Source organism: Sphingomonas molluscorum (assembly GCF_039522995.1).
GTDB lineage: Bacteria > Pseudomonadota > Alphaproteobacteria > Sphingomonadales > Sphingomonadaceae > Sphingomonas > Sphingomonas molluscorum.
In genome coordinates this window covers 331,252-386,797 of record NZ_BAAAEL010000001.1, presented here as the reverse complement: position 1 = coordinate 386,797, position 55,546 = coordinate 331,252, and the positions used below count along the sequence as shown (strand labels likewise).

Here is a 55,546-nt window from a genome sequence, read left to right as displayed (position 1 = left end):
TGCCGGCGTCGGCGAGTCGATCGATCATCGCGAAGAAGAAGGGCAGGTCGCCCGCATCCACGCGCTTTTCATAGAGCGTCAGGATGAAGCGGCCGCGGGTGGTGTCGACCAGATAGTTGGAGTTCTCGACCCCTTCGGCGATCCCCTTGGCCGAGACCAGCGCGCCCACGTCATAGCGGGCGAGGAAGGCGCCGAGCGCCTCCGCCGAAACCTGCGTATAGACGGCCACCGGTCAGGCGGCGGCGGCTTCGAGGCCGCGGGGCAGCTTGAAGGTGAGGGTCTCGCGGGTCATCTCGACCTCGCGCTCGCGGATCTCGAAGCGCTCGGCAAGGCGATCGACCACTTCGCGCACCAGCATTTCGGGGGCGGACGCCCCGGCGGTGAGGCCGAGCGAGCCGACACCCTCCAGCCAGGCGAAGTCGATCTCGCTGCCGCGCTGGATCAGATGGGCGGGCGTGCCCTCGCGCTCGGCGACCTCGACCAGCCGCAGCGAGTTGGAGGAGTTGGGGGCGCCGATCACCAGCACCAGGTCGACGGACGACGCGATCGCCTTCACCGCGGCCTGGCGGTTGGAGGTCGCGTAGCAGATGTCGTCCGCCTTGGGCGCGACGATCGCGGGGAAGCGGCGCTGCAGCGTCGCCATGATGTCGGCAGTGTCGTCGACCGACAGCGTGGTCTGGGTGAGGAAGGCGAGGTTGTTCGGGTCGATCGGCATCACCGCCTCGGCATCCGCCACCGTCTCGATCAGCGTCATCTGGCCCTGCGGCACCTGGCCGAAGGTGCCGATCACTTCCGGGTGGCCGGCGTGGCCCACGAACAGGATGTGGTGGCCGGTGGTCACCAGCCGCTCGGCCTGGCGGTGTACCTTCGAGACCAGCGGGCAGGTGGCGTCGAGATATTCGAGGCCGCGATCTTCCGCCTCGGCCGGCACCGACTTGGGCACGCCATGGGCGGAGAACACCACCGGCACGCCGGCAGGCACCTCGTCCAGTTCCTCGACGAATACCGCGCCCTTGGCGCGCAGGCTGTCGACCACGAACTTGTTGTGGACGATTTCGTGCCGGACGTAGACGGGCGCGCCGTGCTTCTCGATCGCGAGCTCGACGATGCGGATCGCGCGGTCGACGCCGGCGCAGAAACCGCGGGGCGCCGCGATCAGCAGCTCGAGGACGGGCTTGGCAGCGGGCGGCGTGGCGGGATCGGTCATCACCCCTGCGCATCTACGCGATTGCTTGCGTGCTTGAAAGGCGCTTCCTATGCTGGCGGCGGTCCGGGTCGGCGCTGCATGCGACGGCCCGTTCGTCGTGAAAGGTGTACTCCCCTGTGATCGTCCGAACGCTCGCTGTTTCCGCTGTCGCGCTCCTCGCCCTCGCGGGGTGCAGCCGTAAAGGCGAGATCGACGTGACCCGTGGCGTCGGCATCACCACGGTCCGCTCCGCCTGCCCGGCGGCGGGCGTGCCCGCCGGCACCGGCGACATCACCCTGTTCGATCCGGCCGGCACCCAGCTGGCGAGCGCGATCGACGTGACCGCGACGATCACCAACGTGCGCGCCACCTGCAACGAGACGGGCGAGGACATCGTCTCCACCGTCACCTTCGACATCCAGGCGCGCCGCACCCGCACCGATGGCGCCCGCCAGGTCGACCTGCCGTACTTCCTGACGGTGGTGCGCGGCGGATCGCAGGTGGTGGCCAAGCGCATCAACCACGCCGTGCTCGACTTCGCCCCCGGCGAGGCGCGCGCCCAGGCGACCGGCAGCGCGACCGCGGTCGTGCAGCGTTCGGCGGCCACGCTGCCGGACGAGATTCGCCAGCAGATCACCCGGCCGCGCAAGGCCGGCGCAGAAGATGCCGCGGTCGACCCGCTGTCGACTCCGGAAGTGCGCCAGGCCGTGCTCAACGCCTCGTTCGAGGCGCTGGTCGGCTTCCAGCTCACCCAGGACCAGCTGCGCTACAACGCCACGCGCTGATCGGACGCCGGTCTAATCGACGCTCACCGCGCGAGGCCGATTGACTCGGCCCCGCGGTCGAGCCAGAGCGGGCGCGTCGATGGCCGGGAACGGCCATGGGCACGCGCGGGAGAGCGCCGCCGGCCTTGGAGGCCGCATGTGGCCGCCGAAGGAGCAACCGCCCCGGAATCTCTCAGGCTAAAGGGACCGCGCGCGCCAACGACACTCTGGAAAGCGCGCCGTGGTTCCGGCGCCACCGAAGGGGTAAGCGCACAATCGCTGCGCGAAAGCTCTCAGGTTCCGTGACAGAGGGGGCGGCGGGGATGCGGGGAGGCCTGTGTCTGCGTCGTGCCAGACCTGCCGGAGACTGCGCGAATGAGCGACTCGATTTCCTCTTCCGATGCGGACGGCTTCGAGCCGATCGCGCCCTCGTTGCTGCCGCTCGACGCCTGGCATCGCGCCAAGGGCGGTCGCATGGTGCCCTTCGCCGGGTACGAGATGCCGGTGCAGTATGAAGGCATCATGGCCGAGCACCTGTGGACCCGTAGCCACGCCGGCCTGTTCGACGTCAGCCACATGGGCCAGCTGCTGTTCACGGGTGAGGGCGTGGCCCAGGCGCTGGAAGCGCTGCTGCCGGGCGACCTCCAGGTGCTGGCTGCCAACCGCATGCGCTATTCGCTGCTGCTCGCCGACAATGGCGGCATCCTCGACGACCTGATGGTGACCCGCCTGCCGGAAGCGCACCCGTTCGGCGAAGCGGGCGAGCCGGCGCCGGCGGGCGAGGCCTTCTACATGGTCGTGAACGGCGCCACCAAGTATGACGACCTGGGTCACCTGCGCGAGGCGCTGGCCGATTCGATCACCATCAACCACCTCGAAGACCGCGCGCTGCTGGCGCTGCAAGGCCCGGAGGCGGTCTCCACGCTTGCGCGGCTGATCCCCGGAGTCGATGCGCTGCGCTTCATGACGGCGGGTGCATTCGAATGGGCGGGCCACGCGCTGTGGATCAGCCGCTCGGGCTATACCGGCGAGGATGGCTGCGAGATCTCGCTGCCGGCCGAAGCTGCCGAGGCGTTCGCCGACGCGCTCGCCGCCGAGCCGGAGGTCCAGCCGATCGGTCTCGGCGCGCGCGACTCGCTGCGCCTGGAGGCCGGCCTGCCGCTCTATGGCCACGACCTGGACGAAGAGACTACGCCGGTCGCCGCCGACCTGGGCTTTGCGCTGTCGAAGCGCCGCCGCGAGGAGGGGGGCTTCCCCGGTGCCGAGCGCATCCTGGCCGAGCGTGCCGTGGGTCCGGCGACCAAGCGCGTCGGCCTGCGCGTCGACGGGCGCCAGCCGGTGCGCGAGGGCGCGGCCGTCGTCGACCAGTCCGGCAAGACCATCGGCCGCGTGACCTCGGGCGGCTTTGCCCCCAGCGTCGGCGCGCCGATCGCCATGGCGTATGTGCCCGCCGCCCTCGCGGTCGCCGGCACCGAGATCACCCTTTCCCAGCGCGGCAAGGCGCACAGCGCCGAAGTCGTCGCCATGCCGTTCATTGCCCACAACTACGTCCGCTAAGGAGCGCCGTCGATGAGCCGTTATTTCACCGAAGAGCATGAGTGGGTCGAAGTCGACGGCGACGTCGCGACCGTCGGCATCACCGAATATGCCCAGAGCCAGCTGGGCGACATCGTGTTCGTCGAAGTCCCCGAGGAAGGCCGCGAGCTGACCAAGGGCGACGAGGCCGCGGTGGTGGAGTCGGTCAAGGCCGCTTCCGACGTCTACACGCCGGCATCGGGCACCGTGGTCGAGGGCAATGCCGAGCTCGAGGCGAGCCCGGCCCTCGTCAACGAGGATCCGGAAGGCGACGGCTGGTTCTTCCGCCTGACCCTGTCCGACCCGTCCGAGCTCGAAGGGCTGATGGACGCGGACAAGTACGCGGCGTTCGTCGCCAAGCTCTAAACCCCAAGTCCGCCAGCCTTAGGCTGGCATCTCGGGCCGCGGGCGCGCCTCTCCTCGAAGACGCGCCCGCGGCGTGAGACCCTGGCGGTGGCCGGGGTGACGTCCCGAAGGATTGCCATGCGCTACCTGCCCCTGACCCAGCCTGACCGTGAGGCGATGCTCGCCGCGGTGGGCGCGTCCTCTGTCGACGCGCTGTTCGCCGATGTGCCGGAGGCCGCGCGCCTCGACGGCCCCGTGCCCGGCCTGCCCAACCACGCCAGCGAACTCGCCGTCGAGCGCCACCTTTCGGCGCTTGCCGCCAAGAACCTCGCCGCCGGTACCGCGCCGTTCTTTCTCGGCTGTGGCGCCTATCGCCACCATGTGCCGGCGAGCGTCGACCATCTGATCCAGCGCGGCGAGTATCTCACCGCCTACACGCCCTATCAGCCGGAAATCGCGCAGGGCACGCTGCAGATGCTGTTCGAGTTCCAGACGCAGGTCGCACAGCTGTTCGGCTGCGACGTAGCGAACGCGTCGATGTACGACGGCTCCACCGCGTGCTGGGAAGCGATCACCATGGCGCGCCGGGTCACCCGCCGCGGCAAGGCGATCCTCTCGTCGGGGCTGCACCCGCATTACGTCTCGGTCGCCAACACCATGGCGAAGTTCACCGGCGACGTGCTGGATACCTCCGCGCCGACGCTCACCGCCGACACCGATGCCGAGGCGCTGATCGCCGCGATCGACGGGGATACGTCGTGCGTGGTCGTCCAGTATCCGGACATCCTCGGCCGCATCCCGGACCTGCGCCCGATCGCCGAGGCGGCGCACGCCAACAAGGCGCTGCTGATCGCGGTGGTGACCGAGCCGGTGGCGCTGGGCGCGATCGCCTCGCCGGGCGAGCTGGGCGCCGACATCGTCGTCGGCGAAGGCCAGTCGCTGGGCGTCGGCCTGCAGTTCGGCGGGCCGTACGTCGGCCTGTTCGCCTGCTCCGACAAGCTGGTTCGCCAGATGCCGGGCCGCCTTTGTGGCGAGACCGTGGATGCCGAGGGCAAGCGCGGCTTCGTGCTGACGCTGTCGACCCGCGAGCAGCATATCCGTCGCGAAAAGGCGACGTCGAACATCTGCACCAACTCGGGGCTGTGTGCGCTTGCCTTCTCGATCCACATGACGCTGCTGGGCGAGAAGGGCCTGCGCCAGCTCGCGGCGAGCAACCACGCGCGCGCCTCGGCTGCGGCCGACCGGCTGGCGAAGGTGCCGGGCGTCGAGCTGGTCAACACCAGCTTCTTCAACGAGTTCACGCTCAAGCTGTCGAAGGAAGCGCGGCCGGTCGTCCGGACGCTTGCGGATCGCGGCGTACTCGCGGGCGTGTCGCTCGGCCGGCTGTATCCGGACGCGCCACAGCTTGCGAACGGACTAGTGGTGGCGGTGACCGAGACGGTGACTGCAGAAGATATCGAGACGCTCGCAACCGAGCTCGAAGAGGTGCTGGCATGACGATCAACCAGAGCGGCTGGCGCCCCGAGATGGGCGGCGGCGACGAGGCCACCCAGGCGACCTTCACCGGCAACCGCGCCCTGATGCTCGAAGAGCCGTTGCTGTTCGAGATCGGCTCGGTGGACACGACCGGCGTCGACTTCGACGAGGCGCCGCAGGCGCCGTCGCGGCTCGGCGGCATGGAGCGCAAGGACTCCATCGGCCTGCCCGGCCTGTCGGAGCCGGAGGCGGTGCGTCACTACACGCGCCTCAGCCGTCAGAACTATGCGATCGACCTGGGCCTGTTCCCGCTCGGCTCGTGCACCATGAAGCACAACCCGCGCTTGAACGAGCGCATGGCGCGGCTGCCGGGCTTTGCCGACGTGCACCCGCTGCAGCCGGTCGACACGGTGCAGGGCGCGCTGGAGGTGATCCACCAGCTCGCCCACTGGCTGGTGACGCTGACCGGCATGGACTCGGTCGCGATGAGCCCCAAGGCCGGCGCGCATGGCGAGCTGTGCGGCATCCTCGCGATCCGCGCGGCACTGGAGGCCGAGGGCGAGGGACACCGCAAGGTGATCCTGGTGCCCGAGAGCGCTCACGGCACCAATCCCGCGACCGCGGCCTTTGCCGGCTTCAAGGTCGAGGACATTCCCGCCACCGCCGAAGGGCGTGTCGACCTGGAGGCGCTGAAGGCGCGGCTGGGGCCGGACGTCGCGGGCGTGATGATCACCAACCCGAACACCTGCGGCCTGTTCGAGCGCGACATGCGCGCGATCAGCGACGCGGTGCATGGCGTTGGCGGCTATGTCTATTGCGACGGCGCCAACTTCAACGCGATCGTCGGGCGGGTGCGTCCGGGCGACCTCGGCATCGATGCGATGCACATCAACCTGCACAAGACCTTCTCGACCCCGCACGGTGGCGGCGGACCGGGTTCGGGCCCGGTGGTGTTCTCGGCGGCGCTCACACCGTTCGCACCGCTGCCCTTCGTCGAGAAGCAGGGCGACCGCTTCGCGCTGATCGAGGAAGAGACCGCGGGCGAGCATCATGCCGGCAGCTTCGGCCGCATGGTCGCCTTCCACGGTCAGATGGGCATGTTCACCCGTGCGCTGAGCTATATCCTCAGCCACGGTGCCGATGGCCTCTACCAGGTATCGGGCGATGCGGTGCTCAACGCCAACTATGTCCTGCGCCAGCTGGAAGACGTGCTCGACGCGCCGTTCGGCGGCAGCGGCCCGTGCATGCACGAGGCGCTGTTCTCGGACGCAGGCCTGGCCGAGGGCTTCACCACGCTGGACGTGGCCAAGGGGCTCATCGACGAGGGTTATCACCCGATGACGATGTACTTCCCGCTGGTCGTCCACGGCGCGATGCTGATCGAGCCGACCGAGACCGAGTCGAAGGCTGCGCTCGACCAGTTCATCGGCGCGCTGCGCTCGGTGGCGGAACGCGCCAAGGCCGGCGACCAGGCGCTGAAGGGCGCGCCGCACTTCGCACCACGCCGTCGCCTCGACGAGACCCAGGCGGCCCGCAAGCCAGTGCTGCGCTGGAAGGCGCCGCAGCCGGCGGCGGAAGCAGCCGAGTAGCCGCGCAGCCTCTCCTCCCGGGCCGGCGTCCGGGAGGAGAGGCTGCCGATACTTGCGCGTAGGCGTCGCTCGTGGAGACGACGCCGGAACCGGCCAAGTATCGCCCACGTTGTTCCGAATAGTTCACGCTCCGTTCAACCGCGTTCTGCGACCAGTGCGAGCATTCCTATTCGGGAGAATTCCCATGTTTCTGAAGCGCATCCGTACTCTCGCGCTGATCGCAGCAGCGGGCTTGGGCGTCAGCGCCTGCACCTATGGCGACGGCGGCTATGGCTATAGCGGCGTATCCGTCGGCTATGGCTCCGGCGGGTACTATGATCCCTATTATGACAGCTATGGCGCCGGCTATTACGGCAGCGGCTTCGGCTCGCCCTATTGGGGCTGGCAGGGCAATTATTATTATCCGGGCACCGGTTACTACGTCTACGACCGCTATCGCCGCCCGCACCGCTGGAACGACAGCCAGCGCCGCTATTGGGAGCAGCGCCGGCACAACTGGCGCGGCGATGGCCGTCCGGGCAACAACTGGAACGACTTCCGTCCCGGCGACGGACGTCCCGGCGTGCGCCCCGGCCGCCCGGGTGACGGACGCCCCGGTGATGGACGCCCCGGTCGTCCCGGCTATGGCCGTCCGGGCGACGGGCGCCCCGGTGTCCGTCCGGGGCAAGGCGGCGAATATCGTCCCGGTGTCCGTCCCGGCCGGCCCGGTTCCTGGGTCCCCAGTTCGCGTCCGGACCAGGGGGGCGCAGGCGCCCAGCGCCCGGATCGCCCCGGCGGCAGCGACGCGCGGCCGGGCGGCCGGCCCGGCCCGAGCTGGGGGGATCGCGGCGGTCGGTCGAGCCCGCGTTGGGGTGGCCAGAGCGGCCGCTCCAGCCCGCGCTGGGGCGGGCAGGGTGGCCGTTCGGGCGGTCCGCGCTCCAGCGGCCGGGGCGGATCGCGTCCGAACTGACCTTAGGGGGCGGGCTTCGGGCTGAACCCGGGGCCGCGCCGCCCGAGCGCGTTACTGCGCCTTGAGGACGCCGCGGAACGGCGCGTCGGTGCCGTCGACCCCCTGGGCGGGCGGCAGGCCGATCAGGTCGCGCAGCAGCGGGTAGACGTCGACGTTGTCGAAATCCGGCAGCGTGCGCCCGCTCGCAAAGGCGGGGCCGTTGGCGATGAACAGCGCCGTCATGTCCGGCGCCATGTTGTCGAAGCCATGGCTGCCGCCCGCCTGCGGCTGTGTCGGCGTGGTCGGCAGCACCTGCCAGCCGTCCTCCGCCAGGCACAGGATCGCCGGCACGCGCGGGTTGCGGCCATAGTGGAAGCGGGCGGGGATCTCCCCCTTGCGCCAGCACTCCATATGCGCGTGCGGCTTCAACAGCGCCTTTTCGACTGCCGCTTCCTTGCCCGGCGTTGGCGTCAGCGCGGCATAGGGGCCCGCCTCCACGACGTGGTAGAGGGCCGGATCGGCGAGCTTGTCGAGGGCCACGACCCGCTCGCTGGTGGTGGCGGCCATGCCGTGATCGGCGACGATCACCAGGTTTGCAGGCTGGCCCATCGCGGCCAGGCCTTCGACGAGCGCACCGACCGCTGCGTCCACATCGGCAGCGGCCTCGTTCACCTCACGCGAGTCCGGACCGAACTGGTGGCCGGCACTGTCCACCGCCTCGAAATAGAGGGTGAGCAGGCGGGGGCGGATCGCGGCAGGGCGCCGCAGCCAGTCGAGCACCCCGTTGACGCGCTGAGTCGCGCTGATTGCCTGGTTGTACTGCTGCCAGTCGGCCGGGCGGGTGCCGCCCTGCGTCTTGTGCGGCCATTCGGCGGCGCGCGTGGCGCCGATCGGAACGTTCGAGCCGGGCCAGAACTGGGTCGCCGTACGGATGCCCGCCTTCTCGGCCGCTACCCAGATCGGCTCGGCGCCGTTCCACCAGCTCGGATCGTCCGTCGCCATGGTGAAGACGTTCTTGGGATCGGCAGGATCTTCCATCCGGTTGGCGACGATGCCGTGCCGATCGGGACGCACGCCGGTCACCAGCGTCCAGTGATTGGGGAAGGTCTTTGAGGGGAAGGAGGGGTGCATCGGCCCGGTCACGCCCGTTGCGGCGAGGCGGGAGAGCACCGGCGTCACGCCGCGCTGCAGGTAATCGGGGCGGAAGCCGTCGATCGAGACGAGGATGGTGACGGGCGCCCTTGCCTCAGCCGGGGCAGCCACCGGGGCAGTGCCGGCGACCGTGCCTGGAGCAGGCAGGGTCTGGGTGCAGGCGGTGAGCGAAGCGAGGGCCAGGAACGCGGCGGAAGCGGGCTTGAACATGACCCGCCCTTCGCGCGCGTCCGCGGCAGGAATATGACAGTTGGGCCCTTGGCCGGCCTTTCGACCGGCAAAGGATCAGACGTTGAAGCGGAAGAGCATCACGTCGCCGTCGTGGACGACATATTCCTTGCCCTCCTGGCGCAGCTTGCCCGCCTCGCGTGCACCGGCTTCGCCGTTGCAGGCGATGTAGTCGTCGTACGCGATGGTCTCGGCGCGGATGAAGCCGCGCTCGAAGTCGGTGTGGATCTCGCCTGCGGCCTGCGGCGCCTTTGCACCGGCTTCTACCGTCCAGGCGCGCGCTTCCTTGGGGCCGACCGTGAAGAAGGTCAGCAGGTTGAGCAGCTTGTAGCCGGCGCGGATCACGCGGGCGAGGCCGGTCTCGGTCAGGCCCAGGTCGCTCAGGAACTCCTGGCGGTCGGCCGGCTCCATGGTCGCGATCTCGGCCTCGATCGCAGCGGAGACGACGACGGCCTGCGCGCCTTCGGCGGCGGCCTTCTCGAACACCTTGGCGGAGAGCGCGTTGCCTTCGGCCGCGTCTTCCTCGTTGACGTTGCAGACGTAGAGCACCGGCTTTGCGGTGAGCAGCTGCGCCTGGGCGAAGACGCGGGCTTCTTCCTCGTCCTTGGGCTGGGTGAGGCGTGCGGGCTTGCCCTCGCGCAGCAGTTCGAGCGCCTGGCCGAGCACGGAGGCGCCGATCTTGGCCTCCTTGTCGCCCTGTTGGCCCTTCTTGACGAGGTTGGGGACGCGCTTTTCCAGGCTCTCCAGGTCGGAGAGCATCAACTCGGTCTCGACCGTCTCGGCGTCGGCGATCGGATCGACCTTGTTGTCGACGTGCTGGATGTCGTCGTTTTCGAAGCAGCGCAGGACGTGGACGATCGCGTCCACCTCACGGATGTTGCCCAGGAACTGGTTGCCCAGGCCCTCGCCCTTCGACGCGCCGCGCACGAGCCCCGCGATGTCGACGAAGCCCAGCTGGGTCTCGATGATCTTTTGCGAGCCGGCGATGGCAGCCAGCTTCTCCAGCCGCTCGTCAGGGACGGCGACGTTCCCGACGTTGGGCTCGATGGTGCAGAACGGATAATTCGCCGCCTGCGCCGCTGCCGTCTGGGTCAGCGCGTTGAAAAGGGTGGACTTGCCGACGTTCGGAAGCCCGACGATGCCGCAGCGGAAACCCATGTCCGGTTCTTCGATCCCGTTGGTGAAGGTGAAGCCCGCCGCATAGGCGCTTCGGGCTCCCTTTACCAGACGGGTGCTGCGGCACCGCCGCGAAGGCTATGCTTTCTTGGTCGTCTTCTTGCGCTTGGCCTTGGCCTTGGCCTTCGGCGCCTCGCTGTCGCGGGAAAGCAGCAGCACGGCACCGATCGCGAGCGCGCCGAGGCCAACGCCGGCAAGCGTCGCCAGCGTTACGCTGCGCGTCCGCTCGCGATCCGCCTCATCCTGCGCGCGGCGGGCGGCGGCGCGCGCCGCCGTCTCTGCAATTGCGGGCGATGGCGGGGGCGGTGCCTGGCGGGGGTAGGGGGCCTGGTTCGCGTCAGGAACGGGCGGGGTGTGGCTCATGGGCGATCTTCCGGTCTGCTGGGGATAGGCAAGGGCGGCTTATTGATAGCCGCCTTCTTCCTCGCGCTCCTCGGCTGCCTCGGCCTGGGCTTCTTCCAGTTCGTCTTCGTTCTGGTTCTCGGTGGACTGGTCGTTGGGGTTCGGATCCTGGATCATCGGGACGGTCCTTTCTGGCTGGGTCTCCCCTTCAACCGTCCAGCCCGCCCCGGCGTTCCCCCTACCAGCGGTAGTTGAAGCTCACGCTGATCCGCTCGCCCTTGCCCGCGTGCGGCATGACCTCGTGCCGCAGCCAGCTTTCCCACAGGAGGATGGTGCCGGGTTCCGGGTTCACCTCCACGAAGGTGGCGAGGCTTTCGGGCGCATCCGGCCGGCGTGGCGGGGCCGCCATGAACCGTGCGAGGCGCGGGTCCTCCAGCTTGAGGCCGCCGGCACCCTCGGGCACGGCGACATAGACGGTGCCGGAGACGACGCTGTGCGGATGGAGGTGGCCGGAGTGGCCGCCGCCGGGCTTCAGCAGGTTGACCCACAGGCTGTCGAGCTTCAGCCGGCGCCCGCCCAGGTCCATCGCGCAGGCTTCCGCAAAGCGCGCGACGTGCCGGTCGAGCAGGCGCTTCAGGTCCGCAAACGCGGGGTCGCGGATCGGCAGGTCGTCGAGCGAGGCATAGCTGGTGTAGCCGCGGTAGCGATGCTCGCGCGACCAGCGCTTGCCGGCAAGGTCGTCCTCTGCCAGCGCGCGGACGCTTTCCTCAAGTTCGGCGATCAGCTCGGGCTGGCCGATCTGCTCCTGATAGAGCGGGGTGGTGAAGAGGTGGCGGACGGGCATGGGGGACTCCTGGGGTAGATCGACATGATACCCGACCCGTTTGTCTCGAGTAGGGATCGAGCTTGTCGAGAGCCCGTATCGAGAGAGCCACCGCAACCGGTCTCTCGATACGCCGTCTCGACAAGCTCGACGGCTACTCGAGACGAACGGTGGATGAGCTAGGCGGGCAGAGCATCCGCGACAGAGGAGTGCCCTAATCCCGCTGCAGCCGCAGCGCGACCTCGTTCATGAAGCGGACGTCGTCGCCGCGCGCCAGCCACTCGGCTTCCGCCGCGACCGCACCCAGCATGTCGGACAGATCGTCAATCTCGGCCTTGGCATAGTTGCCGAGCACATAGCCGGTCACCCGGTCCTTGTGCCCCGGATGGCCGATGCCGAGCCGGACGCGGCGATAGTCGTTGCCGATGTGCTGATCGGTGGAGCGCAGGCCGTTGTGGCCGGCAGCACCCCCGCCGGTCTTCACCTTCACCTTGAAGGGGACCAGGTCGAGCTCGTCGTGGAACAGCGTCACGTCGGCCGGCGTCAGCTTGTAGAAGCGCATCGCCTCGCCGACCGAACGGCCGCTCTCGTTCATGTAGGTGCCGGGCTTCAGGAGCAGCAGCTTCTCGCTGCCGATGCGCCCTTCCTGCACCCAGCCCTGGAACGCCTTTTTCGGCGGGGAGAAACCGTGCACCTCGCCGATCGCATCGACGGCCATGAAGCCGACGTTGTGGCGCTGCATCGCATGTTGCGGGCCCGGATTGCCCAGGCCGACCCAGAGCTGCATGGCTGTCCCCGTGCTTGGGTGTTCCAAAAGAACATCGCCCCCGCAACAGGTTGCGGAGGCGATGCTGTCTTTACCGATGTCGGAAAAGGGAAGGGCTCAGGCGCCCGCACCCTCGACTTCGGTCTGGGTGTCGCCTTCGCTCGACTTGAGCGCGGACGGCGCCACGATCGTCGCGATGGTGAAGTCGCGGTCTTCGATCGCCGGCTGCGCGCCCTGGGGCAGCGTCACCGCGGAGATGTGGATCGAGTCGCCGACTTCGGCGCCCTTGAGCGAAACCTCGACCTGGTCGGGGATGTTCGCTGCGTCGACCACCAGCTCCAGCTCGTGACGGACGACGTTCAGAACGCCGCCGCGCTTGATGCCGGGAGCCTCTTCCTCGTCGGTGAACACGACGGGCACCTGGACGGTGACGGTCGAGTGCTCGCCGATGCGCAGGAAGTCCACGTGCACCGGCAGGTCGGTGACGGGATCGAAGGCCACGTCCTTGGGCAGCGTGCGGATCGAGGAACCGCCGGCGTCGATCATCACGACCGAGTTCATGAAGTGGCCGGTCATCAGCAGGCGCATCAGTTCGCGACCGTTGACGTGGATCGGGGTCGGTTCTTCGTTGTTGCCGTAGATCACGGCGGGCACGCGGCCTTCACGACGAAGCGAACGGGAGGCTCCCTTGCCAACCCGATCGCGCGTCTCGGCCGACAGCGTAAGCTGGTCGCTCATCACAGTCTCCGTATTGCGCTTGGTTCCATGTTCGCCGACCGGGCCTCCAGGGATGACCCCGGCACGACAAGGGCGCGCGCTTACGCGAACGCGCGCCGGAACGCAAGCGAACCGCCGCCCAGAGCCGCCGCAGCTACTTCTTGAGCACGTCCAGCGCCGCTGCCGTCAGCGCCTCCGTCGCGGTGCCGATCACGGCCTCCGCATCCGGTGCCCAGCCGGCGCTGTGGAGCGAGGGCAGCTCGGCGACCCCGTCCTGCGCCTCCGCCCATTTGTCGGCGGGCACCCCGCCGACCCAGAAGATCATGCTCTGGATCGACTTGTCCGCCAGATAATAGCGGCTGAAGTCCTCCCCGCCCATCGTCGCCGGCACCTCCTTGACCCGTGCCTCACCGAACCGGCCGGTGAACAGCGTGCGCAGCTCGTCCGACAAGGGCTCGGTGTTGAAGGTGGCGGGGGTGTAGGTCTGCTCGACCTGAACGGTCGGCATGCGATTCTCGGGGATGCCGGCGGCGATCGCCTCGCCGCGCGCGATCCGGGCGATGCCGTCGAGCAGCTGCTTGCGCGACTCGTCGGTGTAGCTGCGCACGGTCAAGAGCAGCTTCGCCTCGTCGGGGATGATGTTGTGCTTGGCGCCGGCATGGAAGCTGCCGACCGTCACCACGCCCGGCGTCTGCGGATCGAGCTCGCGCGAGACCAAGGTCTGGAGCGCGCCGACGATGCGGGAGGCGAGCACGATCGGGTCCTTGGTGGTGTTGGGATAGGCGCCATGGCCGCCGACGCCGCGCACCACCACGTCGACCGAGTCGACGTTGGCGAAGGTGTAGCCGGAATGGACGCCGAGGACGCCTGCCTGCAGCCCGGCGCTATCGTGAAAGGCGATCGCATGGGTGGGCTTGGGAAAGCGCGTGTAGAGGCCGTCCGCCAGCATCGCCTGCGCGCCGAGCCCCACTTCTTCCGCCGGCTGCGCGATCATCACCAGCGTGCCGGACCATTGGCCTTTCATCGCCGAGAGGTTGCGCAGCGTGCCGACCCAGCTCGCCATGTGCGTGTCGTGGCCGCAGGCGTGCATCACGCCCGTTTCCACGCCATCGGCGGTGGTGGCGCGGACTGTCGAGGCGAAGGGGAGGCCGGTCGCCTCCGACACTGGCAAGCCGTCCATGTCGGTCCGGATCAGCAGCGTCGGGCCGGGGCCGTTGCGCAGCACCGCGACCACGCCGGTGCCGCCGACCTTCTCGGTCACGGTGAAGCCTGCCTTGCGCGCCTCGGTCGCCATGCGGGCGGCGCTCTTCACCTCCTGCCGGCTGAGCTCGGGTGCGGCGTGCAGTTCGCGGTAGAGCGCGGTCAGCTGCGGCAGGGCCGCCATGGTCGCGTCGCGGACCGGTTCGGCAGCGGCGGGCGAAGCCGCGGCGGATAGGGCGGTGGTGAGCACAGTGGCGGCGAGCATTGGACGCATGGCGATTCCCCCTGATGTGGACGCCAGCGTGCGACGACCAGCCGCCGCTTGGCAAGCAGCGCTCAGCCGGCGGGGACCAGCTCGATCACGTCCAGGGTGGATTCGAAGCGCGGATAGGGAAGGGCGATGCGCCAGCGGCCCTCCGCCACGCGCTCGACCCGGCCGGCCATGTCGCGGGTGGTGTCGCGGCCATAGTCCAGGGGTGCGGTCTCGTCGCTGAGCATCAGCGTGCCTAGGAAGATGCCGCGCACCTCGCTGTCCGGCAGGATGAGCCCGACCGGACGCTGTGAGCCGGTGCGCTTGTAGAAGCTCAGCACATCCCCCTCCTGCTCGATGCGGCAGTCGAAGAAGGGATAGGCGACGTAGCCGGGGGTCGCGGCACGACCGGTGCCGAGCTTGAAGACGCGGCAGCGATAGTCGCCGGGCGGTGGGGGCGAGCCGGGCAGCGCCAGATCGGGATCGAACAACTCGCCCTGCGCTGCGACCTCCTTCGGACTAACCACCCGGGCCGCCGCCAGTGCCGCCATCCAGGCGGTGCGCCAGTTGCGCAGCCGGTCGCGATCGGCGGCGGTCGCCATCGAGCGCCAGTCGGGCGTGGCGCTCGGCGTGGCGGCAACGTCGGAACGCTCGGCACTGCCATGAGCACAGCCGCTCGCGAGCAGTGCCGCCGCCAACACCGTCCAACACCCGCCAATTCGCATCCGCACCATCCCCCGATCCGATTTCGTTTTGTCGAACGACCAAGCTCGCCGCTTCGATCTGCAAGCGCAAGCGCCGTCAGGCGGCGGTCCAGCCGCCGTCCATCGAGAGATTGGCGCCGGTGATCGCCTTCGCCTCGTCGCGGCAGAGGTACAGCGCGAAGGCGGCGACCTGCTCCGAGGTGACGAACTCCTTGGTCGGCTGGGCGGCGAGCAGCACGTCGTTCATCACCTGCTCGCGGGTCATCCCGCGCGACGCCATGGTGTCGGGGATCTGCTGTTCGACCAGCGGCGTCCAGACATAGCCGGGCGAGATGCAGTTGACGGTGATGCCGTGGGTGGCGGTTTCCAGCGCGATCGTCTTGGTAAGACCGGCGATGCCGTGCTTGGCCATGACATAGGCCGATTTGTTGGGGCTCGCGACCAGCGAATGGGCCGAGGCGGTGGAGATGATCCGGCCCCAGCCCTGCCGCTTCATGTGCGGCACCGCGGCGCGCATCATGTGCCACGCCGACGACAGGTTGATGGCGATGATGGCATCGAACTTCTCGACCGGGAACTCCTCGATCGGGGCGACGTGCTGGATGCCGGCATTGTTGACGATGATGTCGACCGAGCCGAATTCCGCCGCGGTGCCATCGACCATCGCCGCGATCTCGTCCGGCTTGGTCATGTCGGCGGCATTGTAGCGCGCCTCACCCCCGCTCAGCGCCGCGAGGCCCGCGCGCTCGCGCTCGATCGCTTCCGCATCGCCGAAGCCGTTGATGACCAGCGTCGCGCCCTCGGCAGCCAGCGCCTTGGCGATCGCCAGGCCGATGCCGGAGGTGGAGCCGGTGACGATCGCGGTCTTGCCCTTCAGGAACATGGCAGGGTCCTTTTGCTGGATCAGCGCGGCGCCGGGGGGAGCGGCGGCGTGCGGGTGAGGTCGTAGGCGGCAGTCTTGCCGTTGAGGAGGTCGGCGGCGACCACCTGTGCGTTCGCCATGGTCTCGGCAACGGCGGCACCGCCGGCGGCCCAATGCTCGTGCATGGTGCGCGCGGAGAATTCGAAGTCGCGCGATCCGCCCTCCCAGGCGTTCGCGCGGTAGATCAGCTGGACGAGGCTCACCGGCAGCTCGGCCGCCATCGTCGCGAGCGCCTGCACGTCGGGGTCGCCGGACAGTTCGGCAGGGAGCTTTTCAAGGACCTTGCGAATCGCCTCCCGCTCCTGGCGCAGCTTCATGCGCTCGTCGCTCACCTGGCGGGTGCGGCTGGAGAAGCGGATCTCCTTTTCGCGCGCCAGCACGTCGGTGATCGTGCGCGGGCGTTCGGAGGCCGCGGCGAACAGATCGACCTGGAACACCAGCATCGCCGCGTCCTGATGATCGAGCACATGGGTGAGCGGCGTGTTGGAGACGAGGCCGCCGTCCCAATACCATTGCCCGTCGATCTCCACCGGCGGCAGGCCCGGCGGCAACGCGCCCGACGCCATGATGTGGCGCGCGTCGATGCGGCGCTCGCGCGTGTCGAAATAGGCGAAGTTGCCGCTCTCCAGGTTCACGGCGCCGACCGAGAGGCGCACCGGGCCGTCGTTGAGCAGGTCCCAGTCGACCAGTGCGTCGAGCGTCTCGCGCAGAGGCTCGGTGTCGTAGAAGCTCAGCGCCTCGCGCGTGCCGGGCAGGGCCAGGGCGGGGGGCCAGAGCCGCGGGCGGAAGAAGCCGGGGACGCCCTGGCCGAGCACAAAGGCGGCGGACCATTCATGCACCGCCTCGCGCACGCGGTCGTCGGGATAGAGCGGGAACCGCGGCAGGGCGCTGCTCGCTTGATCCCAGAAGGCGCGAAGCCGCTCGATCCGGCGCTCGGGCGGATTGCCGGCAATGATGGCGGCGTTGACGGCACCGATGGAGATGCCCGCCACCCAGTCGATCTCGATGCCGGCGCCCTCCAGCGCCTCGACCACGCCGGCCTGATAGCTGCCGAGCGCGCCGCCGCCCTGCAGCACCAGGGCCACGCAGTCGGGCAGCGGAAGGACGTCGCGGCTGCGGCGCGTGCGGCGCAGGCTGGGATCGGCATCGGCCATCGGGAGCGACCATGGACCGGAAGCGCCGCGGCTTCAACGGGATGCGCACATTCGGCGGCGGGGCGTGCAACGTCCCGGCTCGCCGCGCATTTTGGTTGCGGACCTTCAACGAACAGGGATGGCGCGATGCGTCTCGACGATCTCGATCCGACACGGAACGCACGCGACCTGGGAAGCGGCGGCGGCGGGGGCGGCGGCTTCGGCCTGCTCGGCCTGTTGCCGCTGTTGCTCGGCCGAGGGCGGATGGGCTGCGGCAGCTTCGCGATCCTGGCGGTCGTGGTCGTCGGCTATCTGTTGATGAGCGGCGGCGGCGGCATCCTGGGCGGCGGCGGTGGCCAAAGCGTGCAACAGGGGCGGGTTGCCAGCAGCGGCAACGGCAACGTCGCCTGCGACACCGAGGCCGAGCTGTTCTCGTGCCGGGTGATGACCTCCACCGAGCAGACCTGGAGCCGGATCTTCCAGGAACAGGGTGCCACCTATCGCCCGGCGACGATCAACTTCTACCAGGGTGGCGCGCAGTCAGGCTGTGGCGCCGCCCAGTCCGCGATGGGGCCCTTCTACTGCCCGCCGGACCAGGGCGTGTACCTCGACACCAGCTTCTTCCAGGAACTCAGCCAGCGCTTCGGCGCGGCGGGCGACTTCGCCCAGGCCTATGTCATCGCGCACGAGGTCGGCCACCATATCCAGAACCTGACCGGCACTGCCGAAAAGGTGACGGCGATCCAGCAGCGCTCCAGCCAGGCGGAGGGCAATGCCGCCTCGGTGCGGCTGGAACTGCAGGCGGACTGCTACGCCGGCGTCTGGGCGGCGCGCAACCGCGACCGCATCGAGCCGGGCGACGTCGAGGAAGGCATGCGCGCGGCGCAGGCGATCGGCGACGACACGCTCCAGCAGCAGTCGCAGGGCCGCGTCGTGCCGGAGAGCTTCACCCACGGCACCTCCGCCCAGCGGATGAAGTGGTTGCGCACCGGCCTGGAATCGGGTGATCCAGCCAAATGCGATACTTTTTCCGGAGCGATCTGACCCGATGAGCGTGGCCTTTCGACGTGAGGACGACGACGAGCACAAGGAGCCGAAGTTCGAGCTGCCGCTGCCGCCCGGCGAGAACCTGGTGACCCGCCGCGGCCTGGCGAAGATCGAGGCGGAGGTCGCCCGACTGGAGGCGGCGGTCGCCGCCGAGACCGACGACGAGAAGCGTGCCACGTTGAAGCGCGACCTGCGCTATTGGCGCGCGCGCTTTTCCACGGCGAACATTGCGCCGCCCCCGCCCGAGCGGGAGGTGGCGTTCGGCTCCTGCGTGACCTTTCGCCTGAACGGACAGACCCGCACCGTGTCGCTGGTCGGCAGTGACGAGGCGGACCCCGCGGCGGGGCTGATCCCGTTTACCGCGCCGCTTGCGGTCGCGATGACGGGCGCGGAAGCGGGCGACCTGGTCGATTTCGGCGGGCGCCCGGCGGCGATCGAGGTGCTCGATACCCGCCCGATCGCGGAACCGGCGTCCTGAGTACGTCGCTTCGCGTCCTGGTCGATGCCGATGCCTGCCCGGTCAAGGACGAGGTGTGTCGGGTCGCCGAGCGCCATGGCGCGCAGGTCACGATCGTCAGCAACGCCTGGCTGCGGGTGCCGCCGGGCGTCGAGCGGGTGGTGGTCGACAGCGGCTTCGACGCGGCCGACGACTGGATCGCCGAGCATGCCGACGCCCGATCCGTGGTGGTCACCGCCGACATCCTGCTCGCGGACCGGGCGCTGAAGGCGGGAGCGAGCGTGGTCGCACCCAGCGGCAAGCCGTTCACCACCGCCTCTATCGGCAGCGCCATCGCGGTGCGCGCGATCATGGCGGACCTGCGTGCCGGGGGCGAGCAGATCGGCGGACCGGCGCCTTTCTCCAAGGCGGATCGATCGCGCTTCCTTCAGGCGCTCGACACGCTGCTGGTGCGGCTGGCGCGGACGGGGTAGCGCAGGGCTTCCCAAGGAGAACCATCATGGCCGAACGTTTCGAGCGCCATCGCCAGCCCTGGCGCCCCGACGAGATCCAGAAGCTGCACACGCTCGCCAAGAAGGGCATGGCCCTGAAGGCGATCGCCAAGGCGCTCACCCGCAGCGAGGAATCGGTGAAGCAGCGTGCCAAGGAAGACGGGCTGCCGATCGCCAAGCTGCATTGATCGCCCGGGCGGGAGACCCGCGCCGTCGCCTGCGTTGTGCCTGCGTCCCGAACAGGAGAAGCAGACGATGAAGGCGATGACAGTAGCCGCCCCGGGCGGCCTCGACCGGCTGCGGCTGGAGGAGCGGCCCGAGCCGGGCGATCCCGGTCCCGGCGAGATCCGCGTGGCGCTGCACGGAAGCTCGCTCAACTATCACGATTATGGCGTCGCGACCGGCGGCATGCCCACCGACGACGGGCGCGTGCCGATGGCCGACGGCGGCGGCACGGTGGAGGCGGTCGGCGAGGGCGTCCGCGAGTTTGCCGTCGGTGAATCGGTCGTGTCCTGCTTCTTCCCGGATTGGCTCGCCGGACCCGCCAGGATCGGCGACTTCAGCCGGACGCCCGGCGACGGCATCGATGGCTTCGCGCAGGAGCGGGTGGTGTTGCCCGCCACCGCCTTTACGCGCGCGCCCAAGGGCTATGACGCGGTGGAAGCGGCGACGATCACCACGGCCGGCCTCACCGCCTGGCGCGCGCTGGTAGTCGACGGAAACCTCAAGGCCGGCGACACGGTGCTGCTGCTGGGCACCGGTGGCGTCTCGATCTGGGCATTGCAGATCGCCAAGGCGATGGGCGCGCGGGTGGCGATCACCTCTTCGTCCGACGAGAAGCTGGAGCGCGCCCGCGCCCTCGGCGCGGACTTCACGCTCAACTACCGGTCCGAAGCCGAGTGGGGCCGCCGGGTGCGCGACTGGAGCGGGGCGGGCGTCGACCATGTCGTGGAGGTCGGCGGACCGGGTACGCTCGCCCAGTCAATCGAGGCGGTGCGGGTCGGTGGCCACATCTCGCTGATCGGCGTGCTGACCGGACGGGGCGGCGAGGTGCCGACGGCGGCGCTGATGGCCAAGCAGGCACGGTTGCAGGGGCTGATCGTCGGCAGCCGCGCGGACCAGCAGGCGTTCGTCACCGCCCTGGAGGCGACCGGCATCCGCCCGGTCGTGGACCGGCGCTTCGCACTCGAAGACCTTGCCGACGCGTTCCGCTACGAGGAAAGCGGCAGCCACTTCGGCAAGATCGGCGTCGAGTGGTAGGCGGCCCCTGAGCTTCGTCTCCATACAAAAAGGGCCCGGACCGAAGTCCGGGCCCTTGCCGTAGGTGCTGCCAGGCAGGGGGGAAGCCTGGCAGCGCTCGGGCGGCGCTCAGCGGAAGGTTGAGCCGCCCTGAGGGGTGGTGCCGCCGGTCGTGCTCGATCCCGCGGCAGTACCCGTTCCCGACGTACCGCCGGTGTTGGCGGTAGCGCCCACCGTGCCCAGCGTGCCGGTGGTGCTGGTCGTGCCGCTGGTGCTGGAGCCGGTCGTGCCCGTGCTGCCGACGCCACGGCCCGCGCCCGACGCGCCCTGCGCATCGTCGCCGAACATCGCCTGGCTGTGCTCCTCGTCGCGCCAGTGGCGCTTCGCCTCGTCCGCGGTCTTGCGGATCTTCACCTTGTCGTCGACCGTCTCGATCCAGCGCGACGGGATCGAGTGATGACGGCCGTGGGCGTCGGCATCATTCTTGGTCAGGAGGATTCGGTCGCCACGCACCTTGTCGACGGTGCCGACGTGCTGACCGTCCGAGCCGACCACTTCCATATGCTCCTGGACGCGGTTCAGCGAGGTGCGCTGGCCCTGCCGCTCGGTGCGCCAACTGCTGAACTCGTTGTGGAACTTGCTCGCATTCTCCTGGCGATACTCGTCATAGTCGCGATCGAACTCGGCAAGCTGGTTGCTGCGCCAGTTGCTGTAGTGGGGATCGTGGCCATAGCGGTCGTCGCGGCGCTCGCGCTGCTCGTCATAGCGCTGGTCCAGCTCGCGGCGGCGTTCCGCCTCTTCGTCGCCGAACCAGGAGCGGACCTCGTCGCCGGCGCGTTCCAGGAAGCCGCGCTCGTCATGGTCATAGCCCTGCGGCCGCCCGCCGAAGCGCCGCTCGTCGCGATCGTCCCGGTCGCGGAAGCGGTTCTGCGCGCCATAGCCGCGATGATGATCGCGTTCGCCATGGCTGCGCTCGCCAAAGCTCCGCTCGCCATAGCCGCGTTCGCCGTGGCTGCGATCGATGAAGCCGCGCTCGCCATAGCCGGAGGATGCGCCATAGCCGCGAGGGCGCTGGTCGCGGTCGCTCAGATACCGGCCGCCGGAGTTGCGGTCGCCGCCGTAGCGGTTGTCGCGATCCCAGCTGCTGCCTTCGTCCTGGTTGTCGACGTCGGTGAAGCGGTGGCCGTCGCTCGCATAGCTGCCGCGGTAGGGCTGGCTCGACCCGCGGTCGCGATAGCGTCCGCCGCCGTATCCGCCCGAACCCTCGCCGCCGAAGTTGCGCGCGCCATAGTCCCGGGTCCCATAGTCTCGGTTGCCGTAGTCGCGGCCGTCATAGTCACGCTCGCCATAGCCACGACCCTCCTCGCGCCGGTAGCCGCCGCGGCCGCGATCCTCGTCATAGCCGGCCGCCGCATAGTCGCGGGCGCTGGAATAGGTATAGTCGCGGCCCGAGCCGAAATCTTGGCCATAGTCACCCGCGGTACCGCGCCCGCGGGGGTAGCGTTCATACGCCATGGATCGTCTCCTGAAACGTCATCCTGCGGTGCCGCGTCTCGTGGCGCAGCTTCCGGAAATTATAACAGGTTAAGGATGGGCCGGTTCCGCGCGCTGGACGCACAGCGGATGCCGTTCGGCGCACGATGCAGGGCGGTTTCGGAAGAAGGCGACGGTTGCATCGCCCGAAAAGCCCGGCTAAGGGAGCGGCCCCGGCTTTGCCGGGGACGGGGCGGGGCTGTAGCTCAGATGGGAGAGCGCTGCAATCGCACTGCAGAGGTCAGGGGTTCGATTCCCCTCAGCTCCACCACCCCTTTCGCCGCCGGATCGCCGGGCGGCACGCCACCCGGGACATTGCAGGAAATCGGCACGCCTGCTTGAAGGTTGCGGCGCCTTCGGCTCTCAGTGCCGGTGTTCGCGGCGCAGCCGGTAGCGACCTTCCGAATAGACGTCGAACAGGCCCTCGATGGCGGGGTGCTCGACCGGCTCGTCGCTTTCGTCCACCACTAGATTCTGCTGGCTGACATAGGCGATGTAGCTCGCCTCCGCATTCTCGGCGAGCAGGTGGTAGAAGGGCTGGTCCTTGCGCGGGCGGATCTCTTCCGGGATCGCCTCATACCATTCGTCGCTGTTGGCGAAGACGGGGTCGACGTCGAACACCACGCCGCGGAAGTCGAACAGGCGGTGGCGCACCACGTCGCCGATGGAAAAACGGGCATGCGCAATGGGCGGCATCGCCACCGGCGCATCGAGCAGGTTCCGGGGCTCGGACATTTCGATCATGCACAATATCTAATCCCGGGAGAAAAAGGCACAAGGAGGCGCTTGCACTCCCGAACGCTTTGGCCTAACGGCGACCGCTCGCTGACCGGCGCGCTGTTTCTTCTCAGGAACGGATCGCGCCAAACCTCTGCGGAGAGGTGCCGGAGTGGTCGATCGGGGCGGTCTCGAAAACCGTTGAGCCCGCAAGGGTTCCGAGGGTTCGAATCCCTCCCTCTCCGCCAGAACTTGTTACTTTTCAGCGACTTATTAGACTCGGCAGTCGCGCTGCCCACTGCCATGCCCACTTTGGTTTGGGCTCCTGGCGAACGTACGCGAACGGTTGTGCTTCCAAGAGAATGTCATTGCCCTGGTGGTTAAGGGTCGCCTTGAAGAAGTGCGCGAGCGCCTCGCAATGATTGCCGTTGGTTGAGATTTGCGGGCTCTCGCGCACGAGGCAGCGATGTATCCAGAAGCCGTCCAAGCCCGCCTCTTGGATGACGATTAGCGGGTAGTGCTCGCCCGTCCGCTCCCGCTCCTTCGTTGAACAGCCGCCTGACCACAGGCCGAACGCTTTCAACGCGGACGGCCATGCGCGCGGTTGTATTCCGGACGTAGCGTATCTGCTGCCTTCTACGCTCGCAGCAAGTGGGACGCTGTCGGCTAATTACTGACCAACCAAAGCGGGTGGGCAGCTAACCACAACCGGCAGGCATCTGCGCCCGCTACCTGCCGTTTGAAAGAAGGGCTGCTTCGCTGACCGCTGCTCGAACGCGGACAGGCCCCAATCTACCCACTTGCCGCCATTACGTTGTTGCAGAAGCTGCATAATATGCGACGCCCGGGTGTCAGGACTTCGGCGACAAGGTCATGGAATTTGCGCCCATCAATCAACCCGCCGCTAGCCCCCCGGCATGAGGGTCAGAGAAGCCATTCGATCGGGAGGCGGCTCAGGACTGCTATGCTCGCTCGCTGCAGCAAGGTCGTTCCTGGCTCGGTCTCGTGACGGATTTCGCGGCTTCCATCGCGTTCGATCCAGACGAGATCGCCATCGCTGCCTAGGACGACCTGATAGGCTCGCTGCGGGATGAGCTTCTCGAAACTGCCTTGCAGCCGCGATGCCATGGCCGAAGTTTCGACGACGAAGCCGAGTTCGGTGTTGAGGTGCACCGAGCGCGGATCGAAGTTGAACGAGCCGATGAACATCCGCGTGCGATCGACGGTGAAGGTCTTGGCGTGCAGCGTCGAGGCGCTCGACCGGAGCACCGTGCCTGAAGAGCCGCCGATCCGCGACCCAGAGCCGGTGCCGAGCAGGTTCCGCGACCATGGTACGGCATCCTCACCGCCCCTGGGCACTCGCATTTCGAACAACCGGACGCCAGCCTTCAGCATCGACTTGCGGCGGTGGGCATAGCCGGCATGAACGATGCCGACATCCGTCGTCTCCAGTGCGTTGCTCAGGATACTGACAGCGACGCCGTCCTGCGCGAGCTTTGCGAATGCGTTCTGCCCGCCTTCGTGGGTACGAAATAGCCGGAAACCAGCCCCAGCTCCCGGCGAGGGGTGCCGATGATCTCACCGAGCCTCGTCAACAGGAGGCCCTGGCGCCCACCCCCGCCGAGCGTCTTGGCGGGATCGTCGCTGACCAACCGTACCGGAGCCCATTCGAACGCGAGCGTTCCCCGCTTCGCCTGCTCCACAAAGGGGAGCGACTGGGCCGCCTCGACATAGGCCTGGGCGGCGGGATCGCGGCGCGCCTCGGCCGCCGCGTCCCGGATTGCTACGAGGGCCCCGGAGGAGACCGGCGGAAGAATGCGGGCGGCGGGATAGGCGGACTGGCTCGCCCAATAGCGGTCGAACTGGCGCGAGACGTCGGCGACTGCCGTGCCCGCTGCCAGCACGTCGAGATCGGCGAACAGCCCTTCGTCGCGCGCGCCGAAATATTCATCCCCGACATTGCGCCCACCGATGATCGTCAGCTGATTGTCGGCAGTGAAGCTCTTGTTGTGCATGCGCCGGTTGAGTCGCGGGAAATCGGCGAGATAGCCGATCGGCTTGGGCCGCCGCACGATGAACGGGTTGTAGAGCCGCACTTCGATATTGGGATGGGCGTCGAGCGCGGCGAACGGCGCATCAAGGCCGGCGATGCCATTATCGTCGACCAGCAGCCGTACGCGCACTCCGCGCTCTGCGGCGGTGTACACTTCCTCGAGCAGCAGCGTGCCCGAGAGATCGCCGTGCCAGATATAATATTGGATATCGAGGCTACGGGTTGCGGCACGGGCGAGCAGCACGCGCGCGGCGAACGCGCTGCGGCCGTCGTTGAGCATGTGAAGACCCGTCAGGCCCGGATGCGCGGTCACCATCGGCGTGACACCCTGGCCGAGTGGCGTGCCTGCGGTGTCGCTCAGCGCCTGCGACGGGAGATGCGGCTCGAGCGGGGGAAGCGGGTTGAAGACCCGGATCGCCTCGCCCGTCGCGAAAAGCGCCAGGAGCAGCGCGCCGATGATCTTCAGGGCCATGCCTACCTCACAAGCGCTACGCCGATGCGAAGGCGCGTCGTGCGGCGGTTATAGTCGAGCAGGTTTTCGCCGTAGCCCAGAAACGTCTGTCCGAAGAGGTAGAAGTCCGGAGCGCCGCCGAGGATGCGGCGCAGGGGATAGGAGACGTCCGCCGCGACCGACCCCTTGCCGCTGCCGAAGTTGAAGCGGCTCGACGTGGACAGGCGCAGCCCGTCGTCTTCGCCGACTTCGACGAACAGCCCGGTATTGCCGCGATAGCGGCGAACATCGGCATTGTCCGAAAGGTCGCCAATATAGAACCATGCGCGCGGGGCCACCGTCAGCCGGGTGTCTCCGCCCAGCGAGAACGCGGCCATCGGAGCCAGGTAGAAGGTGTTGAGGCTGCGCGACTCCTCGCCCTCGCGCCCATTGGATTCGTGGCGCAAGCCAGCCTGCGCGCTCAACGTGGCCTTGTGGGACAGGGCCTTGGCCGGCGTGACGTAGAAGACCTCTGGCTGGAAATCGATGTTGCGGAAGGGCGAGGACTCGGCGCCCAGATCCCAGAACATCCGCTGCGTATAGCCGAAATAGAGCCCGTCTTCGGACGCTCGGCCATCCTCCCGCGCGCGGCTGCCGAACAGCCGGTACTTGAAGCTGATCTGCAGGCGCGCGTCGCTGTTGGTGCCGGGACCATAGGCGGCGTAGATCGGCTCGTACGCGCTCAGGTTCTCGAGAAAGGCATTGCCGATGGTGCGGTCGGTCGGTGGCGGGGTTGCCGGCGCTGCGTCGGCCAGCTGGGAATCGGGCTGCTGCGCCGGAGCCGATGGCGCCGGGGTCGCCCTCGCGAGCGTGACCGTCTGCCCGCCCCACCCCGGCACGGAAATCACGCCGCCATCCTGGAAGTCCTCGCTCCCCAACCGGTAGCGCGCAGTGGCAAAGCTTCCGGGTGCGATGGTGATCCTCTCAGCGGTTGCCGCGTCGCGCCGCAACGTGACGGCGCGTGAAGCGTACGCGGCGTCGGGTGCCTCGATCCGTGCCTCGACGGTGTCAGGCAAGCGTGCCTCGGCGGACCCGGGGCCGGTGTTGAGCAGGCGAACCTCGAGCCGTGCTTCACCCCCCGAGCCGGCCTCGACACGGCCGATCAACGTCTCGATGCCCTGCTGAGCGGATGCGGTGGCGGGCAGTCCGGCGGCAAGAGCCGCCGCCGGAAGAAAGGTCAGGCATTTGTGCATACGGCCAGCGGCGCTCCAGGGTAAATGGGGTTCGGGTATGTCGGGGCCGCGGGGTGCGGCACGGGCAGGCAGGCCGGGTGCGGAAACGCGCGGCGGCAGTCGTTGCGCATGGGAGCCGCCTGGCCGCTTGAGGGTCACCGGCGGGTTGCGCCGTCGGTCAGTCCGGCCCCCTGCCAGCCACCGCCGAGCGCTCGGTACAGCGTCACGATGTTTTCGAGCTGCGATTGCCGCACGCTGATGGCGTCGAGTTCGGTCGAGTAGAGCGCCCGCTGCGCGTCCAGCTGCTCGAGATAGGAAGCATAGCCGCCCTGATAGCGGTCGGTGGCGAGCGCGACCGACCGTTGTAGGATGATGCGGCGATTGTGGAGCCGCTCGATCTGCTCGGCATAGCGGGTGACCCCGCTCAGGGCGGTCTCGACCTCCTCGAACGCGGTCAGCACCGTGCCGCGATAGGCGAACGCGGCCTGGTCGCGCTGCGCCGCGGTTGCATCGACCTGCGCACTCAGGCGCCCGCCCGCGAAGAGTGGCGCGAGCACGCTGCCGCCGACGCTCCAGATCGTGACCGGATCGTAATCCAGCGCGTTGACGAAGAGCTGACCCAGCGCAGCCGAGATGGCGACCTGCGGCAGGAAGGCAGCGCGATCCGAGGCGAGCGTCGCGTCGGCCGCCGCAACGGCGAGTTCCGCGCTGGCGATGTCGGGACGGCGACGCAGAAGATCCGAGGGCAGCGTGGCCGGCACAGCCGGTGGCAGGAACTCCCGCAGGCTGCGCCCCCGGACGATGGCTCCCGGCAGGTCCCCGGTCAGCCGGCTCAGCGCATTTTCCTGGGCGCGGATCGCGAACTGAAGCCGGGGGATCGCCTGCTGCACGGCCTCATATTCGGACTCGGCCTGGGTGAGCTCGAACTGCGAGGTATAGCCGACCCGCGCCTGATCGGCGGCGAGCCGTAGCGCCTCCGCCCGCGAGGTCACCGTCTGCTGCGACACTAGCAACTGCGCGTCGAGCGCGAGCAAGCCGATATAGGCCTGGGCGACCTGAGCCGAAACCGCCAGCGCGGTCGCGTCACGATCCGCTTGGCTGGCAACGTAGCGCAGTCGCGCGGCATCGGTGAGGCGAGAGAGCCGACCGAACAGATCCACCTGCCAGTTGAGCTGGAGTTCAGGCTGGATGGCGGTGCTCGTCGTCGCCCCGGCCGTGCCGAGATCGCGCCCGTGCTGCGCCCCTCCAACGGCATCGAGCGTGGGCAGCGCCGCCGAGCGTGCCGTCCGGATGGATGCCTGCGCCTCCCGGATGCGAGCCGCGGCAGCCAGCACGTCGGTGTTGCGCGCGAGGGCCCGCTCGATCAGCGCGGTGAGCGCCTGATCCTCGAACGCCTGCCACCACTGCGGGTCGATCGCCGCATTGCCGGCAGTGCCGTCGCGCCAACCCGCCGGCGCGGTGACGGAGGCCGTCGCGGGCGGGCGCACATCGGCAGGCATGCAGCCGACGAGCGCAAGTGCCGCCCCTGCCGCGGCGGTCGGACGCACACGTCTCATCGGGCGCTTCCCTCGCCGGTCGCGCCCGCCGTCTCCACTCGCGTCACGACCGACATGCCGGGGCGCAGCCGGTTCGCGAGCGGCTGGCCGGGATCGATCGTGATCCGGATCGGAATGCGCTGCACGACCTTGGTGAAGTTGCCGCTGGCGTTATCCGGGCGGAGCACACTGAACTCGGATCCGGTCGCCGGCGCAAAGCCCTCGACACGGCCGGTGAGTTGCTCATCGCCGAGTGCATCGACCTTGAAGGTGGCGACCTGTCCAGGCCGAATATTGCGGGTCTGGGTCTCCTTGTAGTTGGCGATGACCCACAGGCTTTCGGGTACCAGGAACAGGAGTTGCGACCCGGCCGAGACATATTGCCCCTGACGGACGCTCGCTTCGCTCAACTGCCCGGCCTTGGGTGCGTAGATGACGGTATTAGCCAGGTTGATCCGCGCGAGGTCGCGCTGCGCCTTGGCAGTCTTTACCTGCGCCTCCAGCCCGAGCCGCGATACGCGCGTGGCTTTCACCGTTTCCTCGGCGATGCGGATGGCCGCGCGCGCCTTCATCACGTCGGCAGTGCTTGCTCGTGCGGTCGCGCGGATCCGATCGCGCTCGCGCAGCGAGACCGATCCGCGTTCGGATAGATCATCGACGCGCCGCTCGTCGGCCGCGGCGCGATCCCGTTCGGCCTCGGCAGCAAGCAGATCGGCACGGCGCGCCTCGATGTCCGCCTCGTTCTGCGCGATCGTCTGGACGGCATTGGCGAGGTTGGCCTCGGCCGCGTCGAGCTGGCCTTCCGCCTGTTCGAGTTGCTGGCGATAGATGCGATCGTCGATCCGTAGCAGCGGCTGCCCCGCCTTCACATGCTGGAAGTCGCGCACCAGCACCTCGGCGACATAGCCGTTCACCTGCGGCGCCATCACCGTGATCTGGCCGCGGACGTAGCTGTTCTCGGTGACGACCATCGTGCCGGTGAACGGCCATATCCGCCACGCGGCAAGGATCAGCAGCACGCCCACCACGGCAACCCCGGCCATGAGGGCTACGGTGAAGCGGCGGGGCTTGATGGTCTTGGGCGGTTCAGCCGCGGCGGGTGGAGCGTCTGCGCTCAACGGGCGGCCACCCGCATCCACCAGCGTGGAGGCGTGTTCTTCGGGCTTGTCAGGCTCGTCGCTTTCCGGGCGGATGATTGGCGCGTCTGCCATCAGGTTTCTCTCAGATCGATGCCGCAGCGCCGGTCGTGGGACCGGCGGGGGCGGGAGGGTTGGACTTCGCCTTGATGGCAAGGCGGATGACGTTGAACAGCGACCAGCTCAGCAAAAGCAGCGCCAGGATGCCGTTCAGGAGGAAGACATCGTTGTAGGCGCGGACGTTCGCCTCGCGTGTGGAGGCCTGGGCGAGCAGCGCCGTGCCCTGCGCCTGGCGCAGCACGGGATCGGGGATGACCCGGCCATACACCTGGCCCTGGATCTGGAGACGCTGCGCCACGAGCGGGTTGGTCGGATCGACACCGGCATTGATGGCGGCGGAATATTCATGCTGGCGAAACTGCTGGAAGGTGCCGAAGATGGCCGGGCCGGCCAGGCCGCCGATCGACTGGCTGACGCCGAACAGCACGGCGAAGCTGACGATATAGTTCGGCCCGTTCTTGAGCGCGCTCATGACGCCGACCAGCAGCAGCGGGCCCATGAACAGCCCCCCGGCCACTGACAGCAAGAACTGGCTGAGGAACATGTCGTGCGGGCGCGTCAGGCTGGTGGCGTTCCAATCCAGGAAGCTGCCGATCGCGATCAGCACCACGGACGCGAGGATCTGCGGGACCACCGTCTTCTGGTTGAAGGTCAGCGCGCTTGTGCCGATCCCGACCACCAGCCCGGCCAGCATCACTGCATAAAGCGGCTGCAACTGCTCCGCGCCCATGCCCAGCGTCCGCAAGAGCCCGGTGGCCCCATAGGTCTGCTCGGAGAGCAGGAAGCGCAGGCCGATGGCTCCGATTGCGAAGCGGATAGTCGAGGCGGTGCCCAGCCAGCGCGTCTGGATCAGGGGATTGGCGCGGTGATGTTCGACAAAGGCCGCAGCAACCAACAGGATGATCGCCACGATCAGTGCGCCCGCGATCCAGGGTTGCTCCGTCCACCACTGGGTCCGCCCCTGTGCCAGCACCGCAACGACCAGGGCAAGCGCAGGCGCAGCCAGCGCGAAGGTCAGGAAGTCGCGCCCCTCGAACACCTTGATGCGGATGCCCGCTGGCAGTTTGAGCGAGACCACGGCAGCGAGGCAGCACAGCGCCAGCCCGGATTCGAACATGTAGAGCGTCCGCCAGTCACCAAGGTCCAGCAGTGCGGGGGACAGTAGCCAGGCGAGCGGTGTCGCCAGTTGCGAGATGCCCAGGCCGACCACCAATCCCTGGGCAAGCCTCGCCTTCGGAAACGCCTGCAAGGTGTAGAAGATTGCCAACGTGCTGATTGTGGCGCCCGCAAAGCCGCTCATCCCCCGCGCCAACAGGGCGGTCGGATAGCTATCCACGATCAGGTGCAGGATGGTCGCCGCGGCATAGAGCGGGAGGCCGATTTCGGCGAAGAGGCGCAGTCCGAATTGCTGGCGAAACTTGAGCAGGATCAGGCTGGTCGAAATGTTGACCATCACATAAGCGGCCGGCAACCAGGCCGCCTGGACCGGCGTCAGGCCGAGAGAGCCCTGGATGTTCTGCAGGTTGGCGCTGACCAGTGCGTTGCCGAGCCCACCTGTGATGCCAAGCAGGAACGCGATCGTGATATATGCCACCCGCACGGGTGGAGTGTGCTTCGGGGTCGACGGCGACCCCGGCATCGACGGCTTCTCCTCGTCGGTCCAGTTCGGAATTGGCTCTAGCGGCGTGCTCATGATGGATCGCGGCTCCACAGGCCGTCCGTGATCAGTTCCTTCATGCGCTCGATCATCCGCTGCCGCGCCTCGTCGTCAGGCTCCCGGATGGAGGCGCTCAGCATCGCTCCGATCAAGGATATGTCCGAAGCCCGGAGGTCGGGCCGGCATGTGCCATCGGCGATTGCCAGGCGGATCGGTTCCTCGAACAGCGCGCACCACCGATCAGCCAGTTCGCGGGCTTCCTCGGCACGGGATGCAGTCACGCGCCAGGCGTCGGCGAGGAACGGGTTGGTGACAAGCGACCGACCGAGATGGCCTAGAAGGTCTTTCAGGGAAGCGGGCCGACCGTCATCGGTCCTTGCGCACTGCTCGAGCGCATTGAGACTCTCCGACGCGATCGCCAGGGCGAGCGAAGCCCGGTCCGGAAAATGCCGGTAGAGGGTGGCGCGCCCCAGGCCTGATCGCTCGACCACCAGTTCAAGGGGCGCGGTTATCCCGTGCTGAAGAAAAACCTCCCGCGCAGCCTCAAGGAGGGCCTGGCGGTGCCGGCGTGCATCGATCCGAATGGTCACCAGCTCGCAAGTGGACATAACTGTCCGCTTGTCAACGCCCCTTAGCGGAGCCGTCCTGCAAATCCATTCTCCGGGCAAAGAGAGTCGGCGCGTTGGGACGCTCCGCTCCTTTGCCGAGTTGAACCAGGAAAACCTCCTGAAGTGGCTGCCAAGTTGCAGGCCGGAAAAACCCACGATCATCTGTTAGATCGCAGGCGGATCAGGCCGTCTGCGACTTCGGGAAGGTTCGCTGTCCCCGCCACTTTCGCAGGATTTCTACCTGGAGACGGTCTTCGTCTGACAGGCTCGCAGCATGGCTGGAGACAGGAATTGGCGCACGGTCGGCGGCGTCCATGGGGGGCGGCACCGCACCTGCCATGTCTCCTTCGACAATCGCGCGCAGCAGGTCGCGGCCGCGGGCCACCCTGCTCTTGATGGTGCCCGGCGGCACATGCTCGATCGCGGCCGCCTCCTCGTAGCTGCGCCCCTCGATCCCGATCAGCCGGATGGACCGCTGCTGCTCCGGAGCTAGCCTTTTCCAGGAACGCTGGACGTCCTTGAGCATGACGATGCTTTCCTGCTCGCACGCAACCGGAACGTCGGGGAAGTCGTCACCCAGCGTATCGGTCCGGGCGACCCGCTGGTGACGGACATGAGAGAGAAAACAGTTGCGCAAGATGCGATAGAGCCAGCCCTTGAAGTTGGTACCGGCGACAAACCGCTCGCGATTGCGCCACGCCCGGATCGCGGTTTCCTGGATCAAATCCTGAGCCAGATCCCCATCCCGCGCGAGGGATCCGGCATAGCGGGACAGATCGGGAAGCAGTGCCCGCAGGTCGCGGTTGAACTGCATTGGGTCCAGCATTGCCGACGGAGCGGAGCCGCCGGGGACAGGAAGCACGATATCACTTGGCGGCACGAGCGGCGCTCCGGTTCAGCGCATTCCGCGAGACGTCCCGCAGAGATACACTTATGGCTACTTTTTACGCTCGCATGACGCGCCGTACCAGGCGGAGTTCCGTCGTGCCGAGAATAAAGTTACAGGCCAGTATCCTTTGTCGCGCGCCGCTTCAGATTGCCCGATCAGGAGACCGACGGATCGGAGGTCATCGTGGGCGCTTCGCGGGTGGCCCCCGCCGCCCATCGGTAGCAACGCCGCCCAAATGGCAGGCGTGTTCGCGGCCTGCTAGGCGGGGCAGATAAGGAGAGTTGAATGTCCAGTGTATCCGAGCGTCGAACCGGTCGGCCGACCACAGCAGAGTCGATCGCTCTACGACAGGCCATTCTGGACGAGACCCTGCGCGCACTGCGGAACGCGGGATCCGAAAGATTGTCGATCGACCGGGTTGCCGCGCAAATCGACGTGACGAAGCGCACGATCTATCGGCACTTCAAGAGCAAGGCGGGCCTAATCGACGCGGTCGTGACTCGGGAGATCGATCGACTGACCGTGGCAGTCTCCGGCCCTGAAGAGAGTCCCGACAGACCGGTCAATGGCGCACTTGCAGAGCTTCAACTTTGGTCCCGCCTCATCTTTGACCATATGAACCGGGCGGAAGAGCGGGCTTTCCGTCGCTACCTTCAATTCGAGGCACAAAGTGATCCGGAAATCCGCGATCACTTGGACAGATGGTATTTGAAGCTGTTCGACCACGGCTGCCGCCTGGTTGGCGCGGCCCAGAATGAGGGTTCGATCGGCCCCGGTAAGCCGCCGCGCTTGACCTCTCTCCTGTTCGATCTCGTCTTCGGCAGCGAGGCCCGTTGGCTGTTCAAGAATCCATCCGTCGCCTTGGGCGGCGACGACGCGGATACGTACTTCCGATTGCGGTGGCTCGCGTTTTTGTCGCTTACCGGCCACCATGCGTGGGGAGAGTTTGTGCGCGAAATGGCGCCCGACGCGCCTCGCGAGCGTACGGCGGGCTAGGTAGCAGACCACCGTCATCCCTACCAAAAACGGACTTCGTTTCACGGACTCGGACGATCAAGCCGCGTTGATCAGTTTTGCCTGCGGGCTCAACGTCGCCCGTCCCTGTTTAAGACGCCAGGCGGATGCCGGATGGCAGTCAGTCTGCCAGGGCCGGTATGCCGCGCGACAGCAGGGCGAGGACCCGTTGTGCATATTCGTCCTTGCATTCCGGCGTATCGGCGAGGCTGTCGAGCCGTATGATCCGCAGCCGCGGGATCGTGACGAGCACCTCGTAAAGGTGCTTCGCCAGGAAGCGACATTCCTCCGGCTCTTCGAACGCCTCGGCCAGGATCGACTCGAGCATCTTCGTGCCCGTATCAATGGCGAGAGGTGATGTGCTGGCGTCCTTGTGCAGCCCATTATCGACGATCCAGTAGATCAGGGCTTCCAACCCTCGCACTCGGTCGGTCAGCGAAATGTCCAGCATGCTGCGTGTCGCGAACAGGATCTTGTCGCGAACGGATCCCTGCGAACAGCCGTCGATGACCGGTCGCGCGAGCTTTTCGATACCGTAGTTGGCCGTCGCCACCGCAAGGTTGTTCTTGGATTTGAAACGCTCGTAAAGCGTGCGCTTAGATATTTTAGCGGATGCTGCCACTCGCTCCATGCTGAATCGTTCGACGCCGGATCGGGTGAACTCTTCAAGCGCCGCGTCGAGAATATGCTCGTGCAATTGTGCGGCGACCTGTTGCGTCGGCCGTCCGCCTTTGGGGCTGCGCGGCTGGAGGCGGCGACGCGGTTCGCTCGGCTTAAACTGTTCCATCAACCAGGAGGTGCCACCGACTCCGCCCAAGGGGAAGCACAAAGCCGCTGCGAGAAAACGCTACGGTACCGTTTACATAACGGTGCGCGGGTAGTACCAGCGCAGTAACGAAGGTGCCACCTCGGCAAGGATCAGCCCGGTGGTGGCAGGACGGGAATGGTTTGAATGGCTGCCGGCAGGCGGATTTCAGATGCGGCGGCCAGATGCTGGCGCCTTGTTGTCGCAGGGGGTGGCGCTGCCTCCCTGGCGGGCTGTAGCTTCGCGCCGCCCTATGCGCGGCCGGCCCTTCCGGTGCCCGCCGCGTTCGTTCCCGCCGAGCCTGCCGGGGTCAGCGTCGCGGCGATCGGCTGGCGTGATATCTTTCGCGAGCCCCAGCTTCAGTCCCTGATCGCAGAGGCACTCGTCCACAACCGGGACCTGCGTATCGCCGCCGGCCGCGTGGCAGAGGCGCGCGCCGCGTGGCGGATCGAGGGCGCTGCGCTTTATCCACAACTCGACGCGGTGGGAACGGGCACGCGTGGCCGCTCGATCTTCAACCTGCCAGGGGCTGGCACGCAGCGCGCCGACGTGCGCCAGGTGAGCGCCCAGCTCAGCGCCGGCTGGGAGATCGACTTCTGGGGCCGGCTCAGGAACCTGCGCGAAGCGGCCCGCGAGCAATATCTGGCAACCGAGGAGGCGCGCCGCGCCGTGGCCACCGACCTCGTCGCGCAGGTCGCCAACGGCTATCTGCTGGAGCGCGAATATGAGGAGCGGGTCGCACTCGCCCGTCGGACCATCGAAACCCGACAGGAGGCGCTACGCATCGCGCGTCGGCGGTTTGAGGTCGGATCGGGCTCGAAGCTGGAGATGAGCGAAGCGCAGCTGTTGCTGGGACAGGCGCAAACCGCGCTGCATTCGATCGAACAGGATCGCGGCGTCAACCGCAACGCGCTGGCACTGCTCGTCGGGCGGCCGGTGGAGATCGCACCCGGAACGCTGCGGCTGGCCGAAGAGGGACCAGCAATGATGCTCCCGCCAGGGCTTCCTTCGGATCTCCTCGTCAACCGTCCGGACATTGTCGCGGCCGAGTTCCGGCTGCGTGCGGCGAACGCCAATATCGGCGCCGCACGTGCCGCGTTCCTGCCCAACATCAATCTCTCCGGCGCCTATGGCACCGCGAGCGACGCGCTGGACGGACTGTTCGCCGGCGACACGGAGGCATGGACCTTCACTCCGACCATCACCCTGCCGCTGTTCAACGCGGGGCGGCTCGCCGCCAACCTGGACGTTGCGGAGGCGCGGCGCAACATCGCCGTTGCCGAGTACGAGCAAGCCATTCAGCGCGCGTTCCGCGACGTGTCGGATGCGCTCGTCCGCCGGCGCCAGATCGGCCTTCAGGTCGAGAGCGCGCGTTCGATGCTCGAGGCGCTCACCGAGCGGGCGCGGCTGGCCACGCTGCGCGTGCAGAACGGTCGCTCGGCCTCGATCGAGGTGCTCGACGCGCAGCGCGACCTGTTCGACACGGAGCAGGCCCTCATCCAGCTTCGCCGCGCCGAACTGACCAGCGTCGTGGCGCTCTATTCCGCCCTGGGCGGCGGCTTTCCGACTAGCATGACGGACCTTGAGGAATCGGCACGATGAAGATGCCCGCCAGGAAATCGCTCATCATCGGTGGCATCGTGCTTGCCGTAGTCGCAGCCGCGTTCCTTTTGTGGACGCTGGTGAAGCCGTCAGACCTCCCCGAAGGGATCGAGGCCGGGAACGGACGGATCGAAGCGACGGAAATTGACGTGTCGGCAAAGACGCCGGGCCGCATCCGCGACATCGTGGCGGAAGAAGGCGCGTTCGTGAAGCCGGGCCAGGTCGTGGCGCACATCGACACCGATGTGCTGGAGGCGCAGCGAGCCGAAGCGGTGGCGCAACTCGCCCAGACGGCTGCCGCGGTGGAGACGGCTCAGACCCAGGTCGCGCAGCGGCAGAGCGAGCGTGCCGCGGCGCTGGCGGCGGTGCGCCAGCGGGACGCAGAGCTGAACGCGGCACGGCGGCGGCTCAGCCGATCGGAGACGCTCGCGCGCGAGGGCGCCACGCCCGCGCAGGAGCGGGACGACGACCGGGCGCAGGTGGAAGGCGCGACCGCTGCGGTGGAAGCGGCGCGTGCGCAGCTCGCCGCCGTCGATGCCGCCATTGCATCTGCACGCAGCCAAGTCGTCGGTGCGCGCTCCAATGTCGATGCGGCACGGGCGACCATCCAGCGGATCGAAGCCGACATCCGGGACAGTGCGCTGCGCACGCCGCGCGGCGGCCGCGTCCAGTTCCGCGTTGCCCAACCCGGGGAGATCGTCGCTGGTGGCGGACGGGTGCTCAACGTGATCGACCTCTCGGATGTCTACATGACCTTTTTCCTGCCGACGACGGCAGCGGGCCGGGTCGGGCTCGGGTCGGAGGTCCGGATCGTGCTCGATACCGCACCCGACTTTGTCATTCCGGCGAAGGTCTCGTTCGTGGCCGACGCGGCGCAGTTCACACCCAAGACGGTGGAGACCGCGAGCGAGCGCGAGAAGCTCATGTTCCGCGTGCGCGCCCGGATCGATCCCGCGCTCCTTCAGCGAAACCTGCGCCAGGTAAAGACGGGACTGCCCGGCATGGCCTATGTCCGTATCGATCCGAACGTGCCTTGGCCTGAGAAGCTGGCCCTTTCGCAGCAGCGCTGAGCCCTTCGGTGCGTGGCAACACAGGACAAGTGGAAGCGGGTGGCGATGCCGTCGTGGCGCGGCTGGCCGGCGTCCGCCTCAGCTATGGCAAGACCTGCGCGTTGGACGGGATCGACCTCGACGTTCCCGCAGGCCGCATGGTCGCCCTGATCGGTCCGGACGGCGTCGGCAAGTCCAGCCTCTTCTCGCTGATCGCGGGCGCGCGCGCGGGGCAGGAGGGCAAGGTGGAGGTGCTCGGCGGCGACATGGCGCAACGGCAGCACCGCGAAGCCGTGGGGCCGAGGATCGCCTACATGCCCCAGGGGCTCGGAAAGAACCTCTATCCCACGCTGTCGATCGAAGAGAACCTGTCGTTCTTCGGGCGGCTGTTCGGTCAGGATGCCGAGGAGCGGGAGCGCCGGATTGCGGAACTGACCGAGAGCACGGGTCTCGCCCCCTTCCGGGGCCGGCCCGCGAGCAAGCTTTCGGGCGGCATGAAGCAGAAGCTGGGTCTCTGCTGCGCACTCATCCATGATCCCGACTTCCTGCTGCTGGACGAGCCCACGACGGGGGTCGATCCGCTGTCGCGCGCCCAGTTCTGGGATCTGATCGACCGCATCCGTGCGGATCGCCCGCACATGAGTGTGCTGGTCGCTACCGCGTACATGGAGGAGGCCGCACGTTTCGACTGGCTGGTCGCGATGGATGCCGGCCGGGTTCTCGCTACCGGCACTGCCGACGCGCTCTATGCGCGCACGGGCAAGGACAATCTGGAGGAAGCGTTCATCGCCCTTCTGCCCGAGGAGCGGCGGCGCGGGCATGCGCCGGTGAGGATCCCCGAGCGGGCCGAGGCCAACGGCGAGGTCGCGATCGAGGCGAAAGGCCTCACCATGCGCTTCGGCGATTTCACGGCCGTGGATCATGTCGATTTCCGGATCGAGCGAGGCGAGATCTTCGGCTTCCTCGGCTCCAACGGCTGCGGCAAGTCCACGACGATGAAGATGCTCACCGGCCTGCTCAAGGCCAGCGAGGGCGAAGCCTGGCTGTTCGGACAGCCCGTCGAGGATGACGACATGGCGACCCGGCGCCGGGTCGGCTATATGAGCCAGGCATTCTCGCTCTATTCGGAACTCACCGTCCGGCAGAACCTGGAACTGCACGCCAAGCTGTTCAGCGTGCCTCACGACGAAGCCCCTGCTCGCATCGACGAGGTGGCGCGCCGCTTCGACCTTGCCGGCATCATGGACGCACTGCCGGACGCGCTGCCGCTCGGCCAGCGCCAGCGGCTCAGCCTCGCGGTGGCCATGGTGCACCGACCGGAGATGCTGATCCTGGACGAACCGACATCGGGCGTCGATCCGATCGCGCGCGACCGTTTCTGGCAGATGATGATCGACCTCTCGCGGCGCGACCGTGTGACGATCTTCGTCTCCACCCATTTCATGAACGAGGCGGAACGCTGCGACCGCATCTCCCTGATGCATGCCGGGAAGGTGCTCGTCAGCGACACCCCCCGCGCGATTGCAGACGACAAGGGAAATGGCAGCCTGGAAGAGGCATTCATCGCGTACCTGCGCGAGGCGTCGGGCGAGCAGGAAGCGGCCGGCACCCCCGCCTCCCCGCCCATCGAGGAGGAGGAAGCCCGGGACCATGCTTCCGGATTTTTCAGCATCCGCCGCATGATGGCCTATGCCCGGCTGGAGGCGCTGCAATTGCGGCGCGACCCGATCCGGGCGACGCTCGCACTGGTTGGCAGCGTGCTGCTGATGTTCATCATGGGTTTCGGCATCAGCATGGATGCCGAAGACCTGCCATTCGCCGTGCTGGATCGCGACGGCAGCACGGTCAGTGAGAATTACGTCCTGAACCTGTCGGGCTCGCGCTATTTCATCGAGCGGCCGCCGATCACGGACTATGGCCAGCTCGACCGGCGCATGCGTGAGGGCGAACTCAGCCTCGCGATCGAGATCCCGCCGGGCTTCGGCCGCGATGTCCGCCGCGGTACGCCCGTCAAGATCGGCGTCTGGCTGGACGGCGCGATGCCGCAGCGGGCGGAAACCGTTCGCGGCTATGTCCAGGCGATGCATGCGCAGTGGATGGCCGAGACTGCCGCGGCCGAGATGGGGCTGCAACAGCCCGCTGGCCTCGTCGATATCGAGCTGCGCTACCGCTACAACCCGGACGTCAAGAGCCTGGTGGCGATCGTGCCCGCGGTCATTCCGATCCTGCTGCTGATGTTCCCGGCGATCCTGACGGCCTTGAGCGTGGTTCGGGAAAAGGAACTGGGGTCGATCATCAACTTCTACGTCTCCCCCGTGGGGCGGTTAGAGTTCCTGCTCGGCAAGCAGCTTCCCTACGCGGCGCTGGGGCTGGTCAACTACGTCCTGCTCGTGGGCATGGCGATCACCATCTTTGCGGTGCCCCTGACGGGCAACATCCTGGTCATGACCATTGCCGCGCTCTTCTTTGTGCTGTTCTCGACCGGCATGGGCCTGTTGATCTCGACCTTCATGAAGAGCCAAGTCGCAGCGTTGTTCGCAACGGCTCTGGGGACCATCTTGCCGGCGGTCCAGTTTTCCGGACTGACCAACCCCGTCTCGTCGCTGGAGGGCATGGGGGCAATGATCGGGGCGGTGTTTCCGGCGGCGCACTTCGTCACGATCTGCCGGGGGGTTTTCTCCAAGGGCCTTGGCTTTGCCGACCTCGCCCAGCCGCTGCTCATCCTGATCGCCGCCTACCCGGTCGTCATGGGCCTTTGCGCGCTGCTGCTGAAGAAGCAGGAGACCTGACCGTGCGTGTTGCCGCCAACGTGCTCTGGCTCGGCATTAAGGAACTGCGCAGTTTGTTGCGCGATCCGATCATGCTGGTGCTGATCGTCTATGCCTGCTCATACGGTGTCTACAGCGGCGCGACGAGCATGCCGGAGACGCTGTACAAGGCGCCGATTGCGATCGTCGACGAGGATCAGTCCCCGCTTTCGGCCCGCATTGCAGGCGCCTTCTACGCACCGTACTTCCTGCCGCCCCAGCAGGTCGGCCTGAACGAAGTCGACGCGGGGCTGGACGAGGGCCGCTTCACCTTCGCGCTGGACATTCCCCAGAACTTCCAGCGCGAGGTGATGGCAGGCCGCGCCCCCGCCATTCAGCTCAACATCGATGCAACCCGGATGAGCCAGGCCTTCAGCGGCGGCGGATATGTGCAGCAGATCGTGCAGGCGGAAGTGGCGGAGTTCGTCGCAGGCAACCGGGACACGCCGGAGCAGCCGGTCGAGCTGGAGGTGCGTGCGCGCTTCAATCCGACGCTTTCACCGGCGTGGTTCGGATCGATCATGGCGATGGTCAACAATATCACGATGCTTGCGATCGTGCTGTCCGGGGCCGCGCTGATCCGCGAGCGCGAGCATGGCACCATCGACCATCTGCTGGTGATGCCCGTCACACCTTTCGAGATCATGGCCAGCAAGATCTGGGCGATGGGCCTCGTCGTGCTCACTGGCTGCGCGTTCGCGCTGACGGTCGTGGTGCAGGCAGTCCTGAAGGTTCCGATCGAAGGATCGGTGCTGCTGTTCCTGGCTGGGGCAATGCTGCACCTGTTCGCAGCGACCTCGATCGGCATCTTTCTAGCCACCATGGCGCGATCCATGCCGCAGTTCGGGCTGCTGTTGATGCTGGTGTTGCTGCCGTTGCAGATGCTGTCGGGCGGATCGACACCCCGCGAGAGCATGCCCGAGCTGGTGCAGAACATCATGCTCATCGCGCCGACCACGCACTTCGTGGCGATGGCTCAGGCTATCCTCTACCGCGGCGCCGGGCTGGAGGTGGTGTGGCCGCAGTTCCTGGCCCTGGTGGCGATCGGCGGACTCTTTTGCGCGGTTGCGCTTGCCCGCTTCCGCAAGACCATCAGCGCGATGGCCTGAGCATGGCGACAAGGCGGTGACCGTGCGAATCTTTCCCGCGAACGAGCAGCTGTCGACGGTGCTGCACGGACTGCAGTTTCCTGACTGGGAAACGTGCGGCGGCGGCGGCGCGGCGCGTATTGGGGTGGCCGCACGATGAACGGGGCGGACTGGGACATCCAGGAACGTGACGGGAGCCGGACACTGCATCCAAGCGGAGACTGGACTGCCCTGCGCATCGGTGACGCGGCAGGGCGGCTGAGGGCGTGTGCCGATTTCGCCGGCCCGCCACGGCGCCTGGACCTGTCTGATATCGGCAAGGTCGACACTGCCGGCGTCGTCATTCTTCTGCGGGCGCTGGCTGGCGGTGCCGAGGTCGACTGCGCCGGCCGGGAAGATCTCCAGCGGCTGATCGCGCTGGTCGAGCCGCTTCTGGTGAAGGAACGCGAGCCTGAACGGATCACGTCCTTTGGACTGACCGGTTTCCTGACGCGGTTCGGCCGGCAGGTCGTGAGCATGGCGGGTGACGTCTACGCCATGCTCGAATTCTTCGGCCATATGATGGCGGCGCTCGGCCGGGTGGTCGTACAACCCCGGCGACTTCGCCTCACCCCGCTGGTGGCGGTGATGCAGGATGTCGGCATCAACGCGTTGCCGATCGTGTTCATCATGACCTTCTTCATCGGCGCGGTCATCGCGCTGGTCGGCACCAACCTCCTGACGACGCTCGGCGTCGAAGTGTTCACTGTCCAACTCGTCGGCGTCGCGATCCTGCGTGAGTTCGGGGTGGTGATCACGGCCATCCTGCTCGCCGGGCGTTCAGCCTCCTCGTTTGCGGCGCAGATCGGATCGATGCGCATGAATCAGGAAACCGACGCGATGCAGGTCATGGGTGTCGATCACTTCGACGCCTTGGTCACGCCGCGCATCCTTGCCGCGCTGGTGATGATGCCGCTCATGACCTTCGTTGCGGACATCGGCGGTGTGCTCGGTGGGCTACTCGTCAGTTGGGCGACCATCGACATTAGCCCGGTGTTTTTCGTCCAGCGCACGTTCGAGACCGTAGACGTCAAGCATTTCTGGATCGGGATGAGCAAGGCGCCGTTCCTTGCCCTGTTGATTGCGGCTTCCGGGTGCCGTCATGGCATGATGGTCGGCGGCGACGTGCAGAGCCTGGGTCGCAATGTCACCTCTGCCGTCGTCCAGTCCATCTTCATGACCATCATGTTCGACGCGGTGTTCGCGATGATCTTCATGGCGCTCGACCTATGAGCGCGAGTCCGGAGATGCGCTGCGACATTCCACCGATCCGCATATCAGGCTTGCGCACGGCATTCGGCGACAAGGTCATTCACCAGGATCTCGACCTAGAGGTCCGCCGCGGCGAGATTTTGGGCGTGGTCGGCGGATCGGGTACGGGAAAGTCGGTTCTGCTCAACACTATCCTCGGCCTCAAACGCCCGGACGGCGGGACTATCGAGATCTTCGGACGGAATATAGACGACCCTGGCGCACAGGGGGATATGGAACGCCGGATTGGCGTGTTGTTCCAGCAAGGTGCATTGTTCTCTTTCCTGACGGTGCAGGAAAACGTCGAAACGCCGCTTCTCGAACATACCCAGCTGCGGGGCGAAATCCTCGGCGACCTAGCCCGGCTCAAGATCAGTCTTGCCGGCCTTCCCAACGGCGCGGGGGCGTTGAAACCGGCGGAGCTGTCGGGCGGCATGCGTAAGCGCGCTGGCGTTGCGCGCGCCATCGCCCTGGACCCCGACATCCTGTTTCTCGACGAACCTACGGCAGGCCTCGACCCGATCGCAGCCAGCGAGTTCGACGTGCTCATCAAGACCTTGAGCAAGGCTCTGGGCTTGACCGTCTTCATGATCACCCATGATCTCGACACGCTGCACGCCATATGTGACCGCGTCGCCGTGCTGGCGGACAAGCGCGTCATCGCGGTCGCGCCGGTTCCTGAACTTGAGCGGTCGGAGCATCCCTGGATCAGAAACTATTTCCTGGGGCCACGCGGCCGGGCTGCCCACCACCAGAAACAGAGGAAAGACGGCTGATGGAACGCCACGCTAACTATGCGCTGGTAGGGGCCATTTCGGTCCTGCTGATCATTTCGTCGCTGGTCTTTGTCGTCTGGCTCGGGGGATCGCGGTTCAACCAGCAATATGATCAGTACCGGATCATCTTTCACGGCCCCGTGCGCGGCCTGAGCGTGGGCGCGGAGGTTCAGTTCAACGGAATTAAGTTCGGCCAAATCGACCGGATCCGGCTCAGCGAACAGGACCCCAATCAAGTGATCACGGACATCACGCTGACCCACGGCACGCCGGTGCGGGTGGATTCGATGGCGTCGACCGAATCCCAGGGTATTTCGGGGGTCAGCATTGTCCAGATCAGTGCCGGCACCCCAAGCAAGCCGTTGCTGCGCGAGTCTCGCGGTGTCCGCCGGCCGGTCATCATGAGCAAGCCGAACGCTCTGTCTTCCATTCTGCAGGGCGGCGGCGAAGTCCTCCAGAGCGCGGCCGAAGCGCTGGGGCGGGTGAACCGCATCCTCTCGGACCGCAACATCACCAATCTTAGTGGTGCCGTGCAGGACATCCGGACAACCGCAGGCGAAATAGCAGCCAATCGCGCGATGATCACCAGTGCGGCATCTGCATTGGCCAAGCTCGACCGCGCAGCGACCGATTTTCAGGAGACTGCCGCCTCCGCGCGCCAGATCGTCGACGGGGACGGCAGGCATGCCTTTGCGGACGTCTCGGCGGCGGCCGGCGAGTTCAAGACAGCCGTCAGTGAAGCCCGAGGGGTGATTGCCACTCTCAATGCGCAGAGTTCCGAGGTCGGGACGACAACAGTCCCCGCCATCAACTCAACCATGCTCAGCCTGCAGGAGGCAGCGGAGTCGCTGGACGGCCTCATCCGGCAAATCCGCCAGAGCCCGCGGCAGATGCTGAGCAAGGACAGCGGCAAGGAACTGGAGCTCCCGCAATGAAGATTATCAGACCGCGCTGGTGCCTGCCGGCGCTCGGCATACTGCTACTCACGGGCTGTAGCGGCCTGCTCCTTGGCGATAGCAAGCGGGATATGCTCTATCGCTTCGGCGTGACGCAGCAGCCGCGCTGGGCCGCCGCGCCGGGCGCGTTGCCACCGCGCACCATCTCGCTTCTCCGGCTTCGTCTCGCTTCCGAAGTGTACGGAGACCGGATCCTCACCACCCGCGGAGATCAGGCTCTCTACATCAAGGACGCGCGCTGGGTGGCACCCGTTGCGGACTTGCTGACCCAGGCGCTCACAGGCCAGTTCGAGGATCGCGCACCGGAAATCCGGCTTGCTCCCCCACGGGGTGCCGTCGGGGCGACCCACCTCCTGCAGGTCAGTCTGGATCGGTTCGAGGCGCGGTATGTCCCTGATGGCGACCGAAAGGCTCCTCCGACCATCATCGTGAGCGGCGTCGCCGTGCTCTCCGACGCGGTCGATCGGAAAGCCGCCGGTAGCCACCGCTTTTCCGCCGAAGAGCCGGCCCATGCGAATAGCACGAGCGCCATCGTCGCGGCGTTCGACCGTGCGGTCATGCGCTGGGGAGCCGACCTCACCGACTGGACCGTGCAAGCTTCCGCGACATCAAACCATCCCCGTCCAGCCGCCCCGCTCATCCAGAGCCGGGACCCGCGCGCGGCGCAATGAAGGACAGATTTCTCATGCACTATAATCAAGACCGGTTCGCGGGGCGGACGATCATTGTCACGGGCGCGGGCGCCGGCATCGGCCGCGCCACGGCGGATCGTATCATACGCGAAGGCGGGCGCGTGATCGCAAGCGACACCGTCGCGGATCGGCTGGCGGCGCTTGTTGCCGATCATCCTTCCGAAGCCGTAGTTTCAATCACAGGGGACATTTCCCGGGAGGAGGATGTCGCGCGCATCGTCGCGGCGTGCGACGGACGCATCGATGGCCTGGCCAATGTCGCTGGTATCATGGACGGCTTCCTGCCCGCGGCCGAGGTCGACGACGCCACGTGGGAACGGGTGCTGTCTGTCAACCTCACCGCCGCAATGCGCCTGACGCGCGCTGTGCTGCCGACGATGCTTGCGGCCGGAGGCGGCAGCATCGTCAATGTCGCATCGGTCGCTGGTCTGCGCGGTTCCGCGGCGGGTGCCGCCTATACGGCCTCCAAGCACGGCCTGATCGGCCTCAGCCGGAGCACCGCGTTCATCTATGGTCCCAAGGGGATCCGCACCAACGTGGTCGCACCCGGCGGCGTTGAGACGGCGATCGCAGCTGTTCCGCGGTCCGACTTCGCCTGGTCCAGGATCGCGCCAGTCGTGGCGACCAACGCGCCGCCGTCCGTGCAGCCGAACCTGCTTGCCAGCAACGTTCTTTGGCTGTTGAGCGACGAGGCTGCCAACGTGAATGGTGCCGTTCTTTCCTCGGACGGTGGGTGGGCCGCCACCTGAATAGTGCCGCTGACGCCGGACCCGCGGCGGCCTGCGATCCCCTCCCGATGGGCATCGATAAGCCTAAAGCGGCTGGTTCAGGTCGCCCACTTGCCGGCCATCAGCATCAATGCGGTCACCACCTTTCGCTCAAAAACCGGCATTGTCTGACCAAATGCACCGGATGGTAATCGACCGCGGGTAGGACGCGAGCATGCCTCGCCCGCGCAAGCCGCTAGCCGGTTCCGCTACTTCAACTCCTCGCCGGAGGTGATCCGGCTGGTGGTGCTGATGTACGTGCGCTTCCCGCTGTCGCTGCGCAACGCAGAGGACCTGCTGTTCGAGCGCGGGATCGATATCTGCTATGAGACGGTGCGGCACTGGTGGAACCGCTTAGGGCCGATGTTTGCAGGGACATCCGCCGCCAGCGAGTGAGCCGGATGCGGGGTTCCGTCACTGGCGGTGGCACCTGGACGAGATGTACGTGAGGTCAACGGCGAGATGGTCTACCTGCTGCAGAAGTTCGCCTTCGTCCACGCCAACGTCCACAACCACTTCAGCCTTAAACGCCACCTCGTCGACCGTGACACCTACAAGCAGCGCCGCTCCGCCGCCCTGGCAGAGTGGCAGATCTTGGCAAGCTTGGCCGCCGCGCGCAAAGCCCGAGTTGCATCCCGTGGAGAGCGCTTTGCGTTAGACTGACAGCACCGTTTGATCCGCTAACGCGCTCACCAACAGGATTGTTCGGGCTGCGAACTACGGCAACGCCGCTCGCCCGAACGACTTCTGCAACGCGATTCACCAGTAGCTAAGGCTGGCGGAGACCACCCGATCGCCGATGCGCGAACGTTTCAGAGCCACTAGACGAGCAACAACCGATGGCGGGCCAGGCTAACCCGCCGCGTGAAAGCGGAGACGGCCGTGGCGCACCGCAGACTCATGACAAATGTATGATTTCTACACGTGTCTAATGCACGTATGCCGCTGAGGAAGTGCATGACGTCACGATCCATTTCGCCATGCCTTCAGGAAGTTCGCGAACTCTTCGTCGTTCGAGGGCGCGAGTAGCGTACTGGTGTTGTCACTGAGGCGTGTAACAAGCATGTGGTCCCCCCCGCATTTGAATACGAGGCCGGGAAGACCATCGTTGCCGCTGAAGCTAAGGCCGGCGCCGACGGGCTCACCGATCAACGTCTGCCCCATCATGTTGCCCTCGCGAACCTGGTACTCGAACCACATGGTGGCTTTGGTGTCGTCGACGCTGGCAAGAACACCGTCTGGGCCGGCCCACTGACCTTGGCACAAGCGGAGCGCCGCGGATGTGCTGTCTGCCACGGTGTCATCCTCGACGAAGCCGTCCATAGTCTGTTCGTCCTCAGGGCGGATCCCATTGCTGTTCTGGTCCTCACTGGTGTCGGGCACGGTTACCCGCTTGGCGGTTGCCACCCACTTGCCGTCACGCAGCTCGCTGGTGACCTGCACCGCGTTGGACCCGGAAGGGGTACTCGGATTCGAGGTGCTGATGCGCGGCGTGAGGAACACACCCAAGCCGCCCGCTGCTACGACGAGCCCGAAGATGGTCAGCGCAACCGCACGGCGATGCGCATCGCGCTCCTTCGCCTGTTCATGCAGGTAATCCCGCAACGCGTCGCGGCGGATGCGTTCCTCAGCGTCGCTGGACGCGTGGTAGTGATAATGTCGCGCGCCATCGTCGTTCTCCACCTTGCGGCCGGCATCCCCTGGATGGTCGGAGTTGGTGAGGCGACGGGGGTTTTCAGGCGGTAGAATCTTCATGAGAGCCTCTGTGCTATGCACGCTGATTGTTTGGGTACGCTGGCCGCAAGCGTTGCCGGTCTGGCCGACCTGTCGGGGCAGTGGGTGGACGCAGCTCTCAGAGCTGGCAGCTCAGATCAGCGGGTGAAGCAGCCCAGCATGCCGACCGGCACGCCGTTGCGCGTGCGGCGGCCCCAAACCCCACCGGCCTCCTGGCAGGCGCGCTGGCGGCGCCGGTTTTCAGCTTCGGTTTGGGCGGCCGCCTTTGCGAAGAGCCTGAGCAACTGGACGTTTCGGCGCTGTTCCGCTGCATATTCTTCTGGATGAGTCCTGATCCACTCCGCGCGCTCAACAGCGGCTTGCCGCTCCTGCGCCTCTCGTTCCGCGAGACGCACCTGCTCGATCTGCGTGGCACGAGCGCTGACGAGCTTCGAGAGGTGCGCGTGTAGATGGCCTTCGATTGGCCGAGCGCTGGCATCGGTGTCGCCGACATGATCGAAGACCCAACCTGTTTCCCGCATCTCAAGCACGCCCGCCAGCGGCACACGTAGAGCAGGTGCTTCAGCCTCGGTCGGTTCCTGCTTCGGCAGGGTGAGCGTGACGTCGAAGTTGCACTGACCTTGATAGGCGTTGCCGCTCCAGCCCTTGTACTCGAGCGATATGGTGGTCGTTTGCGACAGCTCGAGCGCAGCAGTGTCGCGGGTGTCCTGCCACCCGTCCGACGTGGTATCTTTCTCCCGAACCGCGAACAGGTCGGCGAGAAATGCTTGCGGTGTCGCGGTCTCCTGGCAAACGCGCTTCATGCTGCGGGACTTGAGCGATCCGCCGATCGCCTCTCCTAGAAGGTCACCTAAGGATTGAGCGCTGGAGGGAGTCGCCGCGAGCAGTGCCACCGCGCCACAACCTGCTCCGATAGCTTTGATGAACATCACACTTCCCCTGTGCGGGGCAGCGCGCCTGGCTTCGTGCCGTCGCGTCGCCCCTATGTCCTCTCGGGGCGACGGCCGAAGCCGGATGTTGGAAACCCGCTCATCACAGGCGCATGCGCCTTTATCGGCCGAAGCCGACTGGACATGCGCGCATGCCACCCGGCCTCGAATGAATTCGCGACCGAGTCTGATGAGCAGGGGTTTCCACGCCCCACGCTGCGGCTTTCACGCAGCGCAATGATGATGGTAGGCGGAGCCGGTGCGGTAAGCAAGAATGCTACCGGTCCGCCCGGCGAACGATGTCAGGCTGTGACTTCCAAGATCACGACCCAACGTGAGGCAATACGATGCCGCTTGTTCGAGCGCTCGTTACCGCACAGCTGCTTCGTCAACCGGCGCAGTCCCAAGCTATCATAGAGCAGGAACTGCTGCGGTGTGTGGCTGGCGATGACGGTGTAGTGCTGATGCACGCCATCGAGCAGGACCAGCACGAGTGCATCACGCGCCAACGCTGCTTCGATCGCCTCCTGCACCAGTGGAAAGCGGATGCTGGCGGATCCGGTCTCCAGCCGGTCAACGTGGATGTCGAGTCGGAGATCACTTGCGACTTGCTCGGCAAGCGCCTCCACCAGCTTGAACCACCGCTCAGGCGCCATGCCGTCGAGGATAACAGCATCAAGATCCCCTTTGGCGTTGATCATTGCGACGCCGCGCCTGAACAGCGACCTCGAGTAGGTCCTGGTCCAAGGTGCCGCCTTGGCAGTTAGCAGCAGCAGCGCGTTGACGACCGCATAGATGCCGCACAGTCCGTCGAGGTCACCCTGGCGGTACGGCTTGTCGCTGGAGTGCCGAGCTAGCCAGCTGCTTGGCCGGTCAGCCTCAGCATCAGGTAAGAGGGAGGGGCGAGACATCACCATTCCTCCGCCAGCATGACCGTCAGCACGCGGGTGGTAACGCTCGGGTCAGCTGGATCCGGTGAGGCATAGCGCAGCGCCTGGTCGTAGTAGTCGATCTTCCAGAACAGCTGGGTGCCACCATGCTCGAAAGCACCAAAATCGTGCTCGCCGTACGGATCGTTGCCGCTGTCGAAGCGGTCGTAGCTGCGCACCGCATCCAAGATGGCGGGCACGGCGCCCCGGCCAAGGCTTGTCACCCCTGAGGTCACGTACAGCCTGCCGCCAGTCTGTTGAGCACGCAGTTGGTCGTTGAGCTTGGCGATGGTCGCTGCACGCGCGGCATCGAGCACGTCGTTCAGACGCGCGTCTTCATCACGTCCCGTCATGGGCGTGGTCTCCTGTTGTTGACGATGGAAAGGGAAGGGTGCTGGCTAGACCAGCCGCACGAGCGCACGCTGGGCGTCGCGGTCACCGGCGATGTAGCGCTCGGTGGTGGTCAGGCTGCGGTGCCCCGCAAGCTCTTGGACATCGCGAAGGGAGCCGCCGGCTTTCGCGAGCAGTCTGGCAGTACGGGTGATGAAGGTACGCCGACCGGAATGGGACGAGCAGCCTGCTAGACCAGCTGCGGCGTAGAGTTCGGCGAACCAGTTGACGATGCTGCGCGGGTGCAGGTGACGCCCGCGCTCCGACCGGATCACGGGACCGTCACGCGGGCGGCCGCTCTCCGTGTGCAACTGCACCAATGCGTTCCGAAGATCCGGGTTGATGGGGATCCGGCGGCCGGAGCCCTTCTTAGCGATGGCGGCCGTCAACATGATGTGCTGGTCAACCTTACCTGAGGGGGTGAGGACCATGGGCCAGCCAAGGCCCGCAATTTCACCGGCGCGGAGCCCGGCCTTGAAGCTCAGCAGGATAATAACCCGGTCGCGTATGGGATAGCGGTGCGCACGCACCTGCTGGAGGAGACGGCGCACGTCTTCTGCCTCCAGCACCCTGGCGGGTGTGGACATGATGCTCTCCGGTGATGTGGGAACAGCCGCGGCTAGGTGGAGCTGTACTGCCAGTATAATACACTGCCGAGAAAAAGTCAAAGGTGCTTGATGGGTGGAAACCGGAATGGCCGGTTGCGGGCGTGGCTTGCAAGAGCCGGCCGTTCATTCACCGCTTACCCGGCGGCAATTCGTTCAGAGAGCTTCGCGATAAACGCGATTGTGACGGCCGGGTCCACCGTGCCATATTTGAGCTGGCGCAGCGCATAGGCATAGGCCGATGCAAGCACCGCTTGGTCGCCGCCGCCGACATCATGCGCCCAGTCACGGCACGCCGCGACCATCGGCTTCAGCGTGTCATTTCGAACGAACCCGTCCACATCCGGCCAAACCTCGAGGTTGCCCATCAGCCCGTCGCGCAACCCGAGCTTCTTTGCATCTGGATGAAAGACGAGGCTCAATTCCAGAGCAATCGGATCGAGCGCGGTGAAGCCTGGTCCGGCATCGCCGAAATCGATCAGGACCGCTTCGCCGTCACTTTTAACAAGGACATTGCCGCAATGAAGATCGCCGTGGATGCAGCTTTGTGACGCTTGGACAGTCCGCTGCTCGACCTTACGCAACGCCCCGAGATTGAATTTCACCTCAATTGCGGCGGCATCATCATCGTCGAGCAGGCGGCGCCGTATGTCCGCCACCGCCACCATATCGGCGGTGGCAGCCTCGGACCAGCGTTGCAATCCACTCCGCACCCGGCCGACCACCGCCGGGCCTATCGCTGAATCAGCCTTCAGCCGGTCGAACAGCGGCGCCGTGTCGTCGTCAGTCAGCGTGTAGAAGATAGCGCCATTCATCCCGACGCCGACATCGATTGCGCAGTAAAGCGGGGGACAGGCGCCGATGCCGAGCTTACGCGCATGCTTCTCATAGGCCTCATATTCGGACCGGATGACGCTGCTCGGGCCAAGTTTGCCCGCACACAGGGCCTGCGGCTTGCGACCCTTGTCCATCGCCGAGGCCTTAACGACCTTGGCTTCGGACAGGCCGCCGCTCAGCAGGCTGACATCGCAAGCAATGCCATCGGCGAGATTGGCGAAGCTTTTGAGCATCTGATCCTGGATGGGTGTCAGGCCGAGGTCCTTGCCTCGCGTATTGATGGCCACGGCGCTCATCTTGCCGAAAATCTCGGCGAGGGCACGGACCCGGCCGAGCAACTCGTCGACCTCCTCCTTCAGGAAGAAACTGACGGTCTCAATCGCGGTATTGTCGCCCCAGAGCTTTACCTGGTTTCCGAACTTGGCCAGCCCGCGGCTGAATTTCTCGACCTCCGCGCCGGTGAGAATGAAGATCGGCGTGCCCGGACGCAGCTCGCGAGCCTCATGGAACAGCGCCTGGCCATGTTCGGGATCAGGTGTGTCCGCCGTGCTGTTCGGTGGGATGGAAAGGTCGAGGATGACTAAGTCGATCAGCTCGTCGCGCAGCGCTGTTGCCGCGTTCTCCTTGTCGATGACGCGCAATACGTCGTCAACGCCGGGAATCACGCGCAGGACGGGTTCGAGATCTCGGGCGAACCCGTCATTATCTTCAACGAACAGGATTCTCATGGGTGCCAAACCACCTTAGTTCAACGCGAGCGCCGCCCTCGGCGGCGTTCGACGGATAGACGTCACCTTCCATGGCCTGCATCGCCTGCTTTGCAGTCGCGAGACCGAAACCGATATGCTCTTCCTTGGTGCTCTTGCCGAAATCGACCAGCGATGACGGGTCGCGATCGAAGCCCGGGCCATTGTCGATCACCGCAACCCACACCTCGTGCCCGGCTCGACCCCAGTTGAGGGTTATCACCGCCTCGCCATCGGCCGCTGCGCCGAGCGCTTCCACCGCGTTGCGCACCACGTTCGTTAAAGCGAGCTTGAACAGTCCAGGGTCGATCTCAGCAAGGAAAGGCGAGGGTCCTGCAAACCGAAAGGCGTCCGCCGCCTCCGCGAAGATCGCACACGTCTCGCGGCATTCCGTCGCCAGGTCGGTCTCGGCATAATCGGGCTGCGCGACGGCGGTCTTGAGATTGCGGATGCCGGCTAGCAGGCTCGCGAGCGAATCAACGAGGGTTCTGGTGTCACTCCCGGGATAGTCATTGACCTCAATCGGCGCGCGGATGCGCAGGCGCCCAACTAGCGTCGCGAGTTCATGGATGATCGTGCTCGCCACTTCGTCGATTGCCGCGGCCCGAAGCTCGGCAAGCACGCGGACCGGCGGATCTGCATAGACCCCCAGGCGCGACACCGCGTCAGAGATCGGTCCCGCGCGGCTCAGCGACCGCTCAAGCGCGCGCTTGATCCAAGGCACGGTCTCCTTGTTGAGCGCTGCTCGAAGCTTGCGGCGGTCCCCGCCGACCGCATTCATCGCGAAGAAGCGCGCCGCCTTCAGGCGCTCGTCGGCCTCTCGCGATGTCAGCGCGGCGAGCGCTTCCTCACGCGACATTCAAAGCTCATGCTCGTCATAGAAGGCAGCGCGGTTGGCAAAGGCCTCGCGCCCGCCCTCCATGACGTTGGTGATCGCGTCAACCGCCTTGGGATTTGTCAGCTGCTCGCAGACCTGGACGTACCCGTTGCGCCCATCCGATGTCATCTCGACCACCAGGTCGGCGCTTCCCAGCACCGGAATATTGGCGTTGTGAGTGGAGATGATGAGCTGGCCGTGTGCCTTGCGATTGCGAATCGCCTTGATCACCGTCGTTGCGATATAGGCGTTGTCGAGATGGTCCTCGGGCTGGTCGATAATCAGCGTCCGCGATGTATGCTGCAGCACGATCGACAGGATGACGGTGCATCGCTGGCCAGCTGAAAGATTCTCGACATCCTTATAGTCCACGCCGTCGAGCAGCGACATACGGACATTGTCCTCGATACTGGCCACGACGACATCGGCAGCGCCGTTCTCGCGCAGATGGCCGAGCAGCCGGGCAGCGCGATCCTTCGGAATCGATGCAATGTCGGCGAGGCTGACGAAATCGTTCGAATCGATGAAACGGACCAGCTCCTGCGGACTGACGCTTTGCGTGAGGGCAGTGACAAGGTCGGTATAGCGCATCCCGCTGCCCCGCAGCGCTTCGGTTAGCGCCTTGCTGTATTCGGCATATTGACCGTAGCGCTCGACCGTCACTCGGATCTGGGGCGAGAGTGCCTTGCTCAGCGATTTGGCGACCGCCTGGCGGCGAGCGAAGCGCTCCGAGCGCACCGTGTCGAGCGTCTTGATCCGCTCGTCCCGACGGGTACGCAATAGCGTCAAGCGGTGGTCGCGTTCTTCGACAATCTTACGGCGCGACATCAGCTGAGCGACCTCTGTCTGAGCCTGCGTCAGTTGACGGGACACGGTGCCGGCGCCTGCGACCGACTGTTCAATCTCCGCCCGGACACTGCGCGCCTGGTTCTCGCGCGCGATCCGCGCTTGCATCAACGTCTCGCGATCGCTCGTTGCCTTGCCGGCCAGCGCATCGAAGCGTTGGGCGAGAGCCTTGGCTTCGGCAACGAGCTTCGCATAAGCTGGCCGAGCCTCGACGAGCGGATCGTCGCCATCGAGCGGGTCCCAATCCTCGACCCCGAAATCGTCTTCGACGCGTTCCATGAGCGCGTCCGCCCATTCTTGCGCCGACCCCGCGAACCGTTCGAGCACGCCCTCGCGAACAGCCGAAGCTGAAATGGATTCGGTGACCGCGGCAAGCTGCTTCTGCTTCCCTGCCAAATCGGCGGACGATGCCTGATGCTTGACCGCCTGTGCTTTCAGCGCCTTGATCTGCTCATTGAGCGCGCTGAGCGTGTCGAGCCCGCTAGCGAGATTGGCGCGATCGGATTCGGCGGCCGCAATCTCCTTGAAGACGGAGCGAATGCCCGCGACCGCAGATGCCTCCTCCGATGCAAGCTTCGCCCCGCCGCTGACAAACCCGTCGAGCAAGCGCAGCCTGCCACCTTCACTGAGCCCGAGGTTCTCGATCTCGGTCTGCGAGAAAACGAGCGGCTTCTCGTAGTCGCCGCTAGCTTGCGGCTGATCCTCTCCGGTCGCGCGCGTGACTGTAACCGTGTCGATCACGTCACTCATCTCGATCGTAACCGAGCCGTCTGCGAGGACCGCTTCAGCATGCTCCGCCGATCGTTCGCCAGCCTCCGAGGTGTGATTGCGCGCCGCCAGGGCGAACCGGATCAATTCGATGACCGAGGTCTTGCCTGTTCCGCGGGCGCCGATCAGCACATTGAGGCCATCGGCAAATTTAACGTCGAACCCGTCGAGAAACCCCCCCTCGATTTGCAGCCGTTCGATATCCACGTCTTCCGTTCCTTCCGGCGAAGGCGCGCGGCGCCCTCCGATGAGATGCCGGGAGAATGCCGTCGATGCTGCCTTCCGAATCCTAGCTGGACTCCCGCTTCGCTTGACTTCTACGGAAGCGACCTCCTCAACGCTAGGTTCGGCCTCCAAGCAGGGTTCGAAAAAGGCCAGCGGGCTGCTCCGTGGCGGTGTCGGTGACCGCTTCCTCGTTGGCATTGTCCATCATCACCAGACAGGCGGCGTGATATGCCGTCCTTTCGTGTCGCGCGCGGCCTCGTTATGGTAGATGTCTATGCCGGAGCCGGCCGCACTCTTCTTCGACTTCTGGTTGAGCTATGCGGCCGACAGGACGCCCGGGCGGCATGGGAGCATCCAGATGACGCCCGAGGCCGTTCGTCTCGACTTGGACCATGATGTCGATACGCTCGCCGGAAACGAGAAATTGGCGGCGACCGAGCTCCACCGAGCTGAGGCGAGATCCCTCGAATGGGCAGCGGAGCAGTTTCCCGATCACGATCTTGGCGGCTGGAAGGTCCGGCTGGGTGCGCCGGACGGGCTGGTACTGAGCGATTTCTGGTGCGGGCTCATGGCGCACGAGTAGCGGCGACGGTGAAGCTCGACCGCAGATAGCGGCCATACAGCCTTCCGGATTCCACATGCGTGATCGTGTATTCGTCCAGTCGGGCAGCATCCCCGACCGCGCCATGGAAACACGCAGCTGGTTGGCGAGCGCGCCGAAATTGACCGAGTAGCTCGGGATCTCCGGGTTGCCGAGCTCAATCGAGGCGGACGGCAGCAGGTCCTTGCCGGAGGTGAAGGTGGCGTCTCGGGTCGCCTTCACCTCTTCGGCGGGGTTGATCATCTCGCGACCAGGTGGCGTCCACCGGACGGTGACGCCCTCGACGTCCTCGCCGATCATCGCGAACGCGTCGATCAGCCAGGCCACCACGGCACCGCAGAACTGCGGAATGAACATCGTCCACTGCCATGCGGCCAGGGAACGCTGGTATTCGAGCCAGCCCATACGGCCGGACGAAAAGTTGACGTTGGACAGGTCGCCGGTCAGCGCCTCATAGGGCACGCCCAGAAGGTCGCAACCGAACGGACGACAGGCCACTGCAGCACCGGATCCAGATCGTCGCGACTGAACTTCTCCGCGTTGTCGATCGTCGGCTGGTAGATCAGCGTGCGCGCCGGATCGAACTTGATGCGCCACGGAAGCAGCGATGCAACCGCTTCCACTCTTCTTCTGATCGAGGAATCATATCCGTCATTGACTACATGTGTAGTCATATCGTTGCAGGCCTCTTCTCCTCCTGAGGCCGGACTGTCGAAGGACGTGCCATGTCTCGATTCTCTATTACCGCCAGAGCGGCTCTGTTGTCGGTGCTCTCGTTTATGTCGGCATCGGCTGGGGCGTGGGCAACCGACGATCCTGAAAGGGCGACCTCAGCGGCTGCGCGTGAGATCGA

At 66.5% G+C, this 55,546-nt stretch carries 55 protein-coding genes, 2 tRNA genes, 1 pseudogene and 1 riboswitch (2 of these 59 running past the window's edge); of the genes and pseudogenes, 25 read left to right on the top strand and 33 right to left on the bottom strand.

All coding sequences use genetic code 11. The features are described from left to right. Positions 1-229 carry the beginning of a homoserine kinase gene (thrB, locus tag ABDZ92_RS01940; protein ID WP_125958954.1) on the bottom strand. It extends 725 nt beyond the left edge of the window, so 229 of the gene's 954 nt are visible here — the first part of the coding sequence; the start codon lies at positions 227-229; its stop codon lies off the left edge, out of view. 3 nt (positions 230-232) lie between these two features. Continuing rightward, a complete protein-coding gene (gene ispH / locus ABDZ92_RS01935; protein WP_125958953.1) occupies positions 233-1,207 on the bottom strand; it encodes a 4-hydroxy-3-methylbut-2-enyl diphosphate reductase in 975 nt (324 codons plus the stop codon). Between the two features lie 116 nt (positions 1,208-1,323). On the opposite strand from ispH, the gene ABDZ92_RS01930 reads away from it, so the two are divergent. The 6 genes from ABDZ92_RS01930 to ABDZ92_RS01905 all read left to right on the top strand — a co-directional run bounded on the left by ABDZ92_RS01930 (position 1,324) and on the right by ABDZ92_RS01905 (position 7,884). After that, the gene (locus ABDZ92_RS01930) at positions 1,324-1,971 is read left to right on the top strand and encodes a hypothetical protein (protein WP_132882534.1); all 648 of its coding nucleotides are present in this window, start codon (positions 1,324-1,326) and stop codon (positions 1,969-1,971) included. A gap of 96 nt (positions 1,972-2,067) precedes the next feature. Beyond that, positions 2,068-2,170, top strand: a riboswitch (glycine riboswitch). Between the two features lie 155 nt (positions 2,171-2,325). Further along, positions 2,326-3,507 (top strand): glycine cleavage system aminomethyltransferase GcvT, encoded by a 1,182-nt coding sequence (gene gcvT, locus ABDZ92_RS01925; RefSeq protein WP_125958951.1) that lies wholly within the window; start codon positions 2,326-2,328, stop codon positions 3,505-3,507. Between the two features lie 12 nt (positions 3,508-3,519). Continuing rightward, positions 3,520-3,891, top strand: coding sequence for a glycine cleavage system protein GcvH (gcvH, locus tag ABDZ92_RS01920; protein WP_125958950.1), 372 nt, complete (start codon positions 3,520-3,522; stop codon positions 3,889-3,891). Positions 3,892-4,008: 117 nt separating this feature from the next. After that, positions 4,009-5,367 carry an aminomethyl-transferring glycine dehydrogenase subunit GcvPA gene (gene gcvPA / locus ABDZ92_RS01915; protein ID WP_125958949.1) on the top strand — a complete coding sequence of 453 codons (1,359 nt, stop codon included), beginning with the start codon at positions 4,009-4,011 and terminating at the stop codon, positions 5,365-5,367. Next, a complete protein-coding gene (gcvPB, locus tag ABDZ92_RS01910) occupies positions 5,364-6,935 on the top strand; it encodes an aminomethyl-transferring glycine dehydrogenase subunit GcvPB (protein ID WP_125958948.1) in 1,572 nt (523 codons plus the stop codon). The genes gcvPA and gcvPB overlap by 4 nt, the downstream gene beginning before the upstream one ends. A 184-nt stretch (positions 6,936-7,119) precedes the next feature. Beyond that, on the top strand, positions 7,120-7,884 hold the full coding sequence (locus ABDZ92_RS01905) for a peptidase (protein ID WP_241211684.1): 765 nt from the start codon (positions 7,120-7,122) through the stop codon (positions 7,882-7,884). A 51-nt stretch (positions 7,885-7,935) separates the two neighbouring features. Here the strand turns inward: ABDZ92_RS01905 and ABDZ92_RS01900 are convergent, their stop codons facing one another. From ABDZ92_RS01900 to ABDZ92_RS01855, 10 genes are all read right to left on the bottom strand, one after another. Then, positions 7,936-9,225 (bottom strand): alkaline phosphatase family protein, encoded by a 1,290-nt coding sequence (locus ABDZ92_RS01900; protein WP_125958947.1) that lies wholly within the window; start codon positions 9,223-9,225, stop codon positions 7,936-7,938. A gap of 75 nt (positions 9,226-9,300) precedes the next feature. Further along, positions 9,301-10,401 carry a redox-regulated ATPase YchF gene (ychF, locus tag ABDZ92_RS01895; protein ID WP_125958946.1) on the bottom strand — a complete coding sequence of 367 codons (1,101 nt, stop codon included), beginning with the start codon at positions 10,399-10,401 and terminating at the stop codon, positions 9,301-9,303. Positions 10,402-10,497: 96 nt separating this feature from the next. Further along, on the bottom strand, positions 10,498-10,782 hold the full coding sequence (locus ABDZ92_RS01890) for a hypothetical protein (protein WP_132882527.1): 285 nt from the start codon (positions 10,780-10,782) through the stop codon (positions 10,498-10,500). Positions 10,783-10,999: 217 nt separating this feature from the next. Beyond that, positions 11,000-11,605 (bottom strand): TIGR02466 family protein, encoded by a 606-nt coding sequence (locus tag ABDZ92_RS01885; protein WP_125962224.1) that lies wholly within the window; start codon positions 11,603-11,605, stop codon positions 11,000-11,002. Positions 11,606-11,798: 193 nt separating this feature from the next. Further along, the gene (gene pth, locus ABDZ92_RS01880; RefSeq protein WP_125962223.1) at positions 11,799-12,371 is read right to left on the bottom strand and encodes an aminoacyl-tRNA hydrolase; all 573 of its coding nucleotides are present in this window, start codon (positions 12,369-12,371) and stop codon (positions 11,799-11,801) included. Positions 12,372-12,467: 96 nt separating this feature from the next. Next, positions 12,468-13,088: a 50S ribosomal protein L25/general stress protein Ctc gene (locus ABDZ92_RS01875; RefSeq protein ID WP_125962222.1), complete on the bottom strand. Its 621-nt coding sequence runs from the start codon at positions 13,086-13,088 to the stop codon at positions 12,468-12,470. 133 nt (positions 13,089-13,221) lie between these two features. Further along, complete coding sequence (locus tag ABDZ92_RS01870) at positions 13,222-14,541, bottom strand: amidohydrolase (protein WP_272695230.1); 1,320 nt, start codon at positions 14,539-14,541, stop codon at positions 13,222-13,224. 62 nt (positions 14,542-14,603) lie between these two features. Then, positions 14,604-15,218, bottom strand: a complete 615-nt coding sequence (locus ABDZ92_RS01865; RefSeq protein WP_125962221.1) for a DUF4893 domain-containing protein — start codon at positions 15,216-15,218, stop codon at positions 14,604-14,606. A gap of 100 nt (positions 15,219-15,318) precedes the next feature. After that, positions 15,319-16,104: a 3-hydroxybutyrate dehydrogenase gene (locus ABDZ92_RS01860; protein ID WP_125962220.1), complete on the bottom strand. Its 786-nt coding sequence runs from the start codon at positions 16,102-16,104 to the stop codon at positions 15,319-15,321. Between the two features lie 20 nt (positions 16,105-16,124). Continuing rightward, the gene (locus tag ABDZ92_RS01855; protein ID WP_125962219.1) at positions 16,125-17,297 is read right to left on the bottom strand and encodes a patatin-like phospholipase family protein; all 1,173 of its coding nucleotides are present in this window, start codon (positions 17,295-17,297) and stop codon (positions 16,125-16,127) included. Between the two features lie 126 nt (positions 17,298-17,423). Here ABDZ92_RS01855 and ypfJ point away from each other — a divergent pair, with 126 nt between their 5' ends. From ypfJ to ABDZ92_RS01830, 5 genes are all read left to right on the top strand, one after another. Further along, positions 17,424-18,320 (top strand): KPN_02809 family neutral zinc metallopeptidase, encoded by an 897-nt coding sequence (gene ypfJ / locus ABDZ92_RS01850; protein WP_125962218.1) that lies wholly within the window; start codon positions 17,424-17,426, stop codon positions 18,318-18,320. Between the two features lie 4 nt (positions 18,321-18,324). Next, a complete protein-coding gene (locus tag ABDZ92_RS01845) occupies positions 18,325-18,801 on the top strand; it encodes a GreA/GreB family elongation factor (protein ID WP_125962217.1) in 477 nt (158 codons plus the stop codon). Further along, the gene (locus ABDZ92_RS01840; RefSeq protein WP_125962216.1) at positions 18,798-19,253 is read left to right on the top strand and encodes a YaiI/YqxD family protein; all 456 of its coding nucleotides are present in this window, start codon (positions 18,798-18,800) and stop codon (positions 19,251-19,253) included. Before ABDZ92_RS01845 ends, ABDZ92_RS01840 begins: the two co-directional genes overlap by 4 nt. A 26-nt stretch (positions 19,254-19,279) precedes the next feature. Then, positions 19,280-19,459: a hypothetical protein gene (locus ABDZ92_RS01835; protein WP_125962215.1), complete on the top strand. Its 180-nt coding sequence runs from the start codon at positions 19,280-19,282 to the stop codon at positions 19,457-19,459. Positions 19,460-19,526: 67 nt separating this feature from the next. Further along, positions 19,527-20,531, top strand: a complete 1,005-nt coding sequence (locus ABDZ92_RS01830; protein WP_125962214.1) for a zinc-dependent alcohol dehydrogenase family protein — start codon at positions 19,527-19,529, stop codon at positions 20,529-20,531. Between the two features lie 108 nt (positions 20,532-20,639). Here the strand turns inward: ABDZ92_RS01830 and ABDZ92_RS01825 are convergent, their stop codons facing one another. Then, entirely contained in the window at positions 20,640-22,025 is a 1,386-nt protein-coding gene (locus tag ABDZ92_RS01825) for a DUF2171 domain-containing protein (protein ID WP_125962213.1), read from the bottom strand. A 213-nt stretch (positions 22,026-22,238) separates the two neighbouring features. Between ABDZ92_RS01825 and ABDZ92_RS01820 the strand changes: the two genes are divergently transcribed. Beyond that, positions 22,239-22,314 (top strand) — tRNA-Ala (locus tag ABDZ92_RS01820). A gap of 92 nt (positions 22,315-22,406) precedes the next feature. On the opposite strand, the gene hspQ is transcribed toward ABDZ92_RS01820, so the two are convergent. Next, a complete protein-coding gene (gene hspQ, locus ABDZ92_RS01815) occupies positions 22,407-22,778 on the bottom strand; it encodes a heat shock protein HspQ (protein WP_241212024.1) in 372 nt (123 codons plus the stop codon). A 140-nt stretch (positions 22,779-22,918) separates the two neighbouring features. Between hspQ and ABDZ92_RS01810 the strand changes: the two genes are divergently transcribed. Further along, a tRNA-Ser gene (locus tag ABDZ92_RS01810) sits at positions 22,919-23,008 on the top strand. Positions 23,009-23,684: 676 nt separating this feature from the next. Here the strand turns inward: ABDZ92_RS01810 and ABDZ92_RS01805 are convergent. From ABDZ92_RS01805 to ABDZ92_RS01770, 8 genes are all read right to left on the bottom strand, one after another. Further along, positions 23,685-24,224: a phospholipase D-like domain-containing protein gene (locus ABDZ92_RS01805; RefSeq protein ID WP_343761704.1), complete on the bottom strand. Its 540-nt coding sequence runs from the start codon at positions 24,222-24,224 to the stop codon at positions 23,685-23,687. Next, a complete protein-coding gene (locus ABDZ92_RS01800; RefSeq protein WP_206432262.1) occupies positions 24,221-25,285 on the bottom strand; it encodes a phospholipase D-like domain-containing protein in 1,065 nt (354 codons plus the stop codon). Before ABDZ92_RS01800 ends, ABDZ92_RS01805 begins: the two co-directional genes overlap by 4 nt. Before the next feature lie 2 nt (positions 25,286-25,287). Beyond that, positions 25,288-26,634 carry a phospholipase A gene (locus ABDZ92_RS01795; RefSeq protein ID WP_272695229.1) on the bottom strand — a complete coding sequence of 449 codons (1,347 nt, stop codon included), beginning with the start codon at positions 26,632-26,634 and terminating at the stop codon, positions 25,288-25,290. Next, a complete protein-coding gene (locus ABDZ92_RS01790; RefSeq protein WP_125962209.1) occupies positions 26,631-28,031 on the bottom strand; it encodes an efflux transporter outer membrane subunit in 1,401 nt (466 codons plus the stop codon). The genes ABDZ92_RS01795 and ABDZ92_RS01790 overlap by 4 nt, the downstream gene beginning before the upstream one ends. Continuing rightward, a complete protein-coding gene (locus ABDZ92_RS01785) occupies positions 28,028-29,221 on the bottom strand; it encodes an HlyD family secretion protein (protein WP_125962208.1) in 1,194 nt (397 codons plus the stop codon). Before ABDZ92_RS01785 ends, ABDZ92_RS01790 begins: the two co-directional genes overlap by 4 nt. Before the next feature lie 10 nt (positions 29,222-29,231). Then, positions 29,232-30,899, bottom strand: a complete 1,668-nt coding sequence (locus tag ABDZ92_RS01780) for an MFS transporter (RefSeq protein ID WP_206432261.1) — start codon at positions 30,897-30,899, stop codon at positions 29,232-29,234. Continuing rightward, the gene (locus ABDZ92_RS01775) at positions 30,896-31,453 is read right to left on the bottom strand and encodes a TetR family transcriptional regulator (protein WP_164521349.1); all 558 of its coding nucleotides are present in this window, start codon (positions 31,451-31,453) and stop codon (positions 30,896-30,898) included. Before ABDZ92_RS01775 ends, ABDZ92_RS01780 begins: the two co-directional genes overlap by 4 nt. A 199-nt stretch (positions 31,454-31,652) precedes the next feature. Further along, a complete protein-coding gene (locus ABDZ92_RS01770; RefSeq protein ID WP_125962206.1) occupies positions 31,653-32,297 on the bottom strand; it encodes a sigma-70 family RNA polymerase sigma factor in 645 nt (214 codons plus the stop codon). A gap of 348 nt (positions 32,298-32,645) precedes the next feature. Between ABDZ92_RS01770 and ABDZ92_RS01765 the strand changes: the two genes are divergently transcribed. Further along, positions 32,646-33,356 (top strand): TetR/AcrR family transcriptional regulator, encoded by a 711-nt coding sequence (locus ABDZ92_RS01765; protein WP_125962205.1) that lies wholly within the window; start codon positions 32,646-32,648, stop codon positions 33,354-33,356. A gap of 139 nt (positions 33,357-33,495) precedes the next feature. Here ABDZ92_RS01765 and ABDZ92_RS01760 read toward each other — a convergent pair whose 3' ends face one another. Further along, the gene (locus ABDZ92_RS01760) at positions 33,496-34,161 is read right to left on the bottom strand and encodes a TetR/AcrR family transcriptional regulator (protein ID WP_272695228.1); all 666 of its coding nucleotides are present in this window, start codon (positions 34,159-34,161) and stop codon (positions 33,496-33,498) included. A 165-nt stretch (positions 34,162-34,326) separates the two neighbouring features. Between ABDZ92_RS01760 and ABDZ92_RS01755 the strand changes: the two genes are divergently transcribed. The 10 genes and pseudogenes from ABDZ92_RS01755 to ABDZ92_RS16980 form a co-directional block, all read left to right on the top strand. Next, entirely contained in the window at positions 34,327-35,781 is a 1,455-nt protein-coding gene (locus ABDZ92_RS01755) for an efflux transporter outer membrane subunit (protein ID WP_425542268.1), read from the top strand. Further along, complete coding sequence (locus ABDZ92_RS01750) at positions 35,778-36,851, top strand: HlyD family secretion protein (protein ID WP_125962202.1); 1,074 nt, start codon at positions 35,778-35,780, stop codon at positions 36,849-36,851. Before ABDZ92_RS01755 ends, ABDZ92_RS01750 begins: the two co-directional genes overlap by 4 nt. Before the next feature lie 29 nt (positions 36,852-36,880). Beyond that, entirely contained in the window at positions 36,881-39,619 is a 2,739-nt protein-coding gene (gene rbbA / locus ABDZ92_RS01745) for a ribosome-associated ATPase/putative transporter RbbA (protein WP_125962226.1), read from the top strand. Between the two features lie 2 nt (positions 39,620-39,621). After that, positions 39,622-40,746 (top strand): ABC transporter permease, encoded by a 1,125-nt coding sequence (locus ABDZ92_RS01740; RefSeq protein WP_125962201.1) that lies wholly within the window; start codon positions 39,622-39,624, stop codon positions 40,744-40,746. Between the two features lie 135 nt (positions 40,747-40,881). Then, the gene (locus ABDZ92_RS01735) at positions 40,882-41,997 is read left to right on the top strand and encodes an ABC transporter permease (RefSeq protein ID WP_125962200.1); all 1,116 of its coding nucleotides are present in this window, start codon (positions 40,882-40,884) and stop codon (positions 41,995-41,997) included. Further along, positions 41,994-42,791 carry an ABC transporter ATP-binding protein gene (locus tag ABDZ92_RS01730; protein ID WP_125962199.1) on the top strand — a complete coding sequence of 266 codons (798 nt, stop codon included), beginning with the start codon at positions 41,994-41,996 and terminating at the stop codon, positions 42,789-42,791. Before ABDZ92_RS01735 ends, ABDZ92_RS01730 begins: the two co-directional genes overlap by 4 nt. Next, positions 42,791-43,726, top strand: a complete 936-nt coding sequence (locus ABDZ92_RS01725) for an MlaD family protein (protein ID WP_125962198.1) — start codon at positions 42,791-42,793, stop codon at positions 43,724-43,726. Before ABDZ92_RS01730 ends, ABDZ92_RS01725 begins: the two co-directional genes overlap by 1 nt. A 92-nt stretch (positions 43,727-43,818) precedes the next feature. Beyond that, complete coding sequence (locus ABDZ92_RS01720) at positions 43,819-44,418, top strand: ABC-type transport auxiliary lipoprotein family protein (protein ID WP_164521347.1); 600 nt, start codon at positions 43,819-43,821, stop codon at positions 44,416-44,418. 14 nt (positions 44,419-44,432) lie between these two features. Further along, complete coding sequence (locus tag ABDZ92_RS01715) at positions 44,433-45,188, top strand: SDR family NAD(P)-dependent oxidoreductase (protein ID WP_125962196.1); 756 nt, start codon at positions 44,433-44,435, stop codon at positions 45,186-45,188. 249 nt (positions 45,189-45,437) lie between these two features. Next, positions 45,438-45,809, top strand: a pseudogene (locus ABDZ92_RS16980) (IS6 family transposase); the annotation flags it as partial. A gap of 360 nt (positions 45,810-46,169) precedes the next feature. On the opposite strand, the gene ABDZ92_RS01700 reads toward ABDZ92_RS16980, so the two are convergent. The 10 genes from ABDZ92_RS01700 to ABDZ92_RS01655 form a co-directional block, all read right to left on the bottom strand. After that, positions 46,170-46,961, bottom strand: a complete 792-nt coding sequence (locus ABDZ92_RS01700; RefSeq protein ID WP_125962195.1) for a hypothetical protein — start codon at positions 46,959-46,961, stop codon at positions 46,170-46,172. Positions 46,962-47,077: 116 nt separating this feature from the next. Next, positions 47,078-47,869 (bottom strand): hypothetical protein, encoded by a 792-nt coding sequence (locus ABDZ92_RS01695; protein WP_125962194.1) that lies wholly within the window; start codon positions 47,867-47,869, stop codon positions 47,078-47,080. 302 nt (positions 47,870-48,171) lie between these two features. Continuing rightward, positions 48,172-48,780 (bottom strand): hypothetical protein, encoded by a 609-nt coding sequence (locus tag ABDZ92_RS01690; RefSeq protein ID WP_125962193.1) that lies wholly within the window; start codon positions 48,778-48,780, stop codon positions 48,172-48,174. Further along, positions 48,780-49,151 carry a DUF3768 domain-containing protein gene (locus ABDZ92_RS01685; RefSeq protein WP_206432260.1) on the bottom strand — a complete coding sequence of 124 codons (372 nt, stop codon included), beginning with the start codon at positions 49,149-49,151 and terminating at the stop codon, positions 48,780-48,782. The genes ABDZ92_RS01690 and ABDZ92_RS01685 overlap by 1 nt, the downstream gene beginning before the upstream one ends. A 45-nt stretch (positions 49,152-49,196) precedes the next feature. Beyond that, the gene (locus ABDZ92_RS01680; protein WP_125962192.1) at positions 49,197-49,775 is read right to left on the bottom strand and encodes a tyrosine-type recombinase/integrase; all 579 of its coding nucleotides are present in this window, start codon (positions 49,773-49,775) and stop codon (positions 49,197-49,199) included. Between the two features lie 155 nt (positions 49,776-49,930). Continuing rightward, positions 49,931-51,358: a phosphotransferase gene (locus ABDZ92_RS01675; protein WP_272695226.1), complete on the bottom strand. Its 1,428-nt coding sequence runs from the start codon at positions 51,356-51,358 to the stop codon at positions 49,931-49,933. Continuing rightward, positions 51,339-52,235 carry a sensor histidine kinase gene (locus ABDZ92_RS01670; RefSeq protein ID WP_125962495.1) on the bottom strand — a complete coding sequence of 299 codons (897 nt, stop codon included), beginning with the start codon at positions 52,233-52,235 and terminating at the stop codon, positions 51,339-51,341. Before ABDZ92_RS01670 ends, ABDZ92_RS01675 begins: the two co-directional genes overlap by 20 nt. Further along, the gene (locus ABDZ92_RS01665; protein WP_164521366.1) at positions 52,236-54,074 is read right to left on the bottom strand and encodes an AAA family ATPase; all 1,839 of its coding nucleotides are present in this window, start codon (positions 54,072-54,074) and stop codon (positions 52,236-52,238) included. A 277-nt stretch (positions 54,075-54,351) separates the two neighbouring features. Continuing rightward, complete coding sequence (locus ABDZ92_RS01660) at positions 54,352-55,155, bottom strand: phage portal protein (protein ID WP_241212070.1); 804 nt, start codon at positions 55,153-55,155, stop codon at positions 54,352-54,354. After that, the gene (locus tag ABDZ92_RS01655; RefSeq protein ID WP_272695224.1) at positions 55,137-55,316 is read right to left on the bottom strand and encodes a hypothetical protein; all 180 of its coding nucleotides are present in this window, start codon (positions 55,314-55,316) and stop codon (positions 55,137-55,139) included. The genes ABDZ92_RS01660 and ABDZ92_RS01655 overlap by 19 nt, the downstream gene beginning before the upstream one ends. A gap of 102 nt (positions 55,317-55,418) precedes the next feature. Between ABDZ92_RS01655 and ABDZ92_RS01650 the strand changes: the two genes are divergently transcribed. After that, a protein-coding gene (locus tag ABDZ92_RS01650) for a retropepsin-like aspartic protease (RefSeq protein ID WP_125962498.1) crosses the window boundary here: on the top strand, positions 55,419-55,546 show its start. Its footprint extends 913 nt past the window's final position; only the first 128 of its 1,041 coding nucleotides appear in the window; its start codon is at positions 55,419-55,421; its stop codon lies beyond the right edge, outside the window.

What these genes read in the sequence shown, in the direction of transcription:
- ispH (WP_125958953.1), bottom strand. Translation starts at nt 1,207, where the DNA reads ATGACCGATCCCGCCACGCCGCCCGCTGCCAAGCCCGTCCTCGAGCTG.
- gcvT (WP_125958951.1), top strand. Translation starts at nt 2,326, where the DNA reads ATGAGCGACTCGATTTCCTCTTCCGATGCGGACGGCTTCGAGCCGATC.
- gcvH (WP_125958950.1), top strand. Translation starts at nt 3,520, where the DNA reads ATGAGCCGTTATTTCACCGAAGAGCATGAGTGGGTCGAAGTCGACGGC.
- gcvPA (WP_125958949.1), top strand. Translation starts at nt 4,009, where the DNA reads ATGCGCTACCTGCCCCTGACCCAGCCTGACCGTGAGGCGATGCTCGCC.
- gcvPB (WP_125958948.1), top strand. Translation starts at nt 5,364, where the DNA reads ATGACGATCAACCAGAGCGGCTGGCGCCCCGAGATGGGCGGCGGCGAC.
- ABDZ92_RS01905 (WP_241211684.1), top strand. Translation starts at nt 7,120, where the DNA reads ATGTTTCTGAAGCGCATCCGTACTCTCGCGCTGATCGCAGCAGCGGGC.
- ABDZ92_RS01900 (WP_125958947.1), bottom strand. Translation starts at nt 9,225, where the DNA reads ATGTTCAAGCCCGCTTCCGCCGCGTTCCTGGCCCTCGCTTCGCTCACC.
- ychF (WP_125958946.1), bottom strand. Translation starts at nt 10,401, where the DNA reads ATGGGTTTCCGCTGCGGCATCGTCGGGCTTCCGAACGTCGGCAAGTCC.
- ABDZ92_RS01890 (WP_132882527.1), bottom strand. Translation starts at nt 10,782, where the DNA reads ATGAGCCACACCCCGCCCGTTCCTGACGCGAACCAGGCCCCCTACCCC.
- ABDZ92_RS01885 (WP_125962224.1), bottom strand. Translation starts at nt 11,605, where the DNA reads ATGCCCGTCCGCCACCTCTTCACCACCCCGCTCTATCAGGAGCAGATC.
- pth (WP_125962223.1), bottom strand. Translation starts at nt 12,371, where the DNA reads ATGCAGCTCTGGGTCGGCCTGGGCAATCCGGGCCCGCAACATGCGATG.
- ABDZ92_RS01875 (WP_125962222.1), bottom strand. Translation starts at nt 13,088, where the DNA reads ATGAGCGACCAGCTTACGCTGTCGGCCGAGACGCGCGATCGGGTTGGC.
- ABDZ92_RS01870 (WP_272695230.1), bottom strand. Translation starts at nt 14,541, where the DNA reads ATGCGTCCAATGCTCGCCGCCACTGTGCTCACCACCGCCCTATCCGCC.
- ABDZ92_RS01860 (WP_125962220.1), bottom strand. Translation starts at nt 16,104, where the DNA reads ATGTTCCTGAAGGGCAAGACCGCGATCGTCACCGGCTCCACCTCCGGC.
- ABDZ92_RS01855 (WP_125962219.1), bottom strand. Translation starts at nt 17,297, where the DNA reads ATGGCCGATGCCGATCCCAGCCTGCGCCGCACGCGCCGCAGCCGCGAC.
- ypfJ (WP_125962218.1), top strand. Translation starts at nt 17,424, where the DNA reads ATGCGTCTCGACGATCTCGATCCGACACGGAACGCACGCGACCTGGGA.
- ABDZ92_RS01845 (WP_125962217.1), top strand. Translation starts at nt 18,325, where the DNA reads ATGAGCGTGGCCTTTCGACGTGAGGACGACGACGAGCACAAGGAGCCG.
- ABDZ92_RS01835 (WP_125962215.1), top strand. Translation starts at nt 19,280, where the DNA reads ATGGCCGAACGTTTCGAGCGCCATCGCCAGCCCTGGCGCCCCGACGAG.
- ABDZ92_RS01830 (WP_125962214.1), top strand. Translation starts at nt 19,527, where the DNA reads ATGAAGGCGATGACAGTAGCCGCCCCGGGCGGCCTCGACCGGCTGCGG.
- ABDZ92_RS01825 (WP_125962213.1), bottom strand. Translation starts at nt 22,025, where the DNA reads ATGGCGTATGAACGCTACCCCCGCGGGCGCGGTACCGCGGGTGACTAT.
- hspQ (WP_241212024.1), bottom strand. Translation starts at nt 22,778, where the DNA reads ATGTCCGAGCCCCGGAACCTGCTCGATGCGCCGGTGGCGATGCCGCCC.
- ABDZ92_RS01800 (WP_206432262.1), bottom strand. Translation starts at nt 25,285, where the DNA reads ATGGCCCTGAAGATCATCGGCGCGCTGCTCCTGGCGCTTTTCGCGACG.
- ABDZ92_RS01790 (WP_125962209.1), bottom strand. Translation starts at nt 28,031, where the DNA reads ATGAGACGTGTGCGTCCGACCGCCGCGGCAGGGGCGGCACTTGCGCTC.
- ABDZ92_RS01785 (WP_125962208.1), bottom strand. Translation starts at nt 29,221, where the DNA reads ATGGCAGACGCGCCAATCATCCGCCCGGAAAGCGACGAGCCTGACAAG.
- ABDZ92_RS01780 (WP_206432261.1), bottom strand. Translation starts at nt 30,899, where the DNA reads ATGAGCACGCCGCTAGAGCCAATTCCGAACTGGACCGACGAGGAGAAG.
- ABDZ92_RS01770 (WP_125962206.1), bottom strand. Translation starts at nt 32,297, where the DNA reads ATGCTGGACCCAATGCAGTTCAACCGCGACCTGCGGGCACTGCTTCCC.
- ABDZ92_RS01765 (WP_125962205.1), top strand. Translation starts at nt 32,646, where the DNA reads ATGTCCAGTGTATCCGAGCGTCGAACCGGTCGGCCGACCACAGCAGAG.
- ABDZ92_RS01760 (WP_272695228.1), bottom strand. Translation starts at nt 34,161, where the DNA reads ATGGAACAGTTTAAGCCGAGCGAACCGCGTCGCCGCCTCCAGCCGCGC.
- ABDZ92_RS01755 (WP_425542268.1), top strand. Translation starts at nt 34,327, where the DNA reads ATGGCTGCCGGCAGGCGGATTTCAGATGCGGCGGCCAGATGCTGGCGC.
- ABDZ92_RS01750 (WP_125962202.1), top strand. Translation starts at nt 35,778, where the DNA reads ATGAAGATGCCCGCCAGGAAATCGCTCATCATCGGTGGCATCGTGCTT.
- ABDZ92_RS01735 (WP_125962200.1), top strand. Translation starts at nt 40,882, where the DNA reads ATGAACGGGGCGGACTGGGACATCCAGGAACGTGACGGGAGCCGGACA.
- ABDZ92_RS01730 (WP_125962199.1), top strand. Translation starts at nt 41,994, where the DNA reads ATGAGCGCGAGTCCGGAGATGCGCTGCGACATTCCACCGATCCGCATA.
- ABDZ92_RS01725 (WP_125962198.1), top strand. Translation starts at nt 42,791, where the DNA reads ATGGAACGCCACGCTAACTATGCGCTGGTAGGGGCCATTTCGGTCCTG.
- ABDZ92_RS01720 (WP_164521347.1), top strand. Translation starts at nt 43,819, where the DNA reads ATGCTCTATCGCTTCGGCGTGACGCAGCAGCCGCGCTGGGCCGCCGCG.
- ABDZ92_RS01715 (WP_125962196.1), top strand. Translation starts at nt 44,433, where the DNA reads ATGCACTATAATCAAGACCGGTTCGCGGGGCGGACGATCATTGTCACG.
- ABDZ92_RS01700 (WP_125962195.1), bottom strand. Translation starts at nt 46,961, where the DNA reads ATGAAGATTCTACCGCCTGAAAACCCCCGTCGCCTCACCAACTCCGAC.
- ABDZ92_RS01695 (WP_125962194.1), bottom strand. Translation starts at nt 47,869, where the DNA reads ATGTTCATCAAAGCTATCGGAGCAGGTTGTGGCGCGGTGGCACTGCTC.
- ABDZ92_RS01690 (WP_125962193.1), bottom strand. Translation starts at nt 48,780, where the DNA reads ATGTCTCGCCCCTCCCTCTTACCTGATGCTGAGGCTGACCGGCCAAGC.
- ABDZ92_RS01685 (WP_206432260.1), bottom strand. Translation starts at nt 49,151, where the DNA reads ATGACGGGACGTGATGAAGACGCGCGTCTGAACGACGTGCTCGATGCC.
- ABDZ92_RS01680 (WP_125962192.1), bottom strand. Translation starts at nt 49,775, where the DNA reads ATGTCCACACCCGCCAGGGTGCTGGAGGCAGAAGACGTGCGCCGTCTC.
- ABDZ92_RS01675 (WP_272695226.1), bottom strand. Translation starts at nt 51,358, where the DNA reads ATGAGAATCCTGTTCGTTGAAGATAATGACGGGTTCGCCCGAGATCTC.
- ABDZ92_RS01670 (WP_125962495.1), bottom strand. Translation starts at nt 52,235, where the DNA reads ATGTCGCGTGAGGAAGCGCTCGCCGCGCTGACATCGCGAGAGGCCGAC.